Here is a 56,615-nt window from a genome sequence, read left to right on the forward strand (position 1 = left end):
TGCCCACCCGCCCAAATGCGTCCAAGGTACGGCGCGCCTCGGCGCGGATCGCCTCGGCTCCGCCAAACAGCGTCATTGGATCGAGATTGCCTTGCAGCGCCACTGAGTCGCCCGTACGCTCGCGCGCGCGGCCCAGATTGACGGTCCAGTCCAGCCCCACGGCGTCGCAGCCACAGGCGGCGATGTCCTCCAGCCAAAGGCCGCCGCCCTTGGTAAACACGACGACGGGCACCGGACGCCCTTCGCGTTCACGAATCAGTCCGGCGACCACCTTGCGGGTATAGGCGAGCGAAAACTGCTGGAACAGGCCATCGGCCAGTACGCCTCCCCAGCTATCAAACAACATCACGGCCTGGGCGCCCGCCCCGATCTGGGCGTTCAGGTATTGCAGGGTGGCTTCGGCGTTGATGTCGAGAATCCGGTGCAGCAAATCCGGACGGCCGTAAAGCATCGATTTGATCAGCCGATAGTCGGCACTGCCCCGCCCTTCGACCATGTAACAGGCGATCGTCCAGGGGCTACCGGCGAAACCGATCAACGGCACTTTCCCATCGAGTTCGCGACGGATGACGCTGACCGCGTCGAAGACGTAACGCAGCGACTCCATATCGGGCACGGCGAGCGAGGCGACATCGTCTTCCGTGCGCACCGGTCGGGCGAAACGCGGCCCCTCGCCCGGTGCGAAATCCAGACCCAGGCCCATCGCATGCGGCACGGTCAAGATGTCGGAAAACAAAATCGCCGCGTCCAGGTCGTAACGCGCTAACGGTTGCAGCGTGACTTCGGCAGCGAAATCCGGATTTTGCGCCAGTCCCATGAACGAGCCGGCGCGCGCCCGCGTGGCGTTGTACTCCGGCAGATACCGGCCCGCTTGGCGCATTAACCAGATCGGGGTATACGGCACGGGCTGGCGCAGCAAGGCGCGCAGGAACACATCGTTCTTCAGGGGAGCAGCAGACACGGCGATCCTTGGATATCAGGACACGTGATTTTACCGCCTTAGGAATTACGTGCTGCCGCTGCCCTCCACGGTCAGGATACCGGCTCCGGGGTGGTTTCCTGCATCCGAAAATGTGCCGCGTCGATCCTATGCTTGCGCATCAGCGCCCAGAAGGCGCGGCGATGCTTGCAAGCCGCGCGCGCCGCACGCGCCACATTGCCCGAATGCCGATACAGGGCGCCACGCAAGTACGCTCGTTCGAATCCGGCCACCACGCGGGCCTTCGCCTGCCGGAAGGGCTCGTCGATCGCGCGGACATCGAAATACTCGGCGTCCTCGCCGGTCGCGCCAGGCGCGCGACCTGTCACCCCGACAATGCTCGGCCGCTCGACGAGCTCGATTGCCCGCACGGGAGAACGCCGCCTGCGTTCAGCGGGATCCTTGGCAGCGGATGAGGGGTTCGTCGGGGTCCATATACCCGATGACGTGGTAGCGGCCTTGACCGACGCGGCCGCCCGCGCCTGACGCTTCGAATGCAGCAGGCGGGCGCGCAATTCGTCTGGGCACACGGGATCGCGCACAAAGTCATTGATACCGAGCGAGAGCAGGTCCAGCGTAGCGGGAGCGGTGATATCGAATAGCAGCGCGATCAAGGGCACGCAAGGCTTGGCGTTCAGCCCTACCAATAACGTGCGCGTCCACGACAGCGATGCGCGTGAAACGGGCAACAGGCACCCGTCGAATCGTCGCATGACCACGGGGTTGGTGGAAATAGGCCCGAACCCACCGCGGCTTGGCAACAAAACACTCGATACGTCCTGCACATATAAGCGCAAGCGACCCAGTTGCCCCCGATGCCGATCGACCCATTCGCGTGCCCAATTCGTGTGGGCAGGGGTGATCAGGACCGCACAATCTAATGTATGACGCACAATGAACTCCTGAATCCTCGGACATGAGCCGGGCAGCTGACGAGCTATCATCGGGTGGTGCGCAGTCGCCACGGCTGCACCGTGAAGGGCTGATGCTGCGATGCGCGTGCCTCGCTCATCGGCCTGAGCTGCGACCTTAGCAATCCGCTGTACAGGAGGTCGCAACACCCTGTTCATGCCTTGAAAATCAGACCGCCAGCAAGAGGAGTCGCCCCTCGTGTCGCTTGTTTATCGAATCATCGAATCCCCTGTTGGCCGCCTTAAATTGGTGGCAAGCGCTGCCGGCCTGACGGCTGTCACATGGGAAAGTGAAGGCGCTGAACGCGTCCGCCTCGACGCCATGCGTGTGGACGAAACGCATCCGACCTTGCATGCGGCACAGCAGCAACTGGCCGAGTATTTCGCCGGGCAGCGCAAGCACTTTGAATTGCCGTTGGATCCGCGCGGCACCGCGTTTCAGCAGGCGGTATGGCGTGCTCTACTTGCTATCCCTTACGGCGAGACGCGCAGCTATCGGGACATTGCGCGACAAATCGGCCGCCCCGAAGCCGTACGCGCGGTGGGCGCCGCGAATGCGCGCAACCCACTATGTATCGTCGTGCCGTGCCATCGCGTGATTGGCAGTTCCGGCGCCATGACGGGATTTGCCGGCGGACTACAGGCCAAATCTCATCTGCTCGCGCTGGAGAGCAACGCAACCGCTCGTGCCGGCACCGGTGTGGTCATGGGTGAGGACGGACTCGCCCGGCCACCCTGGGCAGCGGTCGATCCTTTACTGCGTCATTACTACGATACCGAATGGGGCATGCCGGTACGCGACGAACGGGGATTGTTCGAGCGCCTGAGCCTGGAGTGTTTCCAGTCCGGCTTATCCTGGGCCACGATCCTGCGTAAGCGCGAGGCCTTTCGCGCCGCGTTTAGTCAGTTCGACCCCGACGTGGTGGCTGCGTACGACGAGGCAGATGTAGAACGGCTCATGGCCGATGCCGGCATCGTGAGAAACCGCGCCAAGATCCTCGCCACCATCAACAACGCCGCCGCGACGCTCGCGCTGCGCGCGCACGGCGGATTGGTCGATTTTATTTGGTCGTTTCAGCCGGCTCAGACGCCCACACCGCGCAGCATCGACGAGATCCCGACCGTATCCGAGGCGTCCACGGCGTTAAGCAAGGCCTTGCGCGCACGAGGCTTTAAGTTCGTGGGCCCCACCACCATGCACGCGCTCATGGAAGCCACCGGCATGATAGACACGCATCTGATGGATAGCCATCGTCGCGGCAGCTCGGGCATATGGCCTGCGTGATGCGAGGCCACACACCCGCGCTGACGCGACCTGTCGCGATTACTTATCCGCGTTCGGGAAGAACAGCTGTTGGCCATTGACCTCGTAGCTGGCAATCGTGTCCTGGCCTGCCGGCGAGGTGACCCAGTCGACGAACTGCTGAGCCTCTTTGGCTTTCACATGAGGAAACTTCTCGGGATTGACCACCATCACGCCATACTGGTTGAACAGACGCTTGTCGCCTTCGACCAGGATTTTCAGGTTGCCGGGGTTTTTGAAGCTCAGCCACGTGCCGCGATCGGACAGCACATAGGCACCGGTCGAAGACGCCATGTTCAGCGCCGGCCCCATACCGCAGCCGCAGGCTTTATAGCCCTTGCCCATGTCGTCCACGCCAGCTGACTTCCAGAAACGCAGTTCGGCCGCATGCGTGCCGCTCTTGTCACCACGAGAGATAAACGATGCATTCTGCTGAGCCAGTTTGCTTAGTGCTGCGACAATGTCGTCACTCTTCACGCCAGCGGGATCATCGGCCGGGCCGATGAGGACGAAGTCGTTATACATGACGGGATAGCGCTTTTTCGAATAGCCCTCGGCGACGAATTTTTCCTCGGCCGCCTGATCGTGCACGAACAACACATCGGCGTCGCCACGACGAGCCATGTCCAGCGCCTGGCCAGTGCCCTGCGCCACGACTTTGATATCCGTCCCGGTGGCTTTCTTGAATGCCGGCAACAGATGCGAGAAAAGACCGGATTGCTCCGTTGACGTGGTCGACGCCATCGTGATCGTTTCCGCGTGGGCCATTGGGGCGAGCCATGCGGTGGCGCTGAGCAACGCGGGCAACGCGGCGCGCCGCAATAAAGTAGCTAGTTTCATGTTATGCGTTCTCCCTTGAGAAACAGACTGGCCGCTTCGGGAAGCGGGCCATCGAAAAAATCCTGCACGGGCAGATCCACCACCACGCGCCCGCGTTCGAGATAAATCACGCGCCGCGCCAGCCGTTTCACCTGCCCCAGGTTGTGACTGCTGAATATCATCGCGGGGGGCTGGACAGCTGGCGTCTGCGCCTGAGCCGACACCACGGGCTGCTGCATAAAGTCCTGCATCATCTGCTCGACATCGCGCTTGGCATGCGGGTCCAGGCTCGCGGTGGGTTCGTCCAACAAGAGCACATCGGGCTTTACCGCCCATGCGCGTGCCATCGCCAGTCGCTGCTGTTGTCCACCCGACAAGGCTTTGGCATTGCGACCGGCGAGATCGCCCATGCCGACTCGTTCCAGCGCTTCCCGCGCCTTGGCCCGCGCTTCGCGCCAGCGCAAACCTCGCAGCCACAACGCCAACGCCACATTGCTCAACACCGACATGCGCAGCAGATAAGGCTGTTGAAACAACATGGCCTGATGCTTGCGTGCTGTGCAAAACGCCTGGCCGCGCGTGGGCTGTATCAGGCAATGCAATACGCGCAAGAGTGTGCTCTTGCCGCTGCCATTCGCACCGACCAGCGCAATCGATTCGCCGGGTCTTACGGTGAGCGAGACACCGCGCAGCGCGTGCACGCCGCCAAAATCCACGTCGACATCGCGTAGATCGAATAAGGTCTCGTAGCTTTGCGTCATGCTGGCGTCCCCGCTTGGCCAAACAATCCGGACAGGCCCGCATCGCGACGCTCACGCCACCGCTTTAACGCCGCGGCCGCGAAATTCAACAGCAACACCACACTGAGCAGGACAATGCCTAATGCCAGCGCCAACGGCAGATCGCCTTTGCTCGTTTCCAACGCGATCGCGGTGGTCATCACGCGCGTATAGCCTTCGATATTGCCGCCCACCACCATCACCGCGCCCACCTCGGAAATGGCGCGTCCGAACCCCGCGATCACGATCGTCACCAGGGCGAATCGCTCATCCCACAGCAACAGCAGGCCGCGCAGCCAGGCACGCGCACGCAGGGATCGCAGTTGCTCTCCATGATGCTTGTCGGCGTCTGCAATGGTTTGGCGCACCAATGCGGTAATCACTGGACATACCAGCACCGCCTGCGCGAGCACCATGGCCTTGAACGAGAACAACCAGCCCAAAAAGCCCAAGGGTCCGGAGTGCGACAACAGCAGATATAACGCCAGCCCCACCACCACCGACGGCAATGCCAGGGAGGTATTCAACATCACCAACAGCAGTCCACGTCCACGGAAACGCGCTACGGCCAGCCATGCGCCCGCCCACATCCCCACGCCACAGGCGAGCAGACAAGCGCAGGCGCTCACCGCCAACGAGCGCCACACGATGGAGAGCAACACGGGGTCAGCCGACATGATCAGCGCAAAGGCTGTCGCAAAGCTTTCAGATACGGTGTTCATGACGGGTAAGACGGGAAATCAACAGGCGCGCCAAGCGCGCGCTACGCCGCAAAGGCAGGAATCACGAAGTCAACAGGTCGATTCGGCAAGGCGAATATGAAGCCGTCAGCGGCGGCGAGATGCCGTGAGGGTATCGCACCGCAGCGCCCTAGGCCATATGTTCCGGCGTGCATAGGTATGATGGAGAGCCAACCAGGTCCGTCTGCAACGCGTATTTCGGGCATACTTTCGCCGTGCATCGTATCGACCTCTCCTACCAGCTGGGCGCCACTTCGCCTGCCCCCGGCACCATCGGCAACGCGCTGATGGACCTGCTCTACGCCGTGCGCCAGCATGGCTCGATATCGGCCGCTGCCAAGGCGATGGGGCTGTCGTATCGACACGTCTGGGGCGAACTGAAGCGCTGGGAGCAGACGCTGGGCCGCACGTTGATCGTGTGGGACAAGGGCCAGCCGGCCCGCTTGAACGAGTTCGGCGAAAAACTGCTCTGGGCGGAACGACAGGCGCAAGCCCGGCTCGCGCCGCAAATCCACGCGCTGCGCGCAGATCTGGAACGCGCATTCGCGATGGCCTTTGACGATGCGGCGCATGTGGTGCCGCTATATGCGAGTCACGATGATGCGCTGGGCGCGCTACGCGAACACGCCGTGGCCAGCCACAAGCTCTATCTGGATATCAGCTATACCGGCAGCGTGGACGCGATTCGTGGTTTGAATGAAGGCCGTTGCGTGATTGCGGGTTTTCATACGCGGCAGGATCCTGTGCCAGGGTCCTTGACCGAGCGCGTCTACAAGCCTTTGCTCAAACCGGGCCTGCATAAGATCATCGGCTTCGCGCAACGTAATCAAGGCCTCATCGTCGCGCGTGGCAATCCCGCTGGCGTGACGACGCTGGCCGACCTGTGCCGAGGCGTGCGGTTCGTCAACCGAGCATTGGGTACGGGCACGCGCGTGCTGTTTGACGAACTGTTGGAACAGGCAGGCTTGTCGTCTTCCGCCATTGAAGGTTATGACCGTACCGAGCCGTCGCATCACGCCATTGCGCATGCCATTGCCAATGGCCATGCGGACGCCGGGTTCGGGGTACAGCCGAGCGTCGAGCGACATGCGCTGGATTTCATTCCGCTAGTTCGGGAAAACTATTTTCTCGTTTGTCTGAAGTCAACGCTCGACCAGCCGTCGACACAGGCGCTGCTGGAGATTTTGCGCAGCGCGCCATGGCAGGCAGCGCTTTCCGCCATGCCGGGCTACGCACCGCTACAAAGCGGAGATGTATTGTCGATGCGGCGGGTGCTGCCGTGGTGGACTTTTCCAGCGCGTAAAGCGACTTCGCGTAAACCACGCAGATAGCCGCATCAACCTGCTGCGTTCGCCGCATCCACATTGCGGGCAGCCGCTAACTCCGGTTGCAAAATCAGCCGATGTGCGCCCGTATAGCAGACAAAGCGACGATTCACCGCCCGCCCGATCGCGCATAAATCCAGATCACGCGCCAGCTCGTAACCCATCTGCGTCATGCCGCTGCGCGACACCACGATAGGCACGCCCATCTGCGCCGATTTCATGATCATCTCGCTGGTCAGGCGCCCGGTCGTATAGAAAATCTTGTCATCGCCGCGTTGTTCGCTTTCCGGCTGCATCCACATCCAGCCAGCCAGCGTATCGATCGCGTTATGACGACCCACGTCTTCAACGAACCTCAGCATGTCCGCGCCACGAAATAGCGCGCAGCCATGCACGGAGCCCGCCGATTTGTACGTGGTCTCCTGCAGCCGGATCGCATTAAGCAAGCCATACAGCGACGACTGGGAAATCCGCGCATCGGCGGGCAACTGGATTTGATCCAGCTCCTGCATCAGCCCACCAAACACACTGCCCTGCCCGCATCCGGTAGTGACCACACGCTGTGCGGTGCGCGCGTCGATATCGGTGATGCCGTCACGGGTTTCAACCGCGGCGGCGTTGACTTCCCAGTCCACCATGATCGACAGCACATCACTGGGCTGCCGTATCAAACGTTGATTACGCAGATAGCCGAGCACCAGCAATTCCGGCATCGCGCCCAAGGTCATCAGCGTGACGACCTCGCGCCGATCGACATAAATCGTCAACGGGCGCTCTGCCGGAATCGAAACGGTCTCAGTCTGGCCATGCTCATTCACTACCGTGACTTCACGCGTCAACGGCGCACTGGCTTGAGTCAGTCGAGGCAACAACGCGAAACTCTGACTTATTTCGCCAGCGGCTTTTCGCCGTTTTCGGGCGTGGACGAGCTGGGCGGACGCTGCGCCGTCTCGGCTGGCGAATGCGCGCCCGAGCCTTCGCGTGGTTGCGTGCCTTCGGCGTTAAAGGTGAAAGGTTCTGGCTCCATGCAAGGCGGCGTGGCCACGGGCTCCGGGGCCGTTTTACCGTTGGCCGCCATTTGCTCGCGGTAGTGCGCGGCGACACGATCTTGCGCGACGCACAGCTTATAGGCAGTGACCTTATCGTTCCATGCCGCGCGCGCCTTCGCCTCGGCGGCGGCACGCGCCGCATCGGCGTCCGTGGGCGCGGCTAACAGGGCCTGGGGACTCAACGCCGCCGCGAGCAGCGCCCATATTGCCAATGTTTTTTTCATCTTGTCCCTCTTGTCATCTCATAGGCGGGCGCATCCGCCAGACAGACCGCGCCCGCGCAACGCTAAAGGTTAATGAATATTGGACGAGGGCCGCACAAAGGCCTGACTGCGTCCGTTCTTGGCGCGGTCGGCGCTACGCTGAGCAGGAATCTTGCCGGACTGGATATCGTCGAACCAGATGTCGTGATGCTCGCGCGCCCAGGTCTCGTCGACGTAGCCGGTCTTCATTGCCTTGTACGCGCCATGCATGCCGATCGTGCCGAGATAAATATGCCCCAACAGCATGCACATCATCAGCGTAACCGACACAGCGTGGATCATGTGCGCGATCTGCATATCGCCGCGCGTATACACGATGCCGGGAATTACCCGATCCAGCCACAAGCCTGAAGCCACGACGATCACGCCAAGAAACAGCATGCCGACCCAGAACATGAGCTTCTCGCCAGCGTTGAATCGCCCCGAGGAAACATGTTGCGGCTTGAGCAAACCGCCGCCTTTACGCAGCCAGGTCCAGTCATAACGCCGCCATACGTTGTCCTTGGCGAACGTGATCAACACCACCAGCAACGACACGGCGAACACCGGGCCAACGAAGTTATGCGTGGTCTTCAAGATCCAGGTCAGCTTGCCGAAGATCGCGCTGCCCATCCAAGGCAGCATGATGTACCGGCCAAACGCCATCACGATGCCTGACAGCGCCAGAATCACGAAGGCCGCCGCGTTCACCCAATGCGCCGCCCGTTCGAAATACGTGAAGCGTTCGATCTTGCGTCCCGTCTCGGCGCCATGGACCTTGATGGGACCCTTGGCGAAGTAGAACAACGCAATGGCCACCAAGGCGATGAGCAACAGCGCCCCGCCATAGGGGATCAGCCATTGGTTACGCACCTGACGCCAGGCCTCACCGGCCGTAGTGAATTGCGACCCCGGATACTGCACAAAGCGCTGGATCAACACCCCCGCTTCCGGGGCCTGACTGCGCGGCAGGCTGCTATAGCCCGGCTCACCCGAATTGACCTGACGCCACATCGGTGCATTGTTGCCGGGTTGTACGCGCGCACGCTCGGCGTTGGTCTGCTCGGCATAGCCCGGTTGTTGATCGGCATCCGGCTTCACTTCGAAAATGTTCGCGCTTTGGATGCCGCCCAAGCTGCTACCCGCGGGCGCGGTGGTTTGCGCCGTAACCGGGGCGTTGAGCACGAGTGCCGTCAACAGCAACATGCAGCAGGCGCCCCAGCGCGCCAGAAAATTCGACCGTAACATTGGCAGCCTCCGGTCAGTTAGTTTTGTTGTACTCGTTCTGCCCACGCTGCGTCCGTACCGTCAACTCCCGGCTCCAGCTGGCCTTGTCGCCCTGCGTCCATCCGGGCGCGACGAATTGACTGCCAGTCCCCGTGTATTCCGGGGGCTGGCCAATCTCGGCGGCGGAATGCAGTTCCTGCGACGGCTCGCTGCAACCCGCCAGTGCCAGGACGCTCAGGGCGACGAAAACGGTGCGCGTGTTCATGACTTGCCTCCGCTTTGCGTAGCTGCCGGCTGAGGCGCCGCTGCAGGTTGCTCGGCGGGCGGCTGGCCGGCTTGTTGCGAGCCATATGCCGTGCCCCAACCCCACACCTCGGCGCCTTTGCCGCGATGCAGGACGCGGGTACGGAAAATGTCAGCCACGACGTTACCGTCGCCTGCCAGAAGCGCCTTGGTCGAGCACATCTCCGCACAGGCGGGCAGCTTGCCTTCGGCCAGACGGTTGCGGCCGTACTTTTCGAATTCCGCCGCGCTGCCGTGCTCCTCGGGGCCGCCCGAGCAGAACGTGCACTTGTCCATCTTGCCGCGCACGCCAAATGCCCCGTCCGAGGGGAACTGCGGCGCGCCGAACGGACAGGCGTACGAGCAGTAACCACAGCCGATACAGGTGTCCTTGTTATGCAGGACCACGCCTTCTTCGGTGCGATAGAAACAATTGACCGGGCAGACGGCCATACAGGGCGCGTCGCTGCAGTGCATACAGGCCACCGAGATCGATTTCTCGCCAGGCACGCCGTCGTTCAATGTCACCACGCGGCGGCGATTCACGCCCCAGGGGATTTCGTGCTCGTTCTTGCACGCCGTGACGCAGCTATTGCATTCGATACAACGCTCTGCATCACAGATAAATTTCATTCTCGCCATGGCGTTCTCCTTATGCCTTTGCGATGTTGCAGATCGTGGTTTTGGTTTCCTGCATCATGGTCACCACGTCATACCCGTAAGTCGTGCCGGTGTTCACGGCCTCGCCACGAACAATCGGGGCTGCGCCTTCCGGGTAATGCTCCAGCATGTCCTTGCCTTGCCAACGGCCCGAAAAGTGGAACGGCATGAACGCCGTATCCGGTCCCACGCGTTCCGTCACCAGTGCCTGCACGTTCAGACGCGCCCCTGTCGGGGTCAGCACCCACACGCGGTCGCCGTTGCGAATACCGCGATCGGCAGCCGCCTTGGGGTTGATCTCCACGAACGATTCCTGCTGCAGTTCCGCCAGCCACGGGTTCGAGCGCGTTTCCTCGCCGCCGCCTTCGTATTCGACCAGACGGCCCGAGGTCAGCACGAGCGGGAATTTCTCGTACAAGCGATCGTCCACGTTCTTTTGCTGCAGCGAGCTGTACATCGTCGGCAAACGCCAGAACGTCTTCAAATCCTTGTGCGAGGGATACTTCGCCACCAGGTCCGGGCGGGTGCCATAGAGCGGCTCACGGTGCTGCGGAATCGGATCGGGGAAGTTCCACACGACTGCGCGCGCCTTGGCATTGCCAAACGGATAGCAGCTGTGGTTCTTCATGACGACGCGAATAATGCCGCCGGAGGGATCGGTCTTCCAGTTCTTGCCCTCGGCGGCTTTTTTCTCCGCGTCGGTCAATTCGTTCCACCAGCCCAGCTTTTTCAGGAGCACGTGGTCGAACTCGGGATAACCGGTGGTCAGGTCCGCGCCCTTGGAGTGCGAGCCATCCTCGGCCAGCAGGCTTTCGCCATTGCGCTCGACGCCGAAGTTGGCGCGGAAATTACCGCCGCCTTCCATGACGTTCAGGCTGGTGTCGTACAGGTTCGCCGTACCCGGATGCTTCATTTCCGGCGTGCCCCAGCACGGCCAGGGCAGACCAAAATAATCGCCCGTGAAGTCATAGCCCGTCTCGGGATCCTTGCCGCCCTTGGCGCGCAGCGTCTTCACATCAAAGAGATGCATATTGCGCATATGCGCTTTCAGACGCTCGGGGCTCTGACCGGTGTAGCCGATCGTCCAGCAGCTGCGATTGATTTCACGCAGCACGTCTTCGATCACCGGCTCGTCCATGCCGTTGACTTGTTGCAGCTTGTAGTTCTTGACGAACTCCTTGCCAAAGCCCAGCTTTTGCGCGAGCTGGTACATGATCATGTGATCGGTACGGCTTTCCCACAGCGGTTCGATGACTTTCTCGCGCCATTGCACGGAGCGATTCGAGGCGGTACACGACCCGCTGGTTTCGAACTGGGTTGTGGCCGGCAGCAGATATACCGCTCGGTTGGGATTCAGATCATCCGGATTGCCCGGCATGGCCGCCATCGCCGCCGTGGCCGACGGATACGGGTCCACAACCACCAGCAGATCCAGCTTGTCCATGGCCCGTTTCATTTCCAGGCCGCGGGTTTGCGAGTTGGGAGCGTGGCCCCAGTAGAACACTGCCTTGAGGTTGGTCGGCTGATCGATCAGCTCGGGATTTTCCAGCACGCCATCGATCCAGCGCGACACAGTAATGCCGGGCTTGGTCATCAGATCGGGCGAGGCGTAGCGGCTCTTGATCCACTCGTAATCCACGCCCCAGACGTTGGCGAAATGCTTCCACGAGCCTTCGGTCAGACCGTAGTAGCCCGGCAGCGAATCGGGGTTGGGGCCGACGTCGGTCGCGCCCTGCACGTTATCGTGGCCGCGGAAAATGTTGGCACCGCCACCGGACTTGCCGATGTTGCCCAGCGCGAGCTGCAAAATACAGGACGCGCGCACCATGGCGTTGCCAATGGTGTGCTGGGTCTGGCCCATGCACCATACCAGCGTGCCGGGACGATTTTCGTGCATTGCCTTGGCGATGCCGAACATCGTGGCTTCGTCGACGCCGCAGACTTCCTGGACCTTGTCCGGAGTCCACTTCGACATCACCTCGGCCTTGACCTGGTCCATGCCGTAAACGCGTGCCTGGATATAGTCCTTGTCTTCCCAGCCGTTATTGAAGACGTGATACAGCAAGCCGAACAGGAACGCGACGTCCGTGCCCGAACGAATGCGTACATGCTGGTCTGCCTTGGCGGCCGTGCGCGTAAAGCGCGGGTCCACCACGATGACCTTACAGCCGTTTTCCTTGGCGTGCAGCAGGTGCAGCATGGACACCGGGTGCGCTTCGGCGGCGTTCGAACCGATGTACAACGCGATCTTTGCATTCTGCATGTCGTTGTACGAGTTCGTCATGGCGCCGTAGCCCCACGTGTTGGCCACACCGGCCACGGTCGTGGAGTGACAGATACGCGCCTGGTGGTCGCAGTTATTGCTGCCGAAGTAGCTGACGAACTTGCGCAGCAGATAGGCCTGCTCGTTATTGTGCTTGGACGAGCCAATCCAATAGACCGAGTCCGGCCCGCTTTCTTCGCGCAGTTTGAGCAAGCGCTCGGAGATCTCGTTTAACGCCGTGTCCCAGCTGATGCGCTGGTACTTGCCGTTAACCAGCTTCATGGGATAGCGCAGACGGTGATCGCCATGGCCGTGCTCGCGTAGCGCGGCGCCCTTGGCGCAGTGCGCGCCCAGGTTGATTGGCGAATCGAACACGGGCTCTTGCCGCACCCACACGCCGTTTTCCACCACGGCGTCGACCGAACAGCCCACCGAACAGTGCGAACAGACCGTGCGTCGTGTCACGGCCTTGGTCTTGCCGACCAAGACCTCTTTCGAGTCGGCGGCCTCGGCCTTGCGCACCAACGCCAGCGGCGCGGCCGCCAGACCCGCGCCCACGCCTATGCCGGAACGGCGCAGAAAAGTACGGCGATCCATCGTGGGCAGCGCCTGGGCCATGCCCCGGCGCAGGCTCTGCACGAAGTTCGATTCCGCCGCGCCAGTCGGCGCGGCCACAGTTTTTTTGGTCAGCAACATGCCGGACTCCGTCAGAGGAGAGTAGTCTGGTAATAGCGCTTCACGTGTTCGCTAAGGTGGTAACCGCCGCCGTTCTTGGGGGCAGGCTTGGCCGGCGCGGCCTGTGCCGGCGCTGACAAACCAACGTTGCCTGCAGCCACGGCTCCGGCCGCTGCCGCGCCCGCTGTCGCCGCGCCCGTGAGAAACCGGCGGCGCGAAAGCTGAGGATTTTGTTGTGACATATCGGTCTCCTCTGGGGCTGATAGATATGAAGTGATGTGCATACTGTACCCCGAGTCAAGGGGCAGGGACAATTTCCCTAGTGTGGACAGGGATATTTCGGAAAAGTGCTGGCCGCGGAAACCCGGGGCCGGCATTCTACGACAGCATGTCGAAGGCCTGGGCCTCCACGCTGTTGAAATCACGGAAAAACTCGGCAAGCCGGGCATAAAACCGTGCGGCCGGTTGCGCCACGATCGCGTCGTGCAAGTCGTCCGCCCAAGGCCGGATATGCGCCAGGTAAAACTCGCGCTGCAAGGCGAGGCTGGAACCGTCGGCCTCCGGTCGGGTGATCAGCAAACGCATCGCGTCGCACAGATAAGCGATGTGGTCTTCCGTCTCGGGCATGGCGGGCGCACGCGCCAGACCGAGCTTGGCCAGGTCATCGCGCAGCTGCACCAAGGGCTTTTCATTGAGAAAGCCGGACAAATAATGCGAGCCGAACAGGTAGACATCGGGCTTGCCCACGCCACCGAATAGCGTGTCGTATTCGGCGGAGATCGCCGCCACATCCAGCTCGCGCGCCACGCCTAGCAGCGCATTCCACGACGGCGCCAGCGCGCTTTCCGGCTCGGCCTCGGGTGCGGCACGCAGATGCGCCAACAACTCCGCCGAGGGCGGCGCGTAGAACAGATGCGCCAGCAGCGTATAGACCTCCGCGCGGGCGGCGTCCTCGTCCTCTAGGGCGAGGGATTGATCAGGTAAAGGATTCGTCGTCATAAATCGGTGATCCGCGCTTCATCGGAGGAAGAATACATATCGATGACGCGGCAGTCGCCGCACATCTTCAGACGCTCCAGCGCCGCGCCCTGGAACATGGAATGGCCGCCCAGCCGTTGCAGCATCGCGTCCACGCCCTTTTGCGTGCCAAACGCCTTGTTGCACCGTATGCAGTGGAAAGGCTGCGCCTCGTTAAGCACGACGGCCTGTTTGCGTTGGTCGGATAGCAGCAGACGCGGCACCAATGCGATGGCGTCCTCGGGGCACGTTTTTTCGCACAAACCGCATTGCACGCAGTTGCTCTCGATAAAGCGCAGCTGCGGCAGTTGCGAATTATCCTTTAGCGCGTTGGCGGGACAGGCGCTCACGCAGCTCATACAAAGCGTACAGGCGTCCTTGTTGACAGCGATCGCACCGAATGGTGCGCCCAGCCCAGGGGCCCCCTGCGGTAATGCGATGGCCTCGGCCTCGCGTGCAGGCGCCCAGGCGATCAGATGATCCAGCGCCAGGCTCAACGTGGTGCGCTTTTCAGGTGCGGTTGCAAAGCGGGCGGTTTCATTCGGGACGGCAGGTGCACGCTCGGCGACGAGTCGCAGTTCGCGATCCAGCGCAGCCGGATCGGTCGCGTTCAACAGATGCAGATGGTGGCCCGTATAACCCAACCCGTTCAGAGTCTCCTGCGCGATGCCCATCTGCGCTTTCAGGCCTTCCTGGTATTGGGGCGCCTCTTCATCGGTGAGCAACACCGCGATTTGCGAAGCTCCCCATGCGATGGCCGATAGCCACAGGTCTGGGCCGGTGCTGGCGGTATGCCACAGCGAGACCGGAATCACATTGGCCGGCACGCCCGACGCCTGCCCCAGCTGCGCGGCGCGACCCAGGGCCTCGATCAGATCCTGTCCGGCTTGCTGACTATGCAGCAGCAATACGGCGTCCTTGCCTCCCGCACGCGAGTAGGTATTCAACAGCGTACGCAGCTTCAGACCCTGATCGCCATTGCGTGGGTAGGTGTACGACAGCGCCCCGCTGGGGCATACGGTCGTACAGGCGCCACAACCCACGCAGAGGTACGGATCGACCACGATGCGCTGATGATGCTTATCGCTGCTGATGGCCTGGGCCGAGCATATATCCACACAGGCGCGGCAGCCCTCCATTTCGTTGCGGCTATGTGCGCAGAGCGACTGCTTATAGTCGAAGAACTTCGGCTTATCGAATTCCCCCACCATCTCGCGCAGGCGCAGCAGCGTGGCGGGATTGCGATCGCGCCAGGTGAAATAGCCTTGCGGCGGCGCATGCCGCACGAACTGCGGCTGCTCTCCTAAATCCAGCACCAGATCGAAGCTCTCGGCGGCGGTGATCGGCGAGCGCTGAAAATCAATCGCGCCCGCCACCGTACAGGACGCCGTACAGTCCCGATGTCCCGTACAGCGATTCAGGTCAACTTGATAATCCAACCCGATCGCGCCCTCTGGACAGGCCGCCACACACGCATTGCAGCGCGTGCAGAGGTCGAGATCGATCGGGTTGCGTTGAGACCAGGTCAGTTCGAACGCGCCGAGCCGGCCCGTCAGGCTTTCAATCGCCCCCGCGATCACGGGATAACGGCGCGTTTGACGCCCTGCGCCTTGGCCCGGCGCCGGCGCGAACAGCGTGACCTCGAGCACATCGTCCAACATGGCGGCGGCGGCCTCGGCCTGATCCAGCGGACCGATGATCAGCAGACGCCCCGCGCTGCGATAGGTCACGGTGGCGACAGGCTCCGGCTCCGGCAGATGGGCCGCGGCCAGCAATGCGGCGATCTTGGGCATCGCGTGCCGGGCATCGCGGCTCCAGCCGCCCGTCTCGCGTATGTTGACAAAGCGCACCGGCGCCACGGCGCCCTCGGTCGCGCGGCCCAGTTCCTCGAACAGGCGGGTTTCCTGCGTACAGGCCACCACGACCGTGTCGGTTCCCCGAATGGCCTGCTGGTAGTCGCCTGCCTCTCTGCGGCAAAGCAGCGAATGTGGCGCCAGGGGTTCGCCCATGACCCTGCCTAGCGCGTCGGGCGCCAGCGGCATGGTGCGGTTGCAGTCACAAATCAGGGTGGTCATAAAGGCTAAACCATCAATAACGAATCACGGGCAGAGACAATTGCGCTGGACACAGGCAGCGCGGCGGCGTTCTCAGCGAGCCGATGGCGCTGACTGTGCGTCACGTTTTTCGCTGTCCGGCGAATCGGGTTGCTCCGGCGGTGCGGGCGCGGCATCCGGACGGGCGTCCTCGATACTGCGCGACCGCTCGGCGTCTTCCCGGTGCTCGTCGCTGGCCTGCGCGATGGGCGCGTTCTCGCCGTCTTCGGTCAGGGTCTCGAACATCTTCAGCGCCTGCGCACTGGCCATGCGACGCAACATGGGCGCCGGCAGCGGCTCGAGCTGGGAATAATCGTCGATATAGATATCCAGCCCGTCCATCACATTGTAGTGGGGATCGGAAAACAACTTCTTCAGCGCCGCGTTGCGCACCTGCGGGTCCACCTGTTGCGACACGAAAGGCGCGAAATCGGAGTCCGATGTCAGCGTCTTCACATCGTCCAGCGTAAGTGGAGCGGGCTCGGATTCCCCAGAATGCGCATCCGGGCGCGCCGGGCGCGGGTCCTGTGTCAGGCTCCCGGCGGCGGTGACGCCTGGCTCAGGGATTTCCGTCGCAGCTGCACCCGATTCGACAGTGTGCGACGCAGCCGCCCCCGCCTCGTCCGGCGCGACGCCCGCAACACCTTCATCCTGGCGCGGCTCGTCTTCTAGCCGTTGTCCCTGCCGCGCTTGCACCTTGCGGCGCGACCAGCGATGCAGGAAGCCGCCACGAACTTCGTCCGTCACGATGCCCCCTCGCCACGAAACTTCTTCACAGTGGACACCGAGGCCGGGTTGCCAAACCGGTCTTGCAGCGGCTGAAAGCTCGCCGGCCGCTTGCGCCGCTTCGGTTCAGGCACATAGTTGGCCTCGATAAACGCATTCATCCATGCCACGATTTCAGGTGGCGCGGGAACTTGCTCGACCATCTCCTGCGCATCCAACCAGCGCCCCGCATCGTGATAGCTGAGCGTCACGATCTCGGGACGCGCCTGCGGCTCGCCGGCGTCTTCGCTTTCGTGCATGCGCCACAGCACGAACCAGCAGGGCGCCGGCGTGGTCGCGTTAAGCACATAGCCTTCCGCATCGTCGCGAAAAAGCCTGACGGTGTAACCCGGATGCAGCCAACGCTCTTGCGTATCGTCCTTTAGCAACAGACGCGGCGCGGTGCCAAAGGTCGGCTCGTTGACGACCACATCATCGAGTTCCCAGCGCCAGTCTTGCCAACGGCTCATCGGGCCAGTGACGCGCACCTTGCGCATCACCACCGCGACATCCAGGGCCAAAGGGACCGGCTCGCTCATGAGACCTCCTACGACGCCCGGCTGATGGAAATCGCCGAGAGCTTGGCCGAATGATCTTTCGGCATGTCGGCCACGGCCACCGCCACCTGGCGCGCGACCGATTTATACAGTTGCGCGACTTCGCCGTCGGGATCGGCAATCACCGAAGGCTGGCCGCCATCGGCCTGCAGCCGGATGTTGATATCCAGCGGCAACGCGCCCAGATACGCCAGGCCGTAATCGGCCGCCATTTTCTGGCCGCCACCCTCGCCAAAAATATGCTCCGTGTGGCCGCACTGGCTGCACACGTGCACCGCCATGTTCTCGACCACGCCGAGGATCGGCACGCCGACTTTCTCGAACATCTTCACGCCCTTGCGAGCGTCCAACAGCGCGATGTCCTGCGGCGTGGTGACGATCACCGCGCCCGTGACCGGGACCTTCTGGCTCAGCGACAGATGAATATCGCCCGTGCCCGGCGGCATATCGACCACCAGATAATCCAAGTCTTTCCAATTCGTCTGACGCAGCAGTTGCTCCAGCGCCTGCACCGCCATCGGGCCGCGCCAGATCATCGCCTCGTCGGCGTCAACCAGGAATCCGATCGACATGACTTGCACGCCGTAATTTTCCAGGGGCTCCATGGTGGAGCCGTCCTCGCTTTGCGGGCGCGCGTTGATGCCCATCATCATCGACTGGCTGGGGCCGTAAATATCGGCATCCAGAATCCCGACACGGGCGCCTTCTGCGGCCAGCGCCAGTGCGAGGTTCACGGCGGTAGTGCTCTTGCCCACGCCACCCTTGCCCGAAGCAACCGCGATGACGTTCTTGATGTTGGGCAGCAAGGCCACGCCGCGCTGCGCGGCATGGGCTGCGATCGCGGTGCGCAGATTCACGGACACATTGCCCACGCCCGGCACCGATTTCGCGGCGGCGATCAAGGCGCTGCGCAACGCAGATACCTGACTTTTCGCCGGGTAGCCGAGTTCCACATCGAACGCCACGTCCGCGCCATCGATCTGGAGATTCTTCACCGATTTGGCGTCGGCCACGGGGCGGCCGGTGTTGGGGTCTATGACGGCCTGCAAGGCCTGAAGCAGAGTTTCGGAAGCGACCATTGGGTCTTTTATCTAATCAACGTAATTGGGAAAGTAGGCGCCTGCCGTGAATGCACGGCGGGACAACCGCGGGCGCGCACGCTTGGCGCTCCGGGCGCCGTGGCAGCATGCCTTCGGTGGCACTGGCTGCCCTGGGGACGAATCGGGCCCTTTCGGCTCATGTTAGCAGAGCAGCCCGGAGACAGCGATCGCCCTTGGCGCCTGCCCCACGCGGCCTGGTCTATACTGGCCGCCATTGCGCGACGCTGAAGTCGGCGCTTTTTTCGCGTGCCATGATTCAAACCAACGACATCACGGGCCTCATCCTGGCCGGCGGACGAGGCAGCCGCATGGGCGGCGTAGACAAAGGATTGCAGAATTTCCAGGGGATACCCTTGGCGCTGCATGCCTTGATGCGTCTGTCGCCCCAGGTAGGCCTGACCATGATCAACGCCAACCGCAATCTGGCGGCCTACGAATCCATGGGCGTCGATGTGTGGCCCGATGATATGCCCGATTTCGCGGGCCCGCTCGCCGGACTGGCGGCTGGCCTGTCGCGCTGCGAAACCGCTTATCTCGTCACGGTGCCCTGCGATTGCCCGCGCTTTCCGCTGGATATGGTGTCGCGTCTGGCTCAGGCATTAAGCGAGCAGGACGCCGATATCGCCATGGTCGCCACGTCAGAAAACGGACAGATACGGACACAGCCGGTTTTCTGCCTGCTGAAAGCCTCGTTGCTGGCCAGCCTGTTGGACTTTCTGCGCAGCGGCCAGCGCAAGATCGACGCGTGGACCGCCCAGCATCGCTGTATCGAAGTGGTATTCGACGATGCACAGGCGTTCGCCGGCGCCAATACCTTGTCTGAATTGCAACAACTCGCTCCATGACCCGTCCTTTGCCCCCCAGTCTGGCCTCCATCGTTTCCTGTATCAGCGGCTACGATCCGAACGCGCTGCCTATCCCGCAGGCGCAGGCATTCATCGACCAGCTGGTACCGCGCATCGACACGGTGGAAATGGTGCCTTTACGCTCGGCGCTGGGCCGTGTGCTCGCGCGCGACGTTGTCTCGCATTTGAACGTACCCGCCCACGACAACTCCGCCATGGATGGCTACGCCTTCGCCGGCAGCGAGCTGCGTGACGACCAGGACACCGTCCTGCAGGTATTGGGATCGCTGCACGCGGGCGAACGCGCCGATCAAACGGTGGCGCCCGGTCAATGCGTGCGCATCATGACGGGTGCGGTCATGCCCGCCGGCCTGGACACCGTGGTCCCGCAGGAATTCGTGCGTCAGGATGGCGATCGCATCGTCATCCCCGCCAACGTGCTGCGCGCCGGCGACAACCGCCGGCTGGCCGGCGAAGATCTGGCCATAGGCGAGCCGGCGTTAAAGGCCGGCCGCGTGCTCAGACCGGCCGATATCGGCTTGATGGCTTCGCTGGGCCGCGCCGAAGTCCCCGTACAGCGTCGCCTGCGCGTGGCATTCTTCTCCACGGGCAACGAACTGCGCTCGATCGGCGAAACGCTGGACGAAGGCTGCGTCTACGACAGCAATCGCTATACGCTGTGGAGCATGCTGCAGCGCCTGGGCGTCGAGGTCCTGGACCTTGGCGTGATCCGAGATGATCCGGCCGCGCTGGCCGAGGCCTTTCGCGCGGCCGCCGCGAACGCCGACGCCGTCATTACCTCCGGTGGCGTGAGCGTAGGCGAAGCCGATCACACCAAAACCGTCATGGCCGAGCTGGGCGAAGTCCTGTTCTGGCGCATCGCCATGCGTCCGGGGCGGCCCATGGCGATTGGCCGCATCCGCGCCGATCATGGCGATGCCATCCTGTTTGGCTTGCCCGGCAATCCGGTGGCCGTCATGGTGACCTTTTACGCCCTGGTGCGCGACGCCTTGCTGAAAATGGCCGGCGCCGAAGGCCAGCCAATGCCGCTGCTGCGCTGCACCGCTGCCCAACGCATCCGGAAAAAACCGGGGCGCACCGAATACCAACGTGCCATTGTCACGCGCGGTCCGGACGGCGGCTGGCAAGCGCGCATCACCGGGTCGCAGGGCTCGGGCATTCTGCGCAGCATGAGCGAGGCGAATGGCTTGATGGTGCTGGGCCACGACCAGGCCGACATCGCCGAGGGCGACTGGGTCGATGTTCTGCCGTTTGACGGCCTGATTTAAACGGACGACAGTTGTGACCCATACGTCCAAGACAAGATTGATAGGCTTTGCCGGTTGGAGCGGCGCGGGCAAAACCTCGCTGCTCGCCAAACTGATCCCGTGCCTGAATGCCCGCGGGTTCAGCGTGTCGACGATCAAACACGCTCACCATGCCTTCGATATCGACACGCCGGGCAAAGACTCGTACCTGCATCGCGCTTCGGGAGCGACGGAGGTGTTGGTCGCATCGTCCGCGCGCTGGGCGCTCATGCATGAATTGAGAGGCGCGCCCGAGCCGGAACTACCCGAGCTGCTGGACGCGATGCGTCCGGTCGACTTCATCCTGGTCGAAGGCTTCAAGCGCAATGCGCATGTGAAGATTGAAGTTCACCGCCGCGCCAACGGCAAACCTTGGCTCTACCCCGACGATCCCAGCATCGGCGCCATCGCCAGCGACGCGGAAGACGCCGCGCAACACCCGCTGCCTAGCGTGCCCCTGGACGACATCGAATCGGTGGCGGATCTGGTCGAGCGTCTGGCCTGGCCACTGGAGGTCGCGGTGGCGCGCTTACGCGAGTCGCCCCCCGGCGCGCCATCGGACACGCGCTGATCTTCGGGCACGTCGCCCCCGCTGCACGGGCCTTCGTCTGTGCCCTTGCAAATGTCGGAGCTGCTGCGTCACGGTATCATCGTCGGTCGCGTCTGCCTCGAACGTCGAGTCTTCAAGATATCGCCGTCCGCGACGCCTGCTCCACAGATGACCGATCTCCCGCTTCGCGGTATCCCCTTTGCCGGCATTTCCTTGCTCGCCTTTCCCTTGTAAAGTAGCGGCTGCAAAATTAGCCCGCAGGCGTTGAGACCTATCTTGTATTTCATATTCCGAGGCAACGAACTTCTGGTCCGCGAGACCGAAATCGAACTCCCCGACGCCTCGGCTTGCGCCGCGCTGAATCTGTCGCATGATGCCCTGCAGCAAGTATGGCTGCATGATCCTGCAATCCGTACCACGCATGTGCCCCTGACCAGCGAACCGCCGCCCGGCTACGCCTTTCGCAAGCTCCGTGCGTTATTGAGCGAACTGGGCGACCGCTGGGCTGTTGCCGGCCGGGCTTTCCAGGTCGCCGAATGGGCCCGCACGCATCGTTTCTGCGGCGCCTGTGCGACGCCCATGGCGCCCGTCGGCCACGAACTCTGTATGCGCTGCCCCGCCTGCGGCCTGTCGTCGTATCCGCGCATTTCGCCGGCAATGATGGTGTTGATCCGCAAGGGCGACAGCATCTTGCTCGCCCGTCATGCCACCTACGCCACCGCGCGACACACGGCGCTGGCCGGGTTTGTCGAGGCCGGCGAAAGCATCGAGGACGCCATCCATCGCGAGGTGTACGAAGAAGTCGGATTAAAGGTCAACAATCTGCGCTACTTCGGCAGCCAGTCCTGGCCCTTCCCCCATTCGCTGATGATTGCCTTCACCGCCGAATATGTGTCGGGCGAAATCCGCGTTCAGGCCGATGAGATCGCCGAAGCACGCTGGTATGGCCCGGCAGACACGCTACCCGAAATCCCCGCGATTGAATCCATCGCCGGCCGCTTAGTCCGCGCCAACCTTCCGTCAGGCACGTCCTGTCCCTGACACTCCGACCTGCCTGATGGCCCCCGGCCATGGGCGAAAGACGCTCCATGCGAAACGCTACACTGATTTTCATCCTCGCCTCGTTCTTGCTACTCGTCGGCAGCCGTCTTGCGTTAGCCGCCTGGCAATGGCGCCGCGTACGTAAAGCCGGCGGTCTGCGGCCCTTATTGTGGGGCGGGCTGCGCATCGACGCGCATCAAATCGCCGTGCTGGTGGCCTTGCCCGCGGTGTTATCGCCATGGTTGGCGCACATCCCGGCGGCCGCCGTCGCCACCGGCATCTGGCTGCAAGTTTGCTGGGTCGTGCTCGGATTTTTAGAGATTGCCACGCCCGCCTTTATCCAGGAATACGACACGCGGCCCAATCGCCTCTTTGTCGAATATCTCAAGCATCCCCGCGAAGTCTCCGGCATGCTGTGGCGCGGCTATAAACGCGAGCTCACGGGCGCGCTGGTAGCGTTGATCGTGTTGGTGGTCATCGGTCATGCCTTGTTTAGCAATCCGCCCGTGGAAGCGCGCTGGTCGTGGTGGCTGATGCCAGTGGGCAGTCTGGCAATCCTGGCCGCCGTCATTCTCGCCATTCGCGGCACGCTCGGACACCGGCCCATCAACCCATCCACCGTTGCTTATAGCAATGACGGACTGCTCAATGCATTGGCGCTGAACTCGCTCTATAACGTGTTTTATGCCATCTACAGCATGAAGCACGAAAAGTCGGCGGGCGCCGTCTACGGCCGCATGCCCGGCGAACGCATGCAGGAGATCGCCTTGACCTGCGCGGGCCTGCCCTACCCGCCCGCGATCGCGACGCATCCCAGCGTACATGTGCAGACACCGACCCGCCAGCGCAGCCGCCCGGCCAATATCGTCATCATTCTCGAAGAAAGTCTGGGCGCGCAATACAGCGCTGCTCTGGGCGGCGCCCAAGACCTCACGCCGCATCTTGACGCCCTCGCGCGCCAAGGCTGGGCGTTTACGCGCGCCTATGCCACCGGCACGCGCTCCGTGCGTGGGCTGGAAGCGGTCACCGCGGGCTTTTTGCCCACGCCCGCGCAAGCCGTGCTCAAACTGCCTGCCGCGCAACGCGGATTTTTTACCTTGGCCGCCGGGCTGGCGGGCCATGGCTATCACTCGCGCTTCATCTATGGCGGGGAATCCCATTTCGACAACATGAAGGGATTCTTCCTTGGCAACGGCTTTGACGAAATCGTGGATTTGCCGGACTTCAAGAATCCGGCCTTCGTCGGGACCTGGGGCGCGTCCGATGAGGACATGTTTACCCAGCTCGACGCCAAACTGCGCGCCGATGTCGAAAGCAACACGCCCTCGTTTACGCTGGCTTTCAGCGTATCGAATCACTCGCCCTGGGAATATCCCGCCGGCCGCATCAGCGTGCAGGGCAATCCCGCCACGGTAGAAAACACCGTGCGCTATGCGGATTGGGCGCTGGGGCAATTCTTCGAGCGCGCGCGCCAGGCACCGTATTGGGAAGACACGATCTTCTTGATCGTGGCCGATCACGACTCGCGCGTCTTCGGAGACACGCTGATTCCGGTCACGCACTTCCACATCCCTGCGGTCATTCTGGGCGCCGACATCGAAGCGCGCCGCGACGACAGCATCATCAGCCAGATCGACCTGCCGCCGACACTGCTATCGCTGGCGGGTGTGAGCTGCACGCATCCCATGCTCGGACATGATCTGACGCGCAGCACACCGAATCGCGCCATCATGCAGTATGAAAATAACTATGGCTATATGAAGGGCGACGACTTGCTGGTGCTATTGCCCGGCAAACCCGCAGTGCAGTTCCGCTACAGCATGCCGGAAACCTTCGAACCCGTCAGCGTCAACCCCGCGCTGGCCGAAGAGGCCCTGGCCCATGCGCTATGGCCGAGTTGGGCCTACCGCGAAACACGTTACTGCGTGCCCGTGGACAACTAGAAAACACCGGCCGGCATCGAAAATGTCGGCCATAGCGCCGACGCTAATCGGCGCAAAGCTGTCGCTGAAAAACACAACATGGGGGCGGGCAACACGCCCGTATTCCAGCGCCGCAGTGCAATCAGAAACTACGATTAATAAGAATTGTCTGATTTCCCGGCGAAAGGTTGCATTTCCATTTGAGCCCGATGGGCCTTGCCTAGAATGGCCTCATCCGTAAGTGCCGTCCGACACTTGCTTTAACGATTTCCCATGACTCGTACTCACCGGCCAACCCAGCGCCGTTAGCAGCGAGAGACGAGCCTCATCATCCGGTTCGCGGTCGCATCCTGAATTCGATGCTGTGGGACAACCTTACGCTCAACGCATTGATCGCCTATGTTTCGTAAAGCTGCAATCGAGGCCACGAAAACGCATCCCCTGGGATCCGTGATCGCATTGCGTCCCGTGTCTACCTCATTACTGGTGGGCGTGTTCGCCATATTTGGACTCGCGTTAGTGCTGTTCTTTTGCTTTGGCTCCTATACCAAGCGCGTCAAGGTTTATGGACAGCTCATTCCCGCCAGCGGCCTGGTCAAGGTCCATGCCCCGCAACCCGGCGTGGTCACCGCCAAGCATGTCAGCGAGGGTGCGCTTGTCGCCAAGGGCGACCCCTTGCTCACCATTTCCAGCGAGCGCTACACCCAGTCGGGCGCGGCGGCCCAGGAGAGCATCGGGATACGCATGCAGCGGCGCCTGGAGCTGCTGCAACACGAACGCACCAAACTCGAGGCTATTCACGAGGAAGAGGCGGCGTCGCTCACGCATATCATCGCCACGCTGACGCAGAAACTCGACCGCATCGATAACCAGATCCAGTTGCAGCGCAAACGCGTTGCCATCGCGGACGACAGCACGCGGCGATATGCGTCGCTGGCGAGCGAAAACTTCGTCTCGCGTGATCAATTGCAAGAGCGTCAGGCCGCCCAGTTAGAGCAACGCACCCGTTTGACCGACCTGACACAGCTGCGCGCCGAGACCGCCAAGGACCTCGCCAAGCACGAAAGCGAGCAGCGCATGTTGCCGCTCAAGCAGCAAACCGCCATGGGACGCGTCGAGCGCGACATCCTCGCCATCACGCAGGAGCTCACCGAAAACGAAGCGCGACGTCATCTCGTCATCGTCGCTCCGGAGAGCGGCCAGATCAGCAGCATCCTGGCGGAAGTCGGCCAGCACGCCGAACCCAACAAGGCACTGCTCAGCCTCGTGCCCCAACATACCGAACTCGTCGCTGACATCTACATCAAGAACAAAGACATAGGCTTTACGCGCATTGGCGACCGTGCCCTGATTCGTTACGCCTCTTATCCCTATCAAAAATTCGGCATGCATGGCGCCGCGATTACTTCCATCTCGTCGGTGGCGGTGCCCGCCTCGGAAATCGTCAGCATCTCTGGCGCCCTGCCCGGCCTCGACCACCAAGCCGCGCAAGAACTCTACTACCGGGCCTCGCTGCGCCTAGACAATCAGCACATCCTGGCCTATGGCGAACAACGGCCGCTCGCGCCCGGCATGGCGCTTGAGGTCGATATCCTGCGTGAGACCCGCGCGATTTACGAGTGGGTGTTAGAGCCGCTCTACAGCATTACAGGAAAGATTTCTTCATGAGCGGATTCACACTCACGGACCTCAAACGCCTGATGTCCGGGCGCGCCAGCGTCCCCGTCATTTTGCAGGGCGAGGCGGCCGAGTGCGCCAACGCCTGCATCGCCATGGTGGCGAGCTACCACGGCCATGCCTTGACGATCCATCAGTTGCGCCAACGTTTCCCGATCTCGCTCAAGGGCGCCACGCTGCTACAGGTGGCGGGCATGTGCGAACGGCTTGGCATGCAGTACCGGGCCGTCAGTCTGGAACTCGACGAACTGACCAATCTGCGCACGCCTTGCATCCTGCATTGGCGATTCAATCACTTCGTGGTGCTATGTTCGGCCAATGGCCGAACCGCGATCATCAACGATCCCGCGACAGGCCAGCGCAAAATCAGCTACGAGGAGCTTAACGAAGCATTCACCGGCGTCGCCCTGGAAGTCTGGCCCGCCGAAACCTTCCAGCCCGCCCCGCCCGAGCCGCCGTTGCACCTGCGTAAGCTAATCGGCAAAGTCTACGGCATCAAGCGCGCGCTGCTGCAGATCATCGTGCTCGCACTGGTGCTGGAAATGCTCTCGCTCACCACGCCGGTCTTCACGCAGTGGGTGATCGATGACGTGATCGTCTCCGCCGACACCGATCTATTAACCACGCTGCTTATCGGATTCGCGCTCTTGCTCATCATGCAGACCGCGGTGTCCACGCTACGCGCCTATATCGGCATGCAACTGGGAACCAGTCTCTCGTTCCAGAGCAAGAGAAATCTGTTTTCGCATCTGGTAAAGCTGCCGACCGCTTATTTCGAGCGTCGTCACATCGGCGACATCGTGTCCCGGTTCGGCTCGATCGACACGATCCAACAGACACTGAATGCCTCGCTCGTCGCCGGTATCCTCGACGGTCTCATGACCGTCATCACGCTGGCATTGATGCTGCTATATAGCTGGCAGTTGTCCCTGATCGCCATCGCCGCCATGGTGATTTACGGCATCGTTCGACTCGTGTCTTTCCCTCCGCTCAAGGCGCGTTCGCACGACGCCATCATCAAGGGCGCGCAGACTCAGTCGCATTTTCTGGAGACATTGCGCGGCATCCGCACGCTGCAGGTTTTTCAGAAAACGCAGGACCGCTGCACGTCATGGCAATCGTTGCTGGTCAATCAGGTCAATGCCGGCGTGAAGGTGCAAAAACTCAAACTCGCGTTTCAGCAGCTCAATGCCGTGATATTCGGCATGGAAGGGTTGATCATTCTGTGGGCCGGCGCCAACCTGGTTATCTCGGGCGGCTTTAGCGTCGGGATGCTGATGGCCTTTCTCGCGTACAAATCGCAGTTCAATCAACGAGTCGGCGCGTTGATCGATAACTTCTTCGAACTGCGCATGCTGCGCCTGCAAGGCGAACGCCTCTCCGACATTGTGCTGACCGCGCCCGAGAGTCCCGGCCTGGATCCGCAGCGCCCCGTCGACAATCTGGCCGGGACGCTGGCATTCTCCAACGTCAGCTTCCGCTATGGCGAGGCGGAGCCGCTGGTCCTCGATCAAGCGTCATTTCAAATCGAAGAAGGCGAATCCGTCGCCATTGTCGGCACCACCGGCACCGGCAAATCGACGCTGCTAAAACTCATGCTCGGCATACTGCCGCCTACCCAGGGCGAGGTCGCCATAGGCGGTGTGTCCTACTCTCAGTTGGGTGCGCGCGGCATTCGTTCCATCTCGGCCTCGGTGCTGCAAGACGATGTGCTCTTTGCCGGATCGATCGCGGATAACGTCAGTTTCTTTGATCACGAGGCGGATCGCGAGTGGATCGAAACGTGTTGCAAACATGCCGCGATACACGATGATATTGCCGCGCTACCCATGGGCTATCACACGCTTGTCGGCGACATGGGCACCGTGCTTTCCGGCGGGCAGAAACAGCGACTGTTGATCGCCCGCGCCCTGTACCGCCGGCCCAAGATCCTCATCCTCGACGAGGCCACCTGCCACCTTGATTTGCAAGTCGAAGCGCGCGTTGTCGACATGCTCAGATCGTTGAACCTCACGCGTATCGTCGTGGCGCATCGTCCCCAGACGATTGCGTCGGCAGACCGCATCCTGGTCCTGCAACACGGCCGCCTGCACGAACACAAGATCACCCCCGAGCATCATGGTTAGCCCATCCCGCGTCCTCTCTCTGGTTCGCACCCGCCTCTTGCTAACGGTGGGGATGTGCTCAACGGTCAGCACCTGGGCATCGCCCGTGTCGTTGGAAACGCCCCCGACATTGAACTTCCCGCTGACGGCAGAGGTGTGCGAAACCCCCGCTACCTTGACCGATCTCGAATTGCGCGACGCGGTACACATCGCGCTTTGCCAAGCACCCGCCGTACGGCAAGCCACGCAGACGGTCGAAGAACACCTGGCCGAAGTCGAGGTGGCACGGGCCAAGTATTTCCCCACACTGAGCGCCAGCGCGGATGTCAGCCGCTTTGGCAAATCCATGCGATACCCCGGACGTGGCTACGGCGATCATGACGTCTATGGCAATCGCGAGAACGCCCGGCTCGGTTTGAACTGGCTGCTGTTCGATTCCGGCAGACGCGGGGCGCAAGTCGATCACGCACGCGCGAACCTCACGGCGGCGCTCTACAACAAAGTGCTCGTCAACCGCAATCACGCCATCGCGGTTGCCTCGGCGTACTACAAAGCGAGCAGCGCGCAGGCAAGCGCCTTGGCCGCCAAAGAGGCCGCTGCCCGAGCGGAAAAGAATTTCCTCGCCACGCAACGTCTGCGCGAAGGCGGCGTCGGATCCATCGCCGACGAACTGCTAGCCAAAGTCGCCTGGCAACGCACGCTGGTCGATAGCGAAACCAAATCGAGCCAAGCCACCGCCGCCAGGATGGCGCTTGCCTCGGCGATGGGGCTGGCGGGCCAGACGCCAATTAGCGTGGCCACGACAGCGCATCAGCATGCCGCTCCCGTATCCGCAGATACCCGCGCAGACGCTACGCAATTCCCGATGGCGTTGACCGAGCAAATCAACACGGCCGTCCGTCATCATCCCCGCTTAGCCGCTGCCCGCGCCAAAACGCAAGCCGCGGCCGCCCAAGAACAGACCATCTTCGCTCAGAACCTCCCCAGCCTGACGCTGCAGGCTGACCGGGATCTGGGCATCACGCGTCCCTCGAATGCCAATGCCAGGCAGAACGTCAACAGCTGGTCCGTCGGTCTGAATCTGCAGATCCCCATCTTCGATGGCATGGCGACACGCTACGCCACCACCGCCGCCAAGGCGAAGGTCCGTGCCGCGCGCGACACCGAACGCAATATCTGGCTCGAAGAAGAGCTCGCGTTGCTCACCGACATCAACCGCCTCACGAGTACCACCCAGAAGGCCGCGCTATTGAATGTCGCCGAAGCCAGTGCCGAACAAGCCTATCGCAGCGCGCAAGTGCGCTACCAGCAAGGCGTCGGCACCGCCATCGAACTGCTCAAAGCGCAGGACGAACTCTCCAGTATCAAGCAGTCCCATATCGACGTGCGTTATGAGCTGCTGGCCACGCAATTCCGCGTTGCCGTAGCGCTCGACACGCTCCCCGCGACGGGGGTCCGCTAGGAGCTTTCTTTCCACACCGCTACCAGAGGGCCTGACACCATGAGACCACTCAACCCGCACGAATTGTCGCTTGTTTCCGGAGGATTCCAGATACCGTTGGTGGGGTCTATCAACAGGGCACTGTCGCGACGCGGCGTACCTCTTATGGTCGTGGGAGTCTCCGCGAGCATCGCGCATCAAGTCGGCGGGCTCATTGCTGGCGAGAATCTGTCGATTCGCTATTTACTCGGCTCCACCTTGGCCAGCATGGCCACTACACCTTTGCTCGCCGATGCGGGCGTGACGCACTGCACGTCTTTAAAGACCGCCATCACGACGGTATACGCCATCGGCTTTCATGGCTATGTACAAGGGCTCGTTACCCAGCAGCCCGACATCGATCCCACCGACGATCCAGACGATGAGGAGATAGGCTAGCAACCCCGCAATACCAACAATGCTCCCCGACGCATGACGAACCAACAAACCTTAGGAGACACACTCCATGCGCGAACTCACGAGACCCGATCTGCGGCACGCTTTCGGCGCCGGTCTGTACACCGATTACGGCGCGCAAGAGATCTGCCCCATAGGCACCATGATGGGCTATTGGTTGGGATCAGCCATACAAAGCTGGAGCAAGACCGACCACCGCATGTCGGTCAATGGCGTCATCACCGCGATCAGCCTGTGCGCGCGCCGTATCGATGTCGCTCGTGAAGTCACCTTCCACTACCTACCTCACACAAGGAGCTTTAACGCGATCACCCATTTATGTTGCGGCATTGTGATGGGTATGACAGATCGCCCCCGAGATAAACCCCATCCCATTTGAAGCAGGACCCACGGCGACACTGCCACCGTCTTTACTTCGCATTGGAGCACGCACCATGCATACCCTAGCCAAACAAGATTTGATGACCGTATCCGGCGGCTATTGTTGGGCCGACGAAGATGATGATGATTTCAGACTGTTCGAGTTTGGTTCGATGCCGGACCCCTTTGCCCTCATCGACCAGTACATCGAGCCTCCCTGGCTGCAATACACCTTAAAAGCAGGCTTAATCGCCATCTATCTAGGCATCGCGGTCACATTCATCATGAACGCCACCGCCAATGACGACGACTGCTGAACAGCAACGCAGCCCCAGGCCTTTTTATCAATACTGACGATTGTGAGGATGCCATGCGTGAACTATCGTTGCAGGAGTTGCATCAGGCGTACGGCGGCAAGGTGGTGTCGCAGCCGCCATCGCAAGAGATAGTCTCGACCACCGCGACAATAGGTCACGCAGTCGGCATTTTCTTTAGAGGAATAACGACGCAGGACTACGATGGATCCGTGACGGAACTGGCGGCCTCTATCAAATACTGTCGCAAACTGCTGTCTTCCGTGCACTCTCTGGACCCCATGGGCAAACTCAAACGATGCCAACCCCTTACCGCGATCTTTCATTTCGGCTGCGGAATCTATAAGGGCCTGTATCCCGATCGAAGAGGACCTTAAGCGACTCTATTCTCTTTGAACGCCACGCCGTCGGGAATGGAGATGCTATGCGTGAATTGTCCTCAGCAGAGCTGTGCACCGCGTTTGGATGTGCAATCTCGGACTATATCCCTGAAGACATTGCCACAGTCAGCGCCACCACCGGGTATACCTTGGGCGCATTTATCAAGAATATCCAGGGCAACCCCTACCCGAGTTCGGTAACCGGTCTGGCCACGGCAATCAGTTCATGTCAGCGAACCTATAAACAGCTTCAAGGCATCATGCCTCGCCACATCACTGAATCACCCATCGTGCGCATGCTTTTTCACCTGGGGTGTTCGATTCAAGTCGGACTCTCCGAACGCGCGCCGCGAATCTACTAATCCCTAGCCACTTCACAGCGTACCGATCTGAATCACCGACTCGAACCTGATCATCCCGATTCATCCGCCCGTGGGGTACACCCGCGAGCCACCCATCCCGTCCATCATTCACAGCATCGATACCTGCCATGCGCGAACTGACACGACAACAGCTTCAATCGGTCCATGGGGCCCAGCGAATCTCTGAACTGCTGCCCGATGACATCATTCCCGTCAGTGTGGCCACGGGCTACTCCGTCGGCACCTTTGTAAAAAGTCTGGCCACTAGCACCTACAACGGCTCGGCCACGGATCTGGCCGTGGCCTTAAGCGATTGTCATAACCGGTTGAGAACTTTCCGCAGCGTGATCGGTTATGTCTATGAACTGCCCGTCGGTTCCAAGCCGCTGGATATGGTCAGCTTTTTCGTCTGCGGCACCATCATGGGTCTGGCCGTGACGAATAAAAAAGGCTAAGCGCGTCGCCTCCCGTGTACGGGGGCTATGGACGCAAAAAAGCCGGCAGCGTAAACGGTGCCGGCTATTGCCACGGTGTCGGGTACACCGATGAAAATTCGACCACTAAGTCAGTGGTCGGGGCGAGAGGATTCGAACCTCCGACTCCTGCGTCCCGAACGCAGTACTCTACCAGGCTGAGCTACGCCCCGAGTTTTACAGCATTTTTTCGCTAGCGATCTCGATTCACCGCGAAAGCGCAGAATTCTAGCAGAGATTTTTGGAAAACGGAAATCGGCAGTGCATCGAGCGCGCGGCGCGCGATATCCACCTCGGCCAACGCGGCTTGGCGCGCGTGGTCCAAGGCGCCTGTCGCGTGGATCGCTTCGGCCACCGCGGCAAAATCGGCGTCGCCCGTTTCGATGGCAGTGCGAATCAGATCGCGCTGGGCGGACGTGCCTTGCTCCATGACCCAGATCAGCGGCAGCGTGGGCTTACCCTCGCGCAGATCATCGCCTACGTTCTTGCCCAGGGCCTGCGCATCGCCGCTATAGTCCAGCACATCGTCGACCAGTTGGAAGGCGGTGCCGATATGACGGCCATACGCGGCGGCGGCTTCTTCCTGTTCGGGCGTAGCGCCCGCGAGCACCGCGCCCACTTGGGCGGCTGCTTCGAAAAGTTTGGCGGTCTTGTAACGCACGACTTGCAGGTAGCGCTCTTGCGAGACATCCGGATCGTGCACGTTGAGCAACTGCAACACCTCGCCCTCGGCGATCACGGTCGTGGCCTCGGACAGGATCTGCATGATGCGCATCGAGCCGGCTTCGACCATCATTTCGAAGGAGCGCGAGTACAGATAATCGCCCACCAGCACGCTTGCGGCATTGCCAAACATCGCGTTGGCGGTTTCACGGCCGCGGCGCAGCGACGACTCGTCCACTACATCATCATGCAGCAGGGTGGCCGTGTGGATGAATTCCACCACTGCGGCCAGCAGATGGTGATGACTACCTTGGTAACCCAAGGCGCGCGCGACCATCAGCACCATGGCCGGGCGCATGCGCTTGCCGCCCGCGCCAATGATGTAGTCCGCGATCGTCCGGATCAATACGACCTCAGAGTCCAGGCGGCCGCGGATAACCGCGTCGACGGCCTTCATGTCATCGGCAATAGGGGCGATCAGCTCAGGGAGATTCAAAACGTATCCGACAGATATCAAGAAGAGCCGACCCATGGCTCCGTGGTGTGCCAACAACGCGGCCGGGACGCCGCTACCGGGAACGGAGGATTATACGGGCTTAACCCTGCCGCGCCCGGTCATCCCCTGGCGGCCAGCGGGTTCTCGGCATTTCCCCAGCACCTAAACACCCGGCCCATAAGGAAATTTTTGACTTTGCCGGCCCGGCGAGCTAGAATCTACGGCTCGGTCTATACCGAAATCCCAATTTTTTTAGGAATTCCCCATGTACGCGGTCGTAAAAACCGGTGGCAAGCAGTATCGTGTTGCCGCTGGCGAAAAACTCAAGGTAGAACAGATACCTGCTGACATTGGGCAAGAAATCACCCTGGACCAGGTCCTGTCGGTGGGCGAAGGCGACCAACTGAAAGTTGGTACCCCGATCGTCGCTGGCGCCGTGGTCAAGGCGACGGTTCTTGCGCATGGCCGGCACGATAAGGTCAAGATCTTCAAGATGCGCCGTCGCAAGCACTATCAGAAGCATCAGGGCCACCGTCAGAACTACACCGAAATCCGCATCGAAGCCATCACGGCTTAATGATACGGTTCGGTATTGAATAGCAGGAGCTATCAAAAATGGCACAGAAAAAGGGCGGCGGCTCTACGCGGAACGGTCGCGATTCAGAATCGAAGCGACTTGGCGTCAAGGCTTTTGGCGGTCAACTGATTCCGGCTGGCTCGATCATCGTGCGCCAGCGCGGTACCCGTTTCCACCCCGGCACGAACGTCGGCATCGGCAAGGATCACACCTTGTTCGCGCTGGTCGACGGCAAGGTTCAATTCGGCTTCAAGGGCGCATTGAACAAGCAGACCGTGTCGATCGTGGCAGCCGAATAACGGTTTCCGGATCTCGGCAACCGTTTCTTAAACGGCAAAAGCCCTGTCGCGCGCGGCAGGGCTTTTTTGCTTCAGGCAGAAATACTTATGAAATTCGTAGACGAAGCCACCATCGAAGTCATCGCCGGTAAAGGCGGTAATGGCGTGGCGAGCTTTCGCCGCGAAAAATTTATCCCAAAGGGCGGACCCGACGGTGGCGATGGCGGACGTGGCGGCAGCATTTTTGCCGTAGCGGATCGCAACATCAACACCCTGATCGACTTCCGCTACGCACGCTTGCATCGCGGCAAGAACGGCGAGAACGGCCGCGGCTCCGACCAATATGGCGCCGCTGCTCCGGACATCACGCTGCGTGTGCCAGTGGGCACCATGATTTACGACGCCGATACCGGCGAACTGCTGTTCGACTTGAACCGCCACGACCAAAAGGTCACGCTGGCGGCAGGCGGGCAGGGCGGTATGGGCAACATCCACTTCAAATCCAGCGTCAACCGCGCGCCGCGTCAGTGGACACCGGGCAAGGAAGGCGAACAACGCCGTCTGCGCATGGAACTGAAGGTGCTGGCCGACGTGGGCTTGCTGGGCATGCCGAACGCGGGTAAATCGACGCTGATCAGCCGCATTTCTAACGCGCGCCCCAAGATCGCCGATTACCCCTTCACCACGCTGCATCCGAATCTGGGCGTGGTGCGCACCTCGGCTTCGCGCAGCTTTGTCGTGGCCGATATTCCGGGACTGATCGAAGGCGCGTCCGAAGGCGCGGGCCTGGGCCATCTGTTCCTGCGTCACCTGGCACGCACGCGCGTGCTGTTGCATCTGGTCGATATCTCGTCCGCCGATCCGGACACGGATCCGATCGAGGCGGCGGTAGCCGGTGCGCGCGCCATCGTCGAGGAACTGCGCCGCTACGACCCCGAACTGGCCGAAAAGCCGCGCTGGCTGGTATTGAACAAGCTGGATATGGTCGACGACCCCGAGTCCGCACGCCAACGCTTTGTCGAACAATTCGACTGGCAGGGGCCTGTCTATGCGATTTCCGGTCTGAACGGAGATGGCACGCAAGAGCTGATCTGGGCGCTGCAGGACTATCTGGACGCCGAGCAACGCAAGGATCACATCGCCCAAGATCAGGCCGATGGCACGTACGTGGCCGAGGATCCCCGCTTTGATGCCACGCGCAGTGACGCAATTGTCTCGCCGAGCCCGCGTAGCGGTGACGAATAAGCCATAATTTCGCCTCGCTTTCCCGGGCCGCCGCAGGCGGCCTTCCTTTCCTTGCCACATTACGGTCATCGTCATGACTGCCGAGCAAACCGCTGTTTCTGTTGTCGCCAGCGCCACGCGCCTGGTGGCTAAAGTCGGGTCGTCCCTGGTCACTAACGAGGGACGCGGTCTGGATCGCAACGCTGTTGCGCAATGGGCCGCGCAAATTGCCACGCTGCGCCAGCAAGGCAAGCAAGTCGTTCTGGTATCCAGCGGCGCGGTCGCCGAGGGTATGGCACGGCTGGGCTGGCACAAGCGACCGTCAGTGATGCATGAGCTGCAAGCCGCCGCGGCCGTGGGCCAAATGGGTTTATGCCAGGCGTACGAAGCGGCATTCGCCGAGCATGGCCTGCGCACCGCGCAAATCCTGCTCACGCACGAGGACCTGGCCGACCGGCATCGTTACCTGAACGCCCGCAGCACGTTGTTTTCCCTGCTGCGTATGGGCGTGGTGCCCATCGTCAACGAAAACGACACGGTGGTGACCGACGAGATCCGACTGGGTGATAACGACACCCTGGGCGCACTGGTCACCAACCTCATCGAAGCCGACACCCTGATCATCCTGACCGACCAGCGTGGCCTGTATGACTCCGATCCGCGCAAGAACCCTGACGCCGTGTTTATCTCGCACGCTCAGGCGGGCGACGTCGCGCTGGAAGCCATGGCCGGTGGCGCGGGCTCGGGCATCGGCACGGGCGGGATGCTGACCAAGATCCTGGCGGCAAAACGCGCGGCCCATAGTGGCGCGCATACCATCATCGCCTCGGGGCGTGAATCCAATGTCCTGACCCGTTTGGCCGACGGCGAATGCATCGGTACGGAGTTGCGGGCGGTGCTGCCCGTCTGGTCGGCGCGCAAGCAGTGGCTGGCCGATCATCTGCGACTGCGCGGTAACGTCGTGCTGGACCAAGGCGCGGTGCGGGCGCTGGCGCACGAAGGCAAAAGTTTGCTGCCCATCGGCGTCATCGACGTGCAAGGCGAATTCGAGCGCGGTGACGTCGTGGCCTGCGTGGACGAATCGGGCAAGGAATGCGCTCGTGGACTGGTCAATTACTCGTCCACCGACACGCGCCGCATCATGCGACAGCCTTCGTCGCGAATCGCATCAATTCTGGGCAGCATGACCGACCCGGAATTGATGCATCGCGACAATATGGTGGTGACTTAATTAATGTAATTGGCCTGCGACTGCGATGAGGATTGCGGCGCAGTACTGGGTCGTGCATCGCCCTGGCCATCAGGCGCCACATCGGCCAATAAGATGTAACCCCACTGTCGCACCGCCAACAAGGGCAGGCCAACGCCCAGGCGCTCTGCCTTGGCGCGCAGCCGCGACACCATGACATCGACACTACGCGTGGACTGACGTCGTCGCGGCCCCACCACGGGCGTGGTGACAAGACGCTCGCGCGGCAAACGATGCCCCGGCGAGGACAAGAGGCGCAGGAAAAACGCGCTTTCCGTGAACGTCAGCGGCAGGCTCTGCCCACGCGGCCCGGCCAATACGCGACCCGAGTGCGTGAGACGCCAAAGCGGCGTGTCGCGGCCCGAACGTTCCGGCGTGGTCTTGCGCGTGCGGCTCAGGGCGCGACCTAGCGCGCAGATTTCACGCACGTCGGTCGACATCAAGCAGCAGGCATCGGCGCCAGCATCCAGCGCCACGATGCGGTCGTCCACGTCAGCATCGTCCACCAGGACGATCAGCGCCGCGTTGGGCACGCCGTAGCGCGCGATGCCCACGGCGGTGCGCAGGTCCGAGTCTCCGTTTTCCAGGATCACCACCTGGGGCGCGCAGCTTTCGGCTAATTCGCCCAACGTATCGGTGGATTCGCAGGTGCGGACGTTCCAACCCAGGGACCCCAGACCTGTTGCCAGGTAGGGGAGTTTTGGCCTATGGCCTTGAATAATGATGGCTTCGATTGCGGTATGCATGAGATCTCCTCGGCGAGAAAAGCGATTTAGTGATAATCATGATCGCCAACGTAATCTCAATGCACGGTTGCATCCCATGCGGGCGGGATTTTCGGACCAAATGAAGGCCCTAAAGCAATATTTGCTAACTTCAGCAAGTTTCGGCGCCGGCTAGCGCGGCGGCAGTGCCGCCGTGGGGTCTACCGGCTGACCGCGGTATCGAAGCTCGAAGTACAAGCCGGGGCCATTACGGTCGGTGCTGCCCATCTCCGCCAATTGCTGGCCTTGCGACACTTTCTGTCCTTCTTTGACCAGCAGCTTGTTGTTGTGCGCGTAGATGCTCAGGAAATCGGTCGAATGCTGGACGATAACCAGATTGCCATAGCCGCGCAGACGGTTGCCCGCGTAGACCACGCTACCCGCAGCGGCCGCCTTGATCGGCGTGCCGGCCTTATTCACCACCGTCAGGCCCTTGGACGAGCTGCCGTTATAGCGTTGCGTGAGTGTACCGTCGGCCGGCCAGACAAGTTTGAGCGATTTCACCACCGCTGACGACGCGGATGACGAAACGGCGGGCGTGCGCGTGCCGCTAGTCTTGCTGGGGGTGGTAGTGCGGCTCGGAGCGGTACTGGCGGTCGTGCCACTGCCCGACGAAGCCGTGGCGCCGCTTGCCGACACGCGCAGGACTTGGCCTTTTTCGATGCGATTCGGGTCGGACAACTTGTTCAGCCGCATTAACGCCGACACACTGGTGTTGTGCTGGCGCGCGATCTTGCTCAACGTATCGCCCGGCTGCACGCGGTAATAGCCAGGCTCGACCTTGCCGGTCTGAGTGCTGCTACAACCCGCGATCGCTATGAAAAGGCACAGGCAAAGCAGCCATATCAGGGGTTGGCGGCTAGGCGCGCGCGTCACATAGCACGCGGAAGAAGGCAAACACGGGCGGCTCGAAAACGCAGACACAGAGGGCTATGAATAAAAGCGATGGATGAAAAGGGCGTCGGACCTCAAGGTAAAAAGTTTGGGGCCGGCGCGATGTAGGAAATTACACCAACCCAAGGGTAACAAGAAACGATGTAACAGGGCTTATGCATTTCGCTAAGGAATCGCCGCAGCGACCGGTTCGACCCCTTATCGGCATGCTTTGCGTCCGAGCGGGATTCGCGAAGGCGCAAAGCGTGGACGACGGTCAGCCGTCCTTGCCACCTATTGCAGCGAGTAGTGCGGCGAGCGCGGACCAAACAACATGCCCCCTGGCCGACCGGCGTACAGCAGCTGCGTATCGGCCATGCCGGCCACGTCGTAGCTTCGATCGGACAAGGTATTGGCGATCTGAGCCACCATGGCGCCGACCAACATGCCGATCAGGCTGTTATTGTTATTGTTATCGCCGCCATGCACCACGGTTGTGGCGCCTCGCCAAAGATTCGCCCCCGAGCGCAGATCGACCAGCGACGCCTCTAACTCGACCGTGATCATGCTGGACACGACTTTGTAGGTCGAGCCGTACTGCTTGACCGTCATATAAAGTGCGGCATCCGCGCCAAAGATCTCGCGCAGTTTGGCGGCGGGCACGGCGTGGGCTTCCTCGGCGGCCATCATGCCGTTCTGGCGAAAGGTTTCTTCCATGACGCCCACGGGCACCACGTAATACCCCGATTCCGCCAGCGGGTAGGTCACCTGGGCGAGCACGGCGGCCGCGGCTCCCGGTTCGACCGAGTGATTCACGGGCGGCAACACCAGCAGGGACGCCGGCTTGCTTTCACGAAATGCATCGTAATTGACATCGCTGTGCGCAACGGCGCAGCCGCCCAGAGTCAGTACCATGCCGACGAGGATGCCGCGCGACAGAAATTTCATCATCACACGCCTCCCTCGCGATTGGTGGTCTCGGACACGGCAGGCGCGGGATTTTCTGCAGCGGCGGGTGGTGCCGAGGCCTGCGACTGCGGCTTCAGATTACGCATCAGGAAATCCATGAAGGGCGCCGATTCCGGAAAGGCGGCTTTCTCGTCTTCCATTTGCTCGATGGCTTTGCCGTCTTGGCCGACTTTCAGATAGAGCATGGCCAAATGTCCGCGGAATCCCGGGGGCAGTGCCTTGTTGGAGGCACGCGCCGTTTCGATGTTGTGCTCCATCTTCTGGATCTGAGCCGCGGCATCGTTGTCCGGCTCCTTTAGGTAGGCGTATACGGCGGGCTGATAGCTTTCCCAGGTATACATGTGCTGGGGCTGTTGAGCGCAGGCGGCCAGCAGAGAAAGCGTGGCGCCGGCCATGGCGAGCTTCATACTGGATCGCAAAAAGCCCGCTCGCGCGCAGGCCGGGGCCTGCACAGCGTTGAACAGGTTGGACATGTGGGAACTCCTTTTTACTTGCCGCCCGGTTGCCAGACGCCTTGCTCGATACCCGCGACGAGCTTATTGACCGCTTCGCGGATGGCCAGGTCCAGGACCTTGCCGTTGAGCGTGGAGTCATAGCCGGCCGTGCCGCCAAAACCCACGACTTCGCGGTTGGACAGGCTGTGCTCGCCCGCGCCCGCGGCGGAATACACCACTTCGGAAGTCTCTACGTCCACGACGTTCAGATCGACCTTGGCGTAGGCGACTTGTTGCTTGCCCTTGCCCAAAATGCCGAAGAACTGCTGGTCGCCGGTAACTTTGCGGCCGAAGGCGGTCACGTCGCCGGTCACGACATAACGCGCGCCCTTGATGTGGTTCGCTTGCTTGTTGAACCCGGCTTCCTGCGCGAGGGCTTGCAGGTTCTCGCGGTCCATCACCTGGAACCGGCCGGTCTGTTGCAGGTGGCTGATGAGGATGGTCTTGGCCTGGCTGCCGAGGCGATCCACGCCATCCGAGAACACGCCGCGCAGGTAGTCGCTGCGGTTGTCGAACTTGCCCACCGAGATAGGGCTGCGCACGCCCTGATACACCGTCCCCGCCGACGCGACTGTCGGCACATTGATGCTCTGCGAAGACTCCGTTGCACAACCCGATACCAGCAGTGCAGTCAGCGCGGCTGTACCCAAAACACGATATTTGCCCATTGTTTTCCTCGGCATGTGAGCGCCGCCACGACCTGGACTGCTGTCCGGCGCCCGGAGGACGCAACAACGCTGTTTAAGTGAAAAGAAAGGGCCACATTTAATCGTACTGATCACAATGTAACCATGATCAACGAAATTTTCGGACTCAATGACGTTGTACAGCGTGCTTGACGCTGTCCAATGCCCATGCCATCCTCCGGGGATGGTGATCGCAAGATCACCGTCCTCGAAAAGGACCGAGCGCGCGAGCAATGAAAATTCTTGGGTTTCAGCTTCTGATTGGCGATTACCTCGCACGCAGCGTGCGCGGGCGCCCCTGTGCGCCACCGCGGTGATGGCCGGCTGACGAATTCCCGACTTTCATCCTTTGCACAATCAGGAGCCAACTCATGGCAGACCTTTTCGACAACCCCATGGGCCTCATGGGGTTCGAGTTCATTGAATTCGCCTCGCCCACGCCCAACGTCATCGAGCCGGTGCTCGAAAGCATGGGCTTTACCAAAGTCGCGCATCATCGCTCCAAGGCGGTGACGCTTTATCGCCAAGGCGGCATCAACGCCATCGTCAATAACGAACCCAAAAGCCCGGCGGCCTACTTTGCTGCCGAGCACGGCCCGTCGGTTTGCGGATTGGCGTTTCGGGTGCGTAATGCGCAAGAGGCGCATCGCCGCGCGCTGGAGCTCGGCGCGCAACCCGTGGAAATCCATACCGGGTTCATGGAGCTGCGCCTGCCCGCGATCAAAGGCATTGGCGGCGCGCCGTTATATCTGATCGACCGGTTCGAAGACGGCTCTTCGATCTATGACATCGATTTCGTCTTTATCGAAGGCGTGGACCGCCACCCGGTAGGTGCGGGCCTCAAGGTCATCGATCACCTCACGCATAACGTGTATCGCGGTCGCATGGCGTACTGGGCCGATTTCTACGAACGGCTCTTTAATTTCCGCGAGATCCGTTATTTCGATATCAAGGGCGAATATACGGGCTTGACCTCCAAAGCCATGACCGCGCCCGACGGCCTGATCCGCATTCCCTTGAACGAAGAGTCGTCCAAGGGCGCCGGACAGATCGAGGAATTCCTGATGCAGTTCAACGGAGAGGGCATACAACACGTGGCCTTTCTCACGGACGATCTGATCAAGACCTGGGATGCGCTCAAAGCCCGCGGCACGAAGTTCATGACGGCGCCGCCGGCGACCTACTACGAAATGCTGGAAGGCCGGTTACCCAATCATGGCGAGCCGACCGAGGCCCTGCAATCGCGTGGCATTTTGTTGGATGGCACCTCGGAAGGCGGCGAGCGCCGGTTGCTGCTGCAGATCTTCTCCGAGACGCTGCTGGGGCCCGTGTTCTTCGAGTTTATCCAGCGCAAGGGTGACAGCGGATTTGGGGAGGGCAACTTCAAGGCCTTGTTCGAATCGATCGAACGCGATCAGATCCGCCGCGGTGTTCTGACCACGGAATAACCGGCAAGTGCCAGCGGTGCGGTGGATTAAGCCCACCGCGAGGGCCCGCACGAAAACGAACCGTGCGGGCTCCCTCATAAAATCAAAATACTTACCCCGTTCGGGGACTCAGCAGCGCCCTACCTGAGGGCGTTTTTCACTGCCTCATAACTCCTCATTGATTTTCGAAATCGTGCATGCGGCTGCCTGCGGGCGAGGGCGCGGCGCGTACGTGCAATTGCCCGGCCACGCGAGCCAAACTCGTCGAACCTAAAACACAAGACTGCATTCGATTCAGCGAGTAGGCTAATATCGGTTACAAGTACCGATCCTCTTATTAGGGGAGTCACGTTGCAACTCAATACAGCGGTTGACCACAACCCGGAGACATGGCGATTCGCCCCATACGGAAACATTTATGAGTGAAACTACGCCCTCAACTTCCGGAGCCCGTCCGCTCCAGATCGATGACATTACCGTTATCGACGACGCCAAAGTCAAGAAAGCCGTCACTGCCGCCGCCCTGGGCAACGCCATGGAATGGTTCGACTTCGGCGTCTATGGCTTTGTGGCGTTCGCGCTGGGCAAAGTGTTTTTCCCGAGCGCCTCGCCAGCGGTGCAAACCATCGCGGCGCTTGGCACATTCTCGGTGCCATTTCTTGTGCGGCCGCTGGGCGGTTTGTTTTTCGGAATCATGGGCGATCGTTTCGGGCGGCAGAAGGTGCTGTCGCTGACGATCATCATCATGGCGATCAGTACGTTCTGTATTGGGCTGATTCCTTCCTACGCCAGTATTGGCATCTGGGCGCCGATTCTGCTGTTGCTGTGCAAACTGGCTCAAGGGTTTTCCGTCGGCGGCGAGTACACCGGGGCCGCGGTGTTCGTGGCGGAGTACGCCCCCGACAGGCGGCGCGGCTTTCTGGGTAGCTGGCTGGATTTTGGGTCGATCGCAGGGTTCGTGCTGGGCGCGGGTCTGGTGGTGTTGTTGCAAGCCATACTCGATGATGGCCCCTTCCTTGAATGGGGATGGCGTGTGCCATTCTTCATCGCGGGGCCGCTGGGGCTGCTAGGTCTTTATCTGCGCCATGCGGCGGAAGAGACGCCTGCCTTTACTCAGCAACTCGAAAAGATGGAGCAGGCCGACCGCGAGGCCGTCAAGGAGCGGCCGACCCTGTCGTTCAAGGAAATCTTCGTCAAGTATCGTAAGTCGCTGCTGGTCTGCATCGGCATGGTGTTAGTGACCAATATCACTTACTACATGCTGCTGACCTACATGCCGACGTATCTGTCGAGCAGCCTGGGCTATGACGAGCAGCACGGCGTGATGATTATCGTGGTGGTGATGATCGGCATGCTGTTCGTGCAGCCCATGGTGGGCTTTTTCAGCGACAAGGTGGGGCGCAAGCCATTCCTGCTGGCGGGTAGTATCGGGCTGATGCTGTTTTCGATACCGGCGTTCAAGCTGGTGGGTAGCGACAATATGGGGCTGATTTTCGTTGGCCTGCTGGTGATCGCGGTTCTGCTCAACTGCATGACGGGCGTGATGGCCTCTACGCTGCCCGCGCTCTTTCCGACACGCATTCGTTATAGCGCGCTGGCCAGCTCGTTCAACATCGCCATCATCGTGGCGGGCCTGACGCCGACCGTCGCTGCGTGGCTGGTCGAGGTCAGCAACAACCTGCTGTTGCCCGCCTATTATTTGATGGCCGCGGCTGTCATCGGCTTGATCACTTCGTACTTCCTGCCGGAAACCGCGAATCGCCCGATGCGCGGCGACACGCCCAGCGCCTCGAACCGGCGCGAGGCCAAGATCCTGCTGCAGCAAGCCTACGATCATATCGAGCAGACGGTGCAAACGGTGGACGCGGAAATCGATGCGTTGCAAGCGCAGATCGAGGCGCTGAAGGCGCGCCGGCAACGCCTCATCGATCGTCATCCCGAGCTCGAATAGCAACGGGTATCTCGGCGAGGCGCCCGTCGAGGTGCCTGCAGGCCCAGACAGAGGCGAGTATTATCGAGGCCGGGAGCGTGTCCGGCGCGCATCGGCGCAGGCGTGCTCCCTTGGCCCTCAATAAAAAGACAGTGACCAGAGCGACATGACCCGAGCAGCTCCGACATGGCTGATGCCCATCGTGGCAATTTTCACGCTGCAGACCATTTCGTCGTTTCTGAACCGTCTGATCCCCATCATCGCGCCGGACATGTCTGCTGAGTATGGCTGGAGCGGCAGTTCTATCGGGTATCTCACCGCCAGCAACTCGCTGGGCAGTCTGGCGATCTTGGTCGCGGGCTCGGCGATGCTCAGGCAAATCGGTGGCATGCGCACGCTGCAGCTGACTATGCTGATAGGGGCGTCCTGTATGGCGTGGCTGCTGGTTCCCAGTTTGACTGTTGCGCTCGTTGCTTGTTTTTTCATGGGGTTAAGCGGCGGCGCGGCCAATCCCGCTGGCAGCGAAGTGCTGCAGAAGTATTCCCCGCCGGGCAAGCGCAACCTGATGTTTTCGATCAAGCAAGCGGGCGTGCCATTAGGCGGCGTGCTCGCAGGCCTGTTCGTACCGGTGCTGGTGACAGTGGCCGGGTGGCGCATTTCGCTGTTTATCTGCGCCATCATCATCTTGGTTCCCACCATGATGTTCTGGCGGCTGAGCAGCCGCCTGGACGAGACCCCGAATAAGAAAGCTCACTTTTTCCATTTCCCGACGATGGAATCGCTGCGCACGTTGACCGTGCCGCTTGCCGCGTTACGCCATAACAGCGGTTTGATGAAGATGTCGGTGGTGGGCAGCCTCTTTGCCGTCTCGCAAAGTTGTTGGTTCACCTTTACCGTGATCTATCTGGTGGATCAGCTTGGCTATTCGCTGAGTCTGGCGGGCGCGGTGTTCGCTGTCATGCAGGCGGGCGGCGTCATCGGGCGGATCGTACTGGGGTGGTTATCGGATTACTTGCGCTCGGCGAAAGCGACGCTGACGCTGGCTGCGGTGTTTTCCACCATCACGACGGTGATGCTGGGGCAGACGAGTTCGACGTGGCCGTTATGGTCGGTGATCGCGCTTGCCTTCATCGCGGGCGGTTCGGCGGCTAGCTGGAATGGCGTGCAGATCGCCGAGGTGGCACGTCATTCGCCGCCGGATTTGATTTCAGAGACATCTGCCGGCTCGAGCATCCTGGTCAATTTGATCAATATGCTGGCGCCCACACTGTTTGCGTTGTTTGTGGCGAGCACGGGGCGCTATGACTATGCATTTATGTGCGCGGGCGCGCTGACTTTGCTGGTACTCGTGGTGCTGCCGCGCGAACCGCGTCGCGCCTGACTTGTCGCGAGCGTGGCGCCATACGTTTCGACTATGGCGCAAAGCGGAAATATCAATTAGCCCGGTCTAATGATAATAATTATCATTAACTAAAAGTCGATTATTCTTTCCAGGTCCGCCATGTCACGCCTTCGTCAGCTCCGCCCAGAAACCTCCCGTATGCTGCTCAAGACCGGCAGCTACTATCTCATGCACATCATGGTCGCTGCGATGGTCGCTTATCTGGTGACCGGCAACCTGATTGCCTCGCTCACGTTAAGCTTGTTGGAACCCACGGTCCAGGCGTTCGCTTACTTCTTTCATGAGAAGGCCTGGAGCCGGGCGGCGAGCAGACAGTCGCAGACTGGCGGCAATCCGGCCGTGGCTAGCGCGGGCTGATCGCAACTGAACCGGAGTTCGCATGAAGAAACTCATCAATGATCCCCGCCACATCGTGCGCGAAGCCCTCGAAGGGCTGGTAGCCAGCACGGGGCATCTGGCCTTGGTCGAAGGCGAGAATATTGTCGTCCAGCGCGAGCTTGCCGACCCGCAGATGCGGCGCGTCGCGGTGATCTCGGGTGGAGGCAGTGGGCACGAACCCGCGCATGCGGGATATGTGGGCGCCGGGATGCTGACCGCTGCCGTGGCCGGTGATGTGTTTACCTCGCCCAGCGTGGATGCGGTGCTGGCGGGTATTCGATGCGCCGCCGGTCCGGCGGGCGCGTTGCTGATTGTCAAGAACTACACCGGGGACCGACTGAATTTCGGATTGGCGGCTGAACTGGCCCGCGAAGCCGGTATTCCCGTCGAGATCGTGCTGGTGGCCGATGACGTGTCCTTGCGCGACCGGGTTCCCGCGGAACGCCGGCGTGGCATCGCCGGTACCGTGTTGGTCCATAAAATCGCCGGTGCCGCGGCGGCGCGGGGATGGCCGTTAGAGCAGGTCGCGGCGATTGCCACGCGCGCGGCGAGTGCGGTGGGCTCCATGGGTGTCGGATTGGGGGCTTGCACGGTGCCTTCGGCGGGCACGCCAAGCTTTACGTTGGGCGAGGATGAAATCGAATATGGCTTGGGCATTCATGGAGAGAAAGGCGTAGAGCGCGTTTCGATGAAACCTGCCGATGCGATCGTCGACGATATCCTGGGGCACATTTGCGAGGAAATTCCGGCTGGTGCGCAGCGTGTGGCCTTACTGGTCAATGGCTTGGGTGCAACGCCGCCGCTGGAGCTTCAGATCGTGGCCAGGCATGCGATCGCCAGTTTGCGTGCGCGCGGCCTGACGCCGGTGCGCGCATGGGTGGGCAATTTCATGACGGCGTTGGAAATGCCAGGCGTTTCTTTGTCGGTGTTACCGGTGGACGAGGAATTGCTCGAGCTGTTGGACGCCCCCAGCGAAGCGTCAGCGTGGATGCCGTCCGCGCATCTGGGCGGTCCGGTGGCGACGGTCGCGGTGCCTGGGGCTGCGGAATCCACGCAAACCGAGGGTTCCTCGCCAGGGCCGTTAACGGACACGCTGCGTCGCGTGGCTACCGATGTGGCACATGCGCTAATCGCAGCGGAGACGGAGCTCGGCGAACTCGATGGGCGAGCGGGTGACGGCGACTTGGGCGCAAGCATGGCGCGCGGCGCACAAGCCATTCTGGATCTGCCAGATGCGGCTTATCACACCCCGGCTCAGTTCTTGGCCGCGCTAGCTCAAGGCATGCGCCGGGCTATTGCGGGGAGTTCGGGGCCGTTTTACGCGATAGGGCTGTTGCGTGCCAGCCGGGAACTGGCTGGCGTGGCGCAACCCAGCGCGGCGCAGTGGCATGCGGCTTTCGCGGCGGCGCTGGCTGGCGTGATGGACATGGGCGGCGCCAAACCGGGCGATCGTACGATGGTGGACGCGCTGGCCGCCGCGAGCGAGGCATGGGCCAAGGCCTTGAGCAAAGGCGCGGGTGGCTTGGACGCTTTCCACCAGGCTGCTCAGGCAGCCCAAGCGGCCGCCGACCAGACAGCGAACATGCAGCCGCGCCTGGGGCGCGCCAGCTATCTGGGTCAACGCGCCGTGGGGGTGCCAGACGGTGGCGCGGTTGCCGTGTCACTTTGGCTCGACGCCATACATAAGAGCCTCGACGCGACCTGAGCATCGCCACCTTGTCGTCCAAGCAGGCGATCGTAGTGGATAATTCACGTGATTCGCAGGACGAGAAAGGAAAAACAAGTGGCGGCTCTGATGAGATGGTATCGGGCGTTGGCGGTGGGATGCTGCGCGGCGTGGATGATCGTTGCCATGAATGCGCCGACCTACGCCATGGCCGAGCGCGCGCTGTCCCCGGTAAATACCTCCAGCCCAAGCGAGACCTACCAGTCGCTCGTGGCAGGCATAGATCGCCTCGAAGAGCTCTACACCGATTACAAAGCGGACAAGAGCTTCGAGAAGCTACGCGAGATACGTTATCAGTTCGGTCGCCTGCGCGCACTGCTGGATCTGGCCGACGTTCCCTCGGCCAACCGGGTCAAGGTTGGCAATGCGGCGATGACGTATTTGGCCGATATTCTCGTGCGCCTGCCTCCCGTCGACGTGAAGGATATTCCTGGTGGCAGCCCGAGCGATAAGGCATTACCGGCGCGTTGGACCATACCAGGCACGGACATCCAGATCGCCAAGATGGAAGGCGGGCCGCAATCGGACGAGTATCTGATCACGGCACAAAGTATCGCGGACCTTGCCGATTACTATCATCGGGTGGAGGATCTGCCGGTACTACAGCCCAGACGCTACAACTCGCTGCACAAGGAACATATCAATGCGACCGGGCCGCTGATTCCCAACTGGCTGACAAGCCACGTGCCCGACGCGTTGAAGGTCGTCTACCTCAGCACCCCCCTCTGGAAAATTATCGCGATTGCTATCGTGGCCTTCGCTATGCTGGTCGTCGCGGTGCTATGGGCGCGGCTGACACGCATACAGCGCCGTCGCGGTAGCGAAGTGCGGCGCCTGGGGTGGCAATTCACGCTGCCGACCATGCTGTTGCTTCTGTATTCGATTGGCGACTGGTTTGTCATATCGCATCTGAACCCCGCGGGGTACTTCGCAACGGGCGAGCGTCTGCTTTCTACGGCGGCGTTCTATGTCGTGGTCGCTTGGGCGGTATGGATTGCTTGTTATCTCATCGCCGAAACCATCATCAATTCGCCCAGGATCGCGGGAAATAGTCTGGATGCACATCTGCTGCGTCTGACCGCGCGCGTCGCGGCGATTGGATCGGTAGGCGCCATATTGATTTATGGGGCTAATGAAATCGGCATCCCGGCGTTAGGTTTGATCGCGGGGATTGGCGTTGGCGGCTTTGCGCTGGCGCTGGCCGCGCAATCGACGATCGAGAACCTGTTTGGTGGCGTAGCGCTTTTTGTGGACCGCCCGTTCCGTATCGGGGACGTGATCAGTTTTGGCGATCAGCGCGGCGCGGTGGAGATGGTCGGCACGCGCTCGAGCCGGATCCGGGCGATGGATGGCACGCTGGTCACGGTGCCCAATAGCGATCTGGCCAGGATGAAGATCGTGAACTATTCCCGCCGCAATAAGTGTCTGTTCATCCATACGTTGGCACTGCAAGTCGATACACCGCCTGCGCGGCTACGACAGTTGCTCGAGCGCTTACGCGAGCTGCTTGCCGCTGAACCCATGGTGGAGAAAAAAGACGGTTGGCCGCGCGTGCGCTGGACCGGCGTCGCGGTTGGACATCTCGAAGTCGAGATCCGCGCTTATGTACAAACGGATAACTATACGAAGTTTCTCGATGTGCAGGAGTCGCTGCTGCTAAGCATTTTTGAGTTGATCGAAGCGCTGCAAATCAAGCTGGTACAGCCGCGGATTGTCAGCACCGCCGGGACCGAGCGGATTCAACGTCAAAGTTCTGAGTCGCACATTGATTCCTATACCGAGCATACGTCGGTGAGCGCAGATTGAGTTGATATGGTTATCTGTTCTGCGCGTAACAGAACAGATAACCGTACGCGCACCGACAGGTGTGCAATCGCGCACACACCCGCTGTCGGCGCTATTGAGGCGCGGGCGTCTGCGTCACTGGCGGCGAAGAGACATTTCCCAGCGCCTTGTTGACCGCCACATATCGATTATTCATTTGCCCCTGACTCGTGGCCAGATCGCGGCGCGCTGCGATATAGCTGCGTTGAGTATCCAACACAGTCAGGAAGTCGGCGGCTCCGCCTTCGTAACGCGCCTGGGCCAACTGGTAGGCATCCTGCGCCGCTTGCACGCGCAATTCCTGCTCGTGGAGCGCCTGCTGATCGGCCGTATAGGCGCTCAGGGCGTCGTCGATTTCCTGCCAAGCTTTCAGGACGGTTTGCTGATAGTTCACCGCCGCCTCTTGCTGCTGCAGTTCACGCAAGCGCACCACGCTTTTTCGCCGACCATGATCGAAGATCGGTAGATCCAGGCTGGGACCAATGGACCAGGTACGACTGCCCCAGTCCGCGAATTCACCGCTCAAGTAGCTCTCATACCCGAATCGGGCGCCCAGGCGGATGCTGGGGTATAACGCCGCCTGGGCGATGCCGATATTGGCCGTCGCGCTATGCAAGCGCGCCTCGGCCGCGCGGATGTCGGGACGACGCTTTGCAACCTCGGAGGGCAGGCCCAGGGCCAGATCGGGCAATCGTGCATTCAACTGCGTGGGAGCCGCTGTTAACTCCTGCCGCAGTTCGCCGGGCGGCACGCCCAACAGCAGCGAGATTTGATTGATATTCGCGCCCTCTTGCGCCAGCAGGCCCGGCAGCTGCGCTTTAAGCATAGAGACCTCTGCGCGTTGCTGCTGCAGATTCAAATGATTCATTGTGCCGCCGCGCACATAGGCTTCGAGCAGCGACAGGCGCTCCTGCAAGGCGGCGATATCCTCGCGCGTGAGGCTTATCTGACGCTGAGCTGTTCTTAAACCAAAATAGGCGCGGGCCACATCGCTGGCAAGCGAGAGCCGCGCCATATCCAGCAGCGCGGCTTGCTGCGCGACATCGGCATCCGCGGCTTCGACGGAACGGCGCACGCGGCCCCACAAATCCAATTCCCACGAGGCATCAAAGCCTGCCTGGTACAACGTAAATGGCTCGGACAGCAGCTTGACCACCTCATCGCGATTCGCGCCGCCAGCGACGGCATCGATCAGCCGGGTGCCGGCGCCATATTCGCTTTGCCGCTGGCGCGTGACTCCGCCGTTCGCGGACAAGTCCGGGCCACGCTGCGCCGCCGTCGTGTCGCGCTGTGCACGCGCTTGCGCGAAGCGTAATGCGGCTGTCATCAGATCGGGACTGGCCTCGAATGCACGCTGCAGCAACCGGTCCAGCACGGGATCTTCAAACGCACGCCACCACTTCGGTGGCAAAGCCGCATCCGAGGCTGGCGTGACCCGCAGACTGTCATCGACACTGCGCCAACTGGTCCAGTCGTCCGGCGCCTGTGTGGTGGGCTTGGTGAAGTTCGGTCCAACCGTACATCCAGCCAGCGTCAACGTGGCCACGCTGATCGTCAGCAGCAACGATGCAAAACCTGGTCGTCGTTCATCGAACATAGCGAGTATCCGCATCAAGTTAACCGGTTACGGAACAACCACGCCGCCAGGGGCAGGGTGATCGCGGCCATCACCAGCAATGGTATGAAGTCAAGCGCCACATCAGTAAAACCCGCGCCCTCCAGATAAACACGCCGCACGATAGACGTGCCAAAGCGCAGCGGGTTGGCGTAGGTGACGACTTGCAGCGGCTCGGGCATATTGCGCACGGAGGTCAACAGGCCCGAGAGCAGCATTAGCGGCATGATGAGCAAAAACGAGAACAGCATCGCTTGCTGCATGGTCAATGACAGTGCCGATATGGATAAACCCAGACCCACCGAAGCGATGGTGAACGTCAGCAGCCCCAAGTACAACAACACGACCGAGCCGCTCATCGGTATCTGAAACCAGAATCGCGTCACCAGGAAGATAATCGTTGACTGCATCAGGCCGATAATGATCGCGGGTACCGCCTTACCGATGAGGATCTGCATGGGCGTGAGCGGCGTGACCAGTAGCTGATCAAACGTGCCTTGCTCCCGTTCGCGCGCGACGGACAAGGCGGCAACCAGCAAGGTTTGCAGCATACTTAGCGCGCCTATCAGGGCCGGCATCATGTTCCAACGCGACTCCAGGTTAGGGTTAAACCACGCGCGTCTATCCACTTGTATGCCTGGTGCGCCCGTTCCGTTCGAAGCGTTGTAGCTGCCCACGATCGAGCTGACATAGGCTGCCGCGGAACTGGCGGTCAAGGAATTTCGTCCGTCCAGAATGACCTGTAGCGGGGCGCGTTGGCCCGTCTCCAGGCGCTGTTCGAAATCGGCGGGTATCGCCAGCACCACCAGCGCTCGATTACTGTCGATGGTCTCGGCGATCTGATTCGACGAGCTGAGCGTGGAGACCCGATGAAACACTCCCGTGCCGTCCAGCCGCGCCAGCAACTCTGTCGCAGCCTTGCCCCGGCTTTGATCAAGCACGGCGTACGGCACGTGGTTCAAATCGTATGTCGCGCCATAGCCAAACAACAACGCTTGAATCAAAGCGGGTGCGAAAAGCACGAACCGGGCCGAGGGATCCTTCAGCAAGTCGAGGATTTCCTTGCGGATGAGCGCGGCGATCTGGGCGAGGGTGACGAGGAGGGCAGCCATACGTCACTCCAGGCTTTTGCGCAGCTTGCGGCAGGTGCCGATTGTCAGCAACACCGCATACAGCGCCAGAACAGCGGAACTCTGCGCGATCGTAGGCCAGTGATCCCCCGCCAGAAACAGCGTCTTGATCAACACCATGAAGTGCGTGGCGGGTAACAGCTGACTGATGTACTGGATCACTGCTGGCATATTGCGCAAATCGAACACGAACCCGGATAACATCATGGCAGGCATGAAGCTCGCCAATAGCGCGATCTGGCTGGCCTGAAATTGATTGCGCACCGCGGCGGATATGAAAAGCCCCAGCAGTAGCGACACCACCAGGTACAGCATCGAGACCATCGTGATGACGAACAGCGAGCCACGCACCGGCACGTGAAAGAGAAAGTGCGAGGCCAGCAGACACATCAGCAAATCAATCGCCCCTATCACCAGATACGGCACGATCTTGGACAACACGATTTCCAAGGGCCGCACCGGCGTGACAAACAGGGATTCCAATGTCCCGCGCTCCCATTCGCGTGCAATCAATAGCGAGGTCAGAAATGCGCCTACCAAGGTGAGCACCAGCACGATAAGCCCCGGCACCAGATACCAACGGCTTTCTCCGGCCTCGTTAAACCACATGCGCTGCACGACTTCCACGCTGCCGGCGGCACCGGCTTTGTTGCCGCCGCGATCCGCCTGACGTTGTGCCCAGGTGCCTAAGACGCCATTGATGTAGCCTTCGATACTGGATGCGGAAGTGGAGTCTACGCCGTTCAGTATGAGTTGTACCCGGGCGTCGCCTTGATTGAAACGACGCGAGAAATCCACCGGGATACGCAGAATGCCCACCACGTCGCCCGCTCGCATCAAGCGTTCGGCCTCGCGCATGTCGGGCACGATCAGAGGATCGAGATAGTCCGACCCCTGCATGCCGGCGACGATCTCACGGGGCAGAGGCGCCCGGTCTTCCATGGCCACCGCGATGGGTGCATTCTTGACGTCGAAGGACAGACCATAGCCGAACAGCAAGATCAGCGCGACCGGCAACAACAGGCCGATGGCGAGATCGCTTTTGTCGCGCAACACCTGCCTGATTTCCTTGCGCAATAGCGCCAAAAAGCGGCCGCTAAAGCCCGAGCCCTGAGCGCGCACGCGGGTATGGCTGTTGTCTGGTTGGCGCGGCGCTTGTTCAACGTTCATGCCAGTGCCTCCGACCTATGCGACGCCGTCGCCTCTGCACGTCCTTGTTCCACGATGGCAATGAAGGCGCTATTCATATCCATTTGTCGGCTCGCGTCTCGTCCCTGCCCAGCCTGCTCGCGCACCTGCTGCGGTGTGCCGAGCGCCAGCATTTTTCCAGCGTCTTGAATCGCGATGCGATCGCAGTATTCGGCTTCCTCCATGAAGTGCGTCGTGACGATGATGGTCACGCCCTGTTGGGCCAACGATGTGATCGTGCGCCAGAACGCGCGTCGTGCCAACGGATCGATACCGCTGGTTGGCTCATCAAGGAACAGAATCTCTGGCTGATGCAGCAAGGCCGCCGCCATCGCAAGGCGCTGTTTATAGCCTCCAGGCAAAAGACCGCTGATCGCATTTGGTGCCAGGCCAAACTGTTCAATGGTGGCGCTCACGCGCTCTTGCAGCCTGCGGCCGCGCAAGCCATAGACGCCGCCAAAGAACTCCAGGTTTTCGCGCACGGAGAGGTTGCCGTAGAGCGCGAATTTTTGCGAGACATAGCCTATGCGAGCACGTGCTTGTGCGCGCGCGCGGCGCAGATCCAACCCCACCACTTCGAGATGTCCGCTGGAAGCGGGAAGCAGTCCACACAACATGCGAAATGTTGTCGTCTTACCCGCGCCATTGGGTCCGAGCAGCCCAAAGATTTCGCCGCGCGCCACATCGAATGAGGTGCTCGCGACAGCGGTGAAATCGCCGAACTTACGCACAAGATCGCGCACCACAATGACAGGTTTTCCGTCCCCGGCACTCTCCCGAGCGACCGTATCCGAAGCAGCAATGCGCGCGCCACCTGTCCCTACGTCCTCTTGCTGATGCTGGCTCTGTCGCAACATCATCATGAAGGCGTCTTCCAGCTCTTCCTGGCATGGCACAGGTTGTAGGCCCGAGAACAATCGATCCAGGTCTCCTGACTGAGCCTCAGGATGGCGGATATAGTGCACAGAGCCCCCTTTAGGCACGGCGTCGATGATCGTTGCTCTGGCATCGATCAGCCTGGCTTGCAGATCCCGCGCTGGCGTACCGGCCTCAGGCGCCACCATGAAGGTCAAGCCCCGCGCTCGGCGGGCCAGTTCGTCGGGCGGTCCATCGGCCAACACGCGGCCTTCACTCATGACATAGACATGCGCACAACGTTCGGCTTCGTCCATGTACGCGGTGCTCACCAGCACACTGAGCTGCTCCTCCTGCACGAGTTGCTGCAGGATTTTCCAGAGTTCGCGGCGCGACAGGGGGTCCACACCGACACTGGGCTCATCGAGCAACAAAAGATCGGGCGATCGGACCAAGGTACAAGCCAATCCGAGCTTTTGCTTCATACCGCCAGAGAGTTTGCCTGCCGGCCGGTGGACGAAATCCGTCAGGTCCGTCATGTGCAGCAACCGGCTAAAGCGCTCGCGGCGTACGTCGCGCGGCACGCCGTGCAGGTCTGCGTACAAGTCCAGATTTTCCTGTACGCCCAGATCCTCGTACAGGCCAAACCGCTGCGGCATATAGCTAATGCGATCCTGCACCGCCTGAGGATTCTTGGCGACATCGATGCCAAGCACCTCCAACGTACCCGCATTCGGCTTAAGCAGACCGGCGGCCATGCGCAGCAGCGTGGTTTTGCCCGCGCCATCCGGGCCCACCAACGCGGTCAGTCTGCCACCCCTTACTTTTAGCGAGATGTCGTTAATGGCGTGCAGCGGTTCACCGGTAGGCGAGGCGAATGTCTTGCGCAGGTCCCGGGCTAGGACGATGGCTTCGCGCTCGCTCATTGGGGTGTCTCGCCTCCAGGGAATCGCACTGTCGCCGGCTGCCCCAGCCTGAGTTGGTTGTCCAGGTCTTCGACCTGCACGCGCAGTTCGTAAACGAGGCTGGTGCGCAGTTCCTCGGTTTGCACGGATTTGGGCGTGAACTCGGCCACCGAAGAGATATAACCCACCTTGCCGTCTATCGGCTGACCAGGGCGACTATCCGTATAAACCTTAGCGGCCATGCCAGGTTGAATTCGGCCAAGATCGGATTCGCTCACGAAGACGCGCACCCATTTGGGTTGCGTGAGTGCCAACGAGAATGCGGCTTTCTGGGGCGTGGCCATATCGCCCGGTTCCAGTAAGCGCGAGCGCACGACCGCATCAGCTGGCGCCTTGAGTTCCCCTTGAGCGATCTGATGCTCGAAAAGCGCGAGCTGCGCTTGGGACGCTTGCAATTGCGCCTCGGCCGCAGCTAATTCTTCTTTGCGCGGGCCCATTTCCGCGATGCGCAATGCTTCTTCTTGTTCCGCCGCACGGGCTTGGGCGACCTTTACGTTGCTACGCGCGAGATCCATTTCCTGAGCGCTGACGCCCCGTCCCTGCGTATTGGCGGAGATCCCCTGCAGGCGTTTCAAATCCTGCTGCGCGCGCGACGCATCCGCTCGTGCGGCGGCCAGACGGCTGCGTGCTTGCGCGACTTCTTCGGGACGCGAACCGTTGCTCAGGCGTAGCAGGTTTTGCCGCTGCACTTCAATCTGGGCGCGAGCTTGTTGCGCCTGCAATTCCAGGGTTTTGGTGTCCAATACGCCAAGAACCTGACCGGCTTTGACGCTGTCGCCTTCTTCGGCATGCAGCGCCATGACGCGTCCATTACCATCGAAGGCCAGTGACACTTGGCGGATGTCAACGTTGCCGTGAAGGGCTAAGTTGTTGTCGTCGACATTAGCCTTGGTGTACCACCACACGCCGCCAAGTATTGCCAAACCCGTCAAGATCACGACAGCAATGACGGTTTTTTTCATGTTTTTATGCTCCAACTATTGTCGCCGCCCGGCGCATTCAGTTATAGGTAGAGATTGAGCAGACGCTCGCGCGGCTGCGGGGTACAGCAAGAAATGTTCCTAACGCTATTGGGCACTGGTAGCCTTCGCTCCCGCTATGGTTGCACGGCAGAGCTTACAAAGCTAATGACGGTGAAGCTCGACGAAACTGGAGGCTAACGGGAACCAAAGCGGTATGCCATTGGTCTCTTCACAACACGGCGACTCAGACCGACTGCGGTCGCGCCACCGCTTGAAGCTCCAACTGCTCCATGAGGAATTCAAAATGAACGAACAGGACCGTAATGCTATCGAGAGCGTCTTCAACCGAATTCGAGAGGTAGAAAAACAAGCCCCTCAGCGCGATCCTGAAGCCGAACAGTTGATCCGCCAGGAACTGCAGAAAAATCCCGGATCGGCCTATTACCTGGCACAAACCGTGTTGGTGCAACAAGAGGCGCTGAAGACGGCACAGGCACGCCTGCAGGAGTTGGAAAAAGCGCCTGCTCAGGCGTCGCGGCCTGCCACCACGCCACCGACCGGGTTTGGCCGCAGCGCCGCGCCTCGAGAGCCGGCGAAAAGCGGGATGACGACGGGTTTTGGCCGGAGTGCGGCTTCCCCCGCCGGCGGAGGCTTTATGGCAGGCGCCATGCAGACAGCGTTGGGGGTCGCGGGCGGGATGATGCTAGGTAACCTGCTCGGGAACCTCTTTACGGGCAATAACGCCCACGCGGCGGAACCTCCGCCACAGGACGAGCCGGCTCCTGCCCAAGAGGAAGCGGCGCCCGAGCAGTATGACGATGGATTCGATTACTCGGATGATGGCGGCGATATGGACGTTTGAAAGCGCACGCCAATTCGTGGCTCGCGTCGGGTGGCATCGGCAAACCATCTGAATCCGTG

The 56,615-nt window shown here is 61.2% G+C and carries 55 protein-coding genes and 1 tRNA gene; 27 read left to right on the forward strand and 29 right to left on the reverse strand.

What is annotated here, in order from left to right; genetic code table 11:
• Window positions 1-961 (reverse strand): uroporphyrinogen decarboxylase (hemE, locus tag GOQ25_RS13495; protein WP_160351005.1); only part of this gene is annotated, 961 nt, incomplete at its 3' end.
• Between the two features lie 71 nt (window positions 962-1,032).
• Window positions 1,033-1,872, reverse strand: coding sequence for a hypothetical protein (locus tag GOQ25_RS13500; RefSeq protein WP_160351006.1), 840 nt, complete (start codon window positions 1,870-1,872; stop codon window positions 1,033-1,035).
• 217 nt (window positions 1,873-2,089) lie between these two features.
• On the opposite strand from GOQ25_RS13500, the gene GOQ25_RS19780 reads away from it, so the two are divergent.
• Window positions 2,090-3,175, forward strand: coding sequence for a methylated-DNA--[protein]-cysteine S-methyltransferase (locus GOQ25_RS19780; protein ID WP_160351007.1), 1,086 nt, complete (start codon window positions 2,090-2,092; stop codon window positions 3,173-3,175).
• Window positions 3,176-3,214: 39 nt separating this feature from the next.
• Here the strand turns inward: GOQ25_RS19780 and GOQ25_RS13510 are convergent, their stop codons facing one another.
• From GOQ25_RS13510 to GOQ25_RS13520, 3 genes are read right to left on the reverse strand one after another with little or no spacing between them, the layout of a single operon-like run.
• Window positions 3,215-4,033 (reverse strand): substrate-binding domain-containing protein, encoded by an 819-nt coding sequence (locus tag GOQ25_RS13510; protein WP_160351008.1) that lies wholly within the window; start codon window positions 4,031-4,033, stop codon window positions 3,215-3,217.
• Window positions 4,030-4,773: a phosphate ABC transporter ATP-binding protein gene (locus tag GOQ25_RS13515; RefSeq protein WP_160351009.1), complete on the reverse strand. Its 744-nt coding sequence runs from the start codon at window positions 4,771-4,773 to the stop codon at window positions 4,030-4,032. Before GOQ25_RS13515 ends, GOQ25_RS13510 begins: the two co-directional genes overlap by 4 nt.
• On the reverse strand, window positions 4,770-5,513 hold the full coding sequence (locus GOQ25_RS13520; RefSeq protein WP_160351010.1) for an ABC transporter permease: 744 nt from the start codon (window positions 5,511-5,513) through the stop codon (window positions 4,770-4,772). Before GOQ25_RS13520 ends, GOQ25_RS13515 begins: the two co-directional genes overlap by 4 nt.
• A gap of 233 nt (window positions 5,514-5,746) precedes the next feature.
• Between GOQ25_RS13520 and GOQ25_RS13525 the strand changes: the two genes are divergently transcribed.
• On the forward strand, window positions 5,747-6,862 hold the full coding sequence (locus tag GOQ25_RS13525; protein WP_160351011.1) for a helix-turn-helix transcriptional regulator: 1,116 nt from the start codon (window positions 5,747-5,749) through the stop codon (window positions 6,860-6,862).
• A 5-nt stretch (window positions 6,863-6,867) separates the two neighbouring features.
• On the opposite strand, the gene GOQ25_RS13530 is transcribed toward GOQ25_RS13525, so the two are convergent.
• The 12 genes from GOQ25_RS13530 to apbC all read right to left on the reverse strand — a co-directional run bounded on the left by GOQ25_RS13530 (window position 6,868) and on the right by apbC (window position 18,765).
• Window positions 6,868-7,728, reverse strand: coding sequence for a formate dehydrogenase accessory sulfurtransferase FdhD (locus tag GOQ25_RS13530; RefSeq protein ID WP_202109464.1), 861 nt, complete (start codon window positions 7,726-7,728; stop codon window positions 6,868-6,870).
• 14 nt (window positions 7,729-7,742) lie between these two features.
• A complete protein-coding gene (locus GOQ25_RS13535; protein WP_160351012.1) occupies window positions 7,743-8,129 on the reverse strand; it encodes a hypothetical protein in 387 nt (128 codons plus the stop codon).
• Between the two features lie 69 nt (window positions 8,130-8,198).
• Complete coding sequence (locus tag GOQ25_RS13540) at window positions 8,199-9,395, reverse strand: formate dehydrogenase subunit gamma (RefSeq protein WP_160351013.1); 1,197 nt, start codon at window positions 9,393-9,395, stop codon at window positions 8,199-8,201.
• 13 nt (window positions 9,396-9,408) lie between these two features.
• Window positions 9,409-9,639 (reverse strand): hypothetical protein, encoded by a 231-nt coding sequence (locus tag GOQ25_RS13545; protein ID WP_160351014.1) that lies wholly within the window; start codon window positions 9,637-9,639, stop codon window positions 9,409-9,411.
• The gene (gene fdh3B, locus GOQ25_RS13550; RefSeq protein WP_160351015.1) at window positions 9,636-10,298 is read right to left on the reverse strand and encodes a formate dehydrogenase FDH3 subunit beta; all 663 of its coding nucleotides are present in this window, start codon (window positions 10,296-10,298) and stop codon (window positions 9,636-9,638) included. Before fdh3B ends, GOQ25_RS13545 begins: the two co-directional genes overlap by 4 nt.
• Window positions 10,299-10,308: 10 nt before the next feature.
• Window positions 10,309-13,275 (reverse strand): formate dehydrogenase subunit alpha, encoded by a 2,967-nt coding sequence (locus GOQ25_RS13555; RefSeq protein ID WP_160351016.1) that lies wholly within the window; start codon window positions 13,273-13,275, stop codon window positions 10,309-10,311.
• An 11-nt stretch (window positions 13,276-13,286) separates the two neighbouring features.
• A complete protein-coding gene (locus GOQ25_RS13560) occupies window positions 13,287-13,496 on the reverse strand; it encodes a formate dehydrogenase (protein WP_160351017.1) in 210 nt (69 codons plus the stop codon).
• A gap of 136 nt (window positions 13,497-13,632) precedes the next feature.
• On the reverse strand, window positions 13,633-14,253 hold the full coding sequence (locus GOQ25_RS13565) for a molecular chaperone (protein ID WP_160351018.1): 621 nt from the start codon (window positions 14,251-14,253) through the stop codon (window positions 13,633-13,635).
• Window positions 14,250-16,346: a 4Fe-4S binding protein gene (locus GOQ25_RS13570; RefSeq protein WP_202109465.1), complete on the reverse strand. Its 2,097-nt coding sequence runs from the start codon at window positions 16,344-16,346 to the stop codon at window positions 14,250-14,252. The genes GOQ25_RS13565 and GOQ25_RS13570 overlap by 4 nt, the downstream gene beginning before the upstream one ends.
• 72 nt (window positions 16,347-16,418) lie before the next feature.
• Entirely contained in the window at window positions 16,419-17,111 is a 693-nt protein-coding gene (locus GOQ25_RS13575) for a DUF3306 domain-containing protein (RefSeq protein ID WP_160351019.1), read from the reverse strand.
• Window positions 17,108-17,668, reverse strand: a complete 561-nt coding sequence (locus tag GOQ25_RS13580; protein WP_160351020.1) for a DUF3305 domain-containing protein — start codon at window positions 17,666-17,668, stop codon at window positions 17,108-17,110. Before GOQ25_RS13580 ends, GOQ25_RS13575 begins: the two co-directional genes overlap by 4 nt.
• 8 nt (window positions 17,669-17,676) lie before the next feature.
• On the reverse strand, window positions 17,677-18,765 hold the full coding sequence (gene apbC / locus GOQ25_RS13585; protein WP_160351021.1) for an iron-sulfur cluster carrier protein ApbC: 1,089 nt from the start codon (window positions 18,763-18,765) through the stop codon (window positions 17,677-17,679).
• Window positions 18,766-19,037: 272 nt separating this feature from the next.
• On the opposite strand from apbC, the gene mobA reads away from it, so the two are divergent.
• The 14 genes from mobA to GOQ25_RS13655 all read left to right on the forward strand — a co-directional run bounded on the left by mobA (window position 19,038) and on the right by GOQ25_RS13655 (window position 32,001).
• The gene (gene mobA, locus GOQ25_RS13590; protein WP_160351022.1) at window positions 19,038-19,631 is read left to right on the forward strand and encodes a molybdenum cofactor guanylyltransferase MobA; all 594 of its coding nucleotides are present in this window, start codon (window positions 19,038-19,040) and stop codon (window positions 19,629-19,631) included.
• On the forward strand, window positions 19,628-20,920 hold the full coding sequence (glp, locus tag GOQ25_RS13595; RefSeq protein WP_160351023.1) for a gephyrin-like molybdotransferase Glp: 1,293 nt from the start codon (window positions 19,628-19,630) through the stop codon (window positions 20,918-20,920). The genes mobA and glp overlap by 4 nt, the downstream gene beginning before the upstream one ends.
• A gap of 13 nt (window positions 20,921-20,933) precedes the next feature.
• Window positions 20,934-21,509: a molybdopterin-guanine dinucleotide biosynthesis protein B gene (mobB, locus tag GOQ25_RS13600; protein ID WP_160351024.1), complete on the forward strand. Its 576-nt coding sequence runs from the start codon at window positions 20,934-20,936 to the stop codon at window positions 21,507-21,509.
• 255 nt (window positions 21,510-21,764) lie between these two features.
• Window positions 21,765-22,529 carry an NAD(+) diphosphatase gene (gene nudC, locus GOQ25_RS13605; RefSeq protein WP_160351025.1) on the forward strand — a complete coding sequence of 255 codons (765 nt, stop codon included), beginning with the start codon at window positions 21,765-21,767 and terminating at the stop codon, window positions 22,527-22,529.
• Between the two features lie 47 nt (window positions 22,530-22,576).
• A complete protein-coding gene (locus GOQ25_RS13610; protein ID WP_160351026.1) occupies window positions 22,577-24,472 on the forward strand; it encodes an LTA synthase family protein in 1,896 nt (631 codons plus the stop codon).
• Between the two features lie 378 nt (window positions 24,473-24,850).
• Window positions 24,851-26,119: an HlyD family secretion protein gene (locus tag GOQ25_RS13615; RefSeq protein ID WP_160351027.1), complete on the forward strand. Its 1,269-nt coding sequence runs from the start codon at window positions 24,851-24,853 to the stop codon at window positions 26,117-26,119.
• Window positions 26,116-28,254, forward strand: a complete 2,139-nt coding sequence (locus GOQ25_RS13620; RefSeq protein WP_236844575.1) for a peptidase domain-containing ABC transporter — start codon at window positions 26,116-26,118, stop codon at window positions 28,252-28,254. Before GOQ25_RS13615 ends, GOQ25_RS13620 begins: the two co-directional genes overlap by 4 nt.
• Window positions 28,247-29,695 (forward strand): TolC family protein, encoded by a 1,449-nt coding sequence (locus tag GOQ25_RS13625; protein WP_160351028.1) that lies wholly within the window; start codon window positions 28,247-28,249, stop codon window positions 29,693-29,695. Before GOQ25_RS13620 ends, GOQ25_RS13625 begins: the two co-directional genes overlap by 8 nt.
• Before the next feature lie 144 nt (window positions 29,696-29,839).
• On the forward strand, window positions 29,840-30,112 hold the full coding sequence (locus GOQ25_RS13630) for a hypothetical protein (protein ID WP_160351029.1): 273 nt from the start codon (window positions 29,840-29,842) through the stop codon (window positions 30,110-30,112).
• A 67-nt stretch (window positions 30,113-30,179) separates the two neighbouring features.
• A complete protein-coding gene (locus GOQ25_RS13635) occupies window positions 30,180-30,509 on the forward strand; it encodes a hypothetical protein (RefSeq protein ID WP_160351030.1) in 330 nt (109 codons plus the stop codon).
• 55 nt (window positions 30,510-30,564) lie between these two features.
• On the forward strand, window positions 30,565-30,807 hold the full coding sequence (locus GOQ25_RS13640; RefSeq protein ID WP_160351031.1) for a hypothetical protein: 243 nt from the start codon (window positions 30,565-30,567) through the stop codon (window positions 30,805-30,807).
• 53 nt (window positions 30,808-30,860) lie between these two features.
• Window positions 30,861-31,181, forward strand: a complete 321-nt coding sequence (locus GOQ25_RS13645) for a hypothetical protein (RefSeq protein ID WP_160351032.1) — start codon at window positions 30,861-30,863, stop codon at window positions 31,179-31,181.
• A gap of 47 nt (window positions 31,182-31,228) precedes the next feature.
• Window positions 31,229-31,546, forward strand: coding sequence for a hypothetical protein (locus GOQ25_RS13650; RefSeq protein WP_160351033.1), 318 nt, complete (start codon window positions 31,229-31,231; stop codon window positions 31,544-31,546).
• Between the two features lie 128 nt (window positions 31,547-31,674).
• Window positions 31,675-32,001, forward strand: coding sequence for a hypothetical protein (locus GOQ25_RS13655; protein WP_160351034.1), 327 nt, complete (start codon window positions 31,675-31,677; stop codon window positions 31,999-32,001).
• A 114-nt stretch (window positions 32,002-32,115) separates the two neighbouring features.
• Here GOQ25_RS13655 and GOQ25_RS13660 read toward each other — a convergent pair.
• Window positions 32,116-32,192: transfer RNA gene (locus GOQ25_RS13660), tRNA-Pro, on the reverse strand.
• A 20-nt stretch (window positions 32,193-32,212) separates the two neighbouring features.
• Window positions 32,213-33,178 (reverse strand): octaprenyl diphosphate synthase, encoded by a 966-nt coding sequence (gene ispB / locus GOQ25_RS13665; protein WP_160351035.1) that lies wholly within the window; start codon window positions 33,176-33,178, stop codon window positions 32,213-32,215.
• Between the two features lie 265 nt (window positions 33,179-33,443).
• On the opposite strand from ispB, the gene rplU reads away from it, so the two are divergent.
• The 4 genes from rplU to proB all read left to right on the forward strand — a co-directional run bounded on the left by rplU (window position 33,444) and on the right by proB (window position 36,488).
• The gene (gene rplU / locus GOQ25_RS13670) at window positions 33,444-33,755 is read left to right on the forward strand and encodes a 50S ribosomal protein L21 (protein ID WP_094819592.1); all 312 of its coding nucleotides are present in this window, start codon (window positions 33,444-33,446) and stop codon (window positions 33,753-33,755) included.
• A 38-nt stretch (window positions 33,756-33,793) separates the two neighbouring features.
• Complete coding sequence (gene rpmA, locus GOQ25_RS13675; RefSeq protein WP_160351036.1) at window positions 33,794-34,054, forward strand: 50S ribosomal protein L27; 261 nt, start codon at window positions 33,794-33,796, stop codon at window positions 34,052-34,054.
• Window positions 34,055-34,141: 87 nt separating this feature from the next.
• Window positions 34,142-35,278, forward strand: coding sequence for a GTPase ObgE (gene obgE / locus GOQ25_RS13680; protein ID WP_160351037.1), 1,137 nt, complete (start codon window positions 34,142-34,144; stop codon window positions 35,276-35,278).
• 73 nt (window positions 35,279-35,351) lie between these two features.
• A complete protein-coding gene (proB, locus tag GOQ25_RS13685) occupies window positions 35,352-36,488 on the forward strand; it encodes a glutamate 5-kinase (RefSeq protein WP_160351038.1) in 1,137 nt (378 codons plus the stop codon).
• On the opposite strand, the gene GOQ25_RS13690 is transcribed toward proB, so the two are convergent.
• From GOQ25_RS13690 to GOQ25_RS13710, 5 genes are all read right to left on the reverse strand, one after another.
• The gene (locus GOQ25_RS13690) at window positions 36,485-37,252 is read right to left on the reverse strand and encodes a winged helix-turn-helix domain-containing protein (protein WP_160351039.1); all 768 of its coding nucleotides are present in this window, start codon (window positions 37,250-37,252) and stop codon (window positions 36,485-36,487) included. The genes proB and GOQ25_RS13690 overlap by 4 nt on opposite strands.
• Window positions 37,253-37,402: 150 nt before the next feature.
• Window positions 37,403-38,167, reverse strand: coding sequence for a M23 family metallopeptidase (locus GOQ25_RS13695; protein WP_202109466.1), 765 nt, complete (start codon window positions 38,165-38,167; stop codon window positions 37,403-37,405).
• Between the two features lie 270 nt (window positions 38,168-38,437).
• Entirely contained in the window at window positions 38,438-39,094 is a 657-nt protein-coding gene (locus GOQ25_RS13700; RefSeq protein ID WP_370519952.1) for a DUF799 domain-containing protein, read from the reverse strand.
• Window positions 39,094-39,585 carry a DUF4810 domain-containing protein gene (locus tag GOQ25_RS13705; RefSeq protein ID WP_160351041.1) on the reverse strand — a complete coding sequence of 164 codons (492 nt, stop codon included), beginning with the start codon at window positions 39,583-39,585 and terminating at the stop codon, window positions 39,094-39,096. The genes GOQ25_RS13700 and GOQ25_RS13705 overlap by 1 nt, the downstream gene beginning before the upstream one ends.
• Before the next feature lie 14 nt (window positions 39,586-39,599).
• Window positions 39,600-40,274, reverse strand: a complete 675-nt coding sequence (locus GOQ25_RS13710; protein ID WP_202109467.1) for a CsgG/HfaB family protein — start codon at window positions 40,272-40,274, stop codon at window positions 39,600-39,602.
• Between the two features lie 389 nt (window positions 40,275-40,663).
• On the opposite strand from GOQ25_RS13710, the gene hppD reads away from it, so the two are divergent.
• The 6 genes from hppD (at window position 40,664) to GOQ25_RS13740 (ending at window position 48,961) form a co-directional block, all read left to right on the forward strand.
• A complete protein-coding gene (gene hppD / locus GOQ25_RS13715; RefSeq protein ID WP_160351043.1) occupies window positions 40,664-41,740 on the forward strand; it encodes a 4-hydroxyphenylpyruvate dioxygenase in 1,077 nt (358 codons plus the stop codon).
• A gap of 397 nt (window positions 41,741-42,137) precedes the next feature.
• The gene (proP, locus tag GOQ25_RS13720) at window positions 42,138-43,670 is read left to right on the forward strand and encodes a glycine betaine/L-proline transporter ProP (protein WP_160351044.1); all 1,533 of its coding nucleotides are present in this window, start codon (window positions 42,138-42,140) and stop codon (window positions 43,668-43,670) included.
• Between the two features lie 145 nt (window positions 43,671-43,815).
• Window positions 43,816-45,030: an MFS transporter gene (locus GOQ25_RS13725; RefSeq protein ID WP_160351045.1), complete on the forward strand. Its 1,215-nt coding sequence runs from the start codon at window positions 43,816-43,818 to the stop codon at window positions 45,028-45,030.
• A gap of 120 nt (window positions 45,031-45,150) precedes the next feature.
• Window positions 45,151-45,408, forward strand: a complete 258-nt coding sequence (locus GOQ25_RS13730) for a DUF2061 domain-containing protein (protein WP_160351046.1) — start codon at window positions 45,151-45,153, stop codon at window positions 45,406-45,408.
• Between the two features lie 22 nt (window positions 45,409-45,430).
• The gene (locus tag GOQ25_RS13735) at window positions 45,431-47,134 is read left to right on the forward strand and encodes a dihydroxyacetone kinase family protein (RefSeq protein WP_160351047.1); all 1,704 of its coding nucleotides are present in this window, start codon (window positions 45,431-45,433) and stop codon (window positions 47,132-47,134) included.
• 90 nt (window positions 47,135-47,224) lie between these two features.
• Window positions 47,225-48,961, forward strand: coding sequence for a mechanosensitive ion channel family protein (locus GOQ25_RS13740; protein ID WP_160351048.1), 1,737 nt, complete (start codon window positions 47,225-47,227; stop codon window positions 48,959-48,961).
• 91 nt (window positions 48,962-49,052) lie between these two features.
• Here the strand turns inward: GOQ25_RS13740 and GOQ25_RS13745 are convergent, their stop codons facing one another.
• From GOQ25_RS13745 to GOQ25_RS13765, 5 genes are read right to left on the reverse strand one after another with little or no spacing between them, the layout of a single operon-like run.
• Window positions 49,053-50,576, reverse strand: a complete 1,524-nt coding sequence (locus GOQ25_RS13745) for an efflux transporter outer membrane subunit (protein ID WP_160351049.1) — start codon at window positions 50,574-50,576, stop codon at window positions 49,053-49,055.
• Window positions 50,577-50,590: 14 nt separating this feature from the next.
• Entirely contained in the window at window positions 50,591-51,706 is a 1,116-nt protein-coding gene (locus GOQ25_RS13750) for an ABC transporter permease (protein WP_160351050.1), read from the reverse strand.
• 3 nt (window positions 51,707-51,709) lie between these two features.
• Window positions 51,710-52,894 carry an ABC transporter permease gene (locus GOQ25_RS13755; protein ID WP_160351051.1) on the reverse strand — a complete coding sequence of 395 codons (1,185 nt, stop codon included), beginning with the start codon at window positions 52,892-52,894 and terminating at the stop codon, window positions 51,710-51,712.
• Window positions 52,891-54,693: an ATP-binding cassette domain-containing protein gene (locus tag GOQ25_RS13760; protein ID WP_160351052.1), complete on the reverse strand. Its 1,803-nt coding sequence runs from the start codon at window positions 54,691-54,693 to the stop codon at window positions 52,891-52,893. Before GOQ25_RS13760 ends, GOQ25_RS13755 begins: the two co-directional genes overlap by 4 nt.
• Window positions 54,690-55,694, reverse strand: a complete 1,005-nt coding sequence (locus GOQ25_RS13765; RefSeq protein ID WP_160351053.1) for an HlyD family efflux transporter periplasmic adaptor subunit — start codon at window positions 55,692-55,694, stop codon at window positions 54,690-54,692. Before GOQ25_RS13765 ends, GOQ25_RS13760 begins: the two co-directional genes overlap by 4 nt.
• A gap of 304 nt (window positions 55,695-55,998) precedes the next feature.
• Here GOQ25_RS13765 and GOQ25_RS13770 point away from each other — a divergent pair, with 304 nt between their 5' ends.
• Window positions 55,999-56,556, forward strand: coding sequence for a DUF2076 domain-containing protein (locus tag GOQ25_RS13770; protein WP_160351054.1), 558 nt, complete (start codon window positions 55,999-56,001; stop codon window positions 56,554-56,556).
• The last annotated feature ends 59 nt before the right edge of the window (window positions 56,557-56,615 follow it).

The sequence above is a fragment of the Bordetella sp. 15P40C-2 genome, assembly GCF_009763235.1.
In the GTDB taxonomy this organism is placed as follows: domain Bacteria; phylum Pseudomonadota; class Gammaproteobacteria; order Burkholderiales; family Burkholderiaceae_B; genus Bordetella_A.

Excerpts from the sequence above, each read along its gene's own strand:
- GOQ25_RS13615 (WP_160351027.1), top strand. The coding sequence starts at position 24,851 with ATGTTTCGTAAAGCTGCAATCGAGGCCACGAAAACGCATCCCCTGGGA.
- GOQ25_RS13555 (WP_160351016.1), bottom strand. The coding sequence starts at position 13,275 with ATGTTGCTGACCAAAAAAACTGTGGCCGCGCCGACTGGCGCGGCGGAA.
- fdh3B (WP_160351015.1), bottom strand. The coding sequence starts at position 10,298 with ATGGCGAGAATGAAATTTATCTGTGATGCAGAGCGTTGTATCGAATGC.
- GOQ25_RS13765 (WP_160351053.1), bottom strand. The coding sequence starts at position 55,694 with ATGAAAAAAACCGTCATTGCTGTCGTGATCTTGACGGGTTTGGCAATA.
- GOQ25_RS13645 (WP_160351032.1), top strand. The coding sequence starts at position 30,861 with ATGCGTGAACTATCGTTGCAGGAGTTGCATCAGGCGTACGGCGGCAAG.
- apbC (WP_160351021.1), bottom strand. The coding sequence starts at position 18,765 with ATGGTCGCTTCCGAAACTCTGCTTCAGGCCTTGCAGGCCGTCATAGAC.
- GOQ25_RS13640 (WP_160351031.1), top strand. The coding sequence starts at position 30,565 with ATGCATACCCTAGCCAAACAAGATTTGATGACCGTATCCGGCGGCTAT.
- GOQ25_RS13540 (WP_160351013.1), bottom strand. The coding sequence starts at position 9,395 with ATGTTACGGTCGAATTTTCTGGCGCGCTGGGGCGCCTGCTGCATGTTG.
- GOQ25_RS13650 (WP_160351033.1), top strand. The coding sequence starts at position 31,229 with ATGCGTGAATTGTCCTCAGCAGAGCTGTGCACCGCGTTTGGATGTGCA.
- GOQ25_RS13515 (WP_160351009.1), bottom strand. The coding sequence starts at position 4,773 with ATGACGCAAAGCTACGAGACCTTATTCGATCTACGCGATGTCGACGTG.
- GOQ25_RS13730 (WP_160351046.1), top strand. The coding sequence starts at position 45,151 with ATGTCACGCCTTCGTCAGCTCCGCCCAGAAACCTCCCGTATGCTGCTC.
- GOQ25_RS13545 (WP_160351014.1), bottom strand. The coding sequence starts at position 9,639 with ATGAACACGCGCACCGTTTTCGTCGCCCTGAGCGTCCTGGCACTGGCG.
- GOQ25_RS13770 (WP_160351054.1), top strand. The coding sequence starts at position 55,999 with ATGAACGAACAGGACCGTAATGCTATCGAGAGCGTCTTCAACCGAATT.
- hppD (WP_160351043.1), top strand. The coding sequence starts at position 40,664 with ATGGCAGACCTTTTCGACAACCCCATGGGCCTCATGGGGTTCGAGTTC.
- GOQ25_RS13690 (WP_160351039.1), bottom strand. The coding sequence starts at position 37,252 with ATGCATACCGCAATCGAAGCCATCATTATTCAAGGCCATAGGCCAAAA.
- mobA (WP_160351022.1), top strand. The coding sequence starts at position 19,038 with ATGATTCAAACCAACGACATCACGGGCCTCATCCTGGCCGGCGGACGA.
- rplU (WP_094819592.1), top strand. The coding sequence starts at position 33,444 with ATGTACGCGGTCGTAAAAACCGGTGGCAAGCAGTATCGTGTTGCCGCT.
- GOQ25_RS13710 (WP_202109467.1), bottom strand. The coding sequence starts at position 40,274 with ATGGGCAAATATCGTGTTTTGGGTACAGCCGCGCTGACTGCACTGCTG.
- GOQ25_RS13565 (WP_160351018.1), bottom strand. The coding sequence starts at position 14,253 with ATGACGACGAATCCTTTACCTGATCAATCCCTCGCCCTAGAGGACGAG.
- GOQ25_RS13510 (WP_160351008.1), bottom strand. The coding sequence starts at position 4,033 with ATGAAACTAGCTACTTTATTGCGGCGCGCCGCGTTGCCCGCGTTGCTC.
- GOQ25_RS13705 (WP_160351041.1), bottom strand. The coding sequence starts at position 39,585 with ATGTCCAACCTGTTCAACGCTGTGCAGGCCCCGGCCTGCGCGCGAGCG.
- GOQ25_RS13755 (WP_160351051.1), bottom strand. The coding sequence starts at position 52,894 with ATGAACGTTGAACAAGCGCCGCGCCAACCAGACAACAGCCATACCCGC.
- GOQ25_RS13700 (WP_370519952.1), bottom strand. The coding sequence starts at position 39,094 with ATGATGAAATTTCTGTCGCGCGGCATCCTCGTCGGCATGGTACTGACT.
- GOQ25_RS13630 (WP_160351029.1), top strand. The coding sequence starts at position 29,840 with ATGGTCGTGGGAGTCTCCGCGAGCATCGCGCATCAAGTCGGCGGGCTC.
- GOQ25_RS13740 (WP_160351048.1), top strand. The coding sequence starts at position 47,225 with ATGAGATGGTATCGGGCGTTGGCGGTGGGATGCTGCGCGGCGTGGATG.
- GOQ25_RS13725 (WP_160351045.1), top strand. The coding sequence starts at position 43,816 with ATGACCCGAGCAGCTCCGACATGGCTGATGCCCATCGTGGCAATTTTC.
- glp (WP_160351023.1), top strand. The coding sequence starts at position 19,628 with ATGACCCGTCCTTTGCCCCCCAGTCTGGCCTCCATCGTTTCCTGTATC.
- GOQ25_RS13760 (WP_160351052.1), bottom strand. The coding sequence starts at position 54,693 with ATGAGCGAGCGCGAAGCCATCGTCCTAGCCCGGGACCTGCGCAAGACA.
- GOQ25_RS13655 (WP_160351034.1), top strand. The coding sequence starts at position 31,675 with ATGCGCGAACTGACACGACAACAGCTTCAATCGGTCCATGGGGCCCAG.
- GOQ25_RS13560 (WP_160351017.1), bottom strand. The coding sequence starts at position 13,496 with ATGTCACAACAAAATCCTCAGCTTTCGCGCCGCCGGTTTCTCACGGGC.
- GOQ25_RS13635 (WP_160351030.1), top strand. The coding sequence starts at position 30,180 with ATGCGCGAACTCACGAGACCCGATCTGCGGCACGCTTTCGGCGCCGGT.
- GOQ25_RS13620 (WP_236844575.1), top strand. The coding sequence starts at position 26,116 with ATGAGCGGATTCACACTCACGGACCTCAAACGCCTGATGTCCGGGCGC.
- GOQ25_RS13520 (WP_160351010.1), bottom strand. The coding sequence starts at position 5,513 with ATGAACACCGTATCTGAAAGCTTTGCGACAGCCTTTGCGCTGATCATG.
- proP (WP_160351044.1), top strand. The coding sequence starts at position 42,138 with ATGAGTGAAACTACGCCCTCAACTTCCGGAGCCCGTCCGCTCCAGATC.
- proB (WP_160351038.1), top strand. The coding sequence starts at position 35,352 with ATGACTGCCGAGCAAACCGCTGTTTCTGTTGTCGCCAGCGCCACGCGC.
- GOQ25_RS13580 (WP_160351020.1), bottom strand. The coding sequence starts at position 17,668 with ATGAGCGAGCCGGTCCCTTTGGCCCTGGATGTCGCGGTGGTGATGCGC.
- GOQ25_RS13570 (WP_202109465.1), bottom strand. The coding sequence starts at position 16,346 with ATGACCACCCTGATTTGTGACTGCAACCGCACCATGCCGCTGGCGCCC.
- GOQ25_RS13735 (WP_160351047.1), top strand. The coding sequence starts at position 45,431 with ATGAAGAAACTCATCAATGATCCCCGCCACATCGTGCGCGAAGCCCTC.
- GOQ25_RS13750 (WP_160351050.1), bottom strand. The coding sequence starts at position 51,706 with ATGGCTGCCCTCCTCGTCACCCTCGCCCAGATCGCCGCGCTCATCCGC.
- GOQ25_RS13610 (WP_160351026.1), top strand. The coding sequence starts at position 22,577 with ATGCGAAACGCTACACTGATTTTCATCCTCGCCTCGTTCTTGCTACTC.
- rpmA (WP_160351036.1), top strand. The coding sequence starts at position 33,794 with ATGGCACAGAAAAAGGGCGGCGGCTCTACGCGGAACGGTCGCGATTCA.
- GOQ25_RS13625 (WP_160351028.1), top strand. The coding sequence starts at position 28,247 with ATGGTTAGCCCATCCCGCGTCCTCTCTCTGGTTCGCACCCGCCTCTTG.
- obgE (WP_160351037.1), top strand. The coding sequence starts at position 34,142 with ATGAAATTCGTAGACGAAGCCACCATCGAAGTCATCGCCGGTAAAGGC.
- GOQ25_RS13535 (WP_160351012.1), bottom strand. The coding sequence starts at position 8,129 with ATGAAAAAAACATTGGCAATATGGGCGCTGCTCGCGGCGGCGTTGAGT.
- GOQ25_RS13745 (WP_160351049.1), bottom strand. The coding sequence starts at position 50,576 with ATGTTCGATGAACGACGACCAGGTTTTGCATCGTTGCTGCTGACGATC.